Annotated in this window: 51 protein-coding genes (1 of these 51 only partly in view); 46 read left to right on the top strand and 5 right to left on the bottom strand. The window is 40.1% G+C overall.

Annotated features, from left to right (window positions below; translation table 11 throughout):
• Window positions 1–263 carry the 5' portion of a serine/threonine transporter SstT gene (sstT, locus tag HMPREF2805_RS03780; protein WP_075231457.1) on the bottom strand. Its footprint begins 943 nt before the window's first position, so the window shows 263 of its 1,206 coding nt (coding positions 1–263); the start codon lies at window positions 261–263; the stop codon falls past the left edge of the window.
• Window positions 264–413: 150 nt separating this feature from the next.
• On the opposite strand from sstT, the gene HMPREF2805_RS03775 reads away from it, so the two are divergent.
• From HMPREF2805_RS03775 to HMPREF2805_RS03625, 31 genes are all read left to right on the top strand, one after another.
• Complete coding sequence (locus HMPREF2805_RS03775; RefSeq protein ID WP_075231456.1) at window positions 414–980, top strand: mechanosensitive ion channel family protein; 567 nt, start codon at window positions 414–416, stop codon at window positions 978–980.
• 51 nt (window positions 981–1,031) lie between these two features.
• A complete protein-coding gene (locus tag HMPREF2805_RS03770; protein ID WP_075231455.1) occupies window positions 1,032–1,937 on the top strand; it encodes a magnesium transporter CorA family protein in 906 nt (301 codons plus the stop codon).
• 16 nt (window positions 1,938–1,953) lie between these two features.
• Entirely contained in the window at window positions 1,954–2,481 is a 528-nt protein-coding gene (locus HMPREF2805_RS03765; RefSeq protein WP_075231454.1) for a YqeG family HAD IIIA-type phosphatase, read from the top strand.
• 2 nt (window positions 2,482–2,483) lie between these two features.
• On the top strand, window positions 2,484–3,590 hold the full coding sequence (gene yqeH, locus HMPREF2805_RS03760) for a ribosome biogenesis GTPase YqeH (protein ID WP_075231453.1): 1,107 nt from the start codon (window positions 2,484–2,486) through the stop codon (window positions 3,588–3,590).
• A gap of 210 nt (window positions 3,591–3,800) precedes the next feature.
• Entirely contained in the window at window positions 3,801–4,112 is a 312-nt protein-coding gene (gene yhbY, locus HMPREF2805_RS03755) for a ribosome assembly RNA-binding protein YhbY (protein WP_000060171.1), read from the top strand.
• A 51-nt stretch (window positions 4,113–4,163) separates the two neighbouring features.
• Complete coding sequence (locus tag HMPREF2805_RS03750; RefSeq protein WP_075231452.1) at window positions 4,164–4,793, top strand: nicotinate-nucleotide adenylyltransferase; 630 nt, start codon at window positions 4,164–4,166, stop codon at window positions 4,791–4,793.
• Window positions 4,793–5,386, top strand: a complete 594-nt coding sequence (gene yqeK / locus HMPREF2805_RS03745) for a bis(5'-nucleosyl)-tetraphosphatase (symmetrical) YqeK (protein ID WP_075231451.1) — start codon at window positions 4,793–4,795, stop codon at window positions 5,384–5,386. The genes HMPREF2805_RS03750 and yqeK overlap by 1 nt, the downstream gene beginning before the upstream one ends.
• Window positions 5,387–5,887, top strand: coding sequence for a cysteine hydrolase family protein (locus tag HMPREF2805_RS03740; RefSeq protein WP_075231450.1), 501 nt, complete (start codon window positions 5,387–5,389; stop codon window positions 5,885–5,887).
• A gap of 12 nt (window positions 5,888–5,899) precedes the next feature.
• Window positions 5,900–6,253 carry a ribosome silencing factor gene (gene rsfS, locus HMPREF2805_RS03735; protein ID WP_075231449.1) on the top strand — a complete coding sequence of 118 codons (354 nt, stop codon included), beginning with the start codon at window positions 5,900–5,902 and terminating at the stop codon, window positions 6,251–6,253.
• A gap of 110 nt (window positions 6,254–6,363) precedes the next feature.
• The gene (locus tag HMPREF2805_RS03730) at window positions 6,364–7,104 is read left to right on the top strand and encodes a class I SAM-dependent DNA methyltransferase (protein ID WP_315940857.1); all 741 of its coding nucleotides are present in this window, start codon (window positions 6,364–6,366) and stop codon (window positions 7,102–7,104) included.
• A gap of 9 nt (window positions 7,105–7,113) precedes the next feature.
• Window positions 7,114–8,211 (top strand): nucleotidyltransferase, encoded by a 1,098-nt coding sequence (locus HMPREF2805_RS03725; RefSeq protein ID WP_075231448.1) that lies wholly within the window; start codon window positions 7,114–7,116, stop codon window positions 8,209–8,211.
• A 131-nt stretch (window positions 8,212–8,342) separates the two neighbouring features.
• Window positions 8,343–8,597, top strand: a complete 255-nt coding sequence (locus HMPREF2805_RS03720; protein WP_186822552.1) for a type II toxin-antitoxin system Phd/YefM family antitoxin — start codon at window positions 8,343–8,345, stop codon at window positions 8,595–8,597.
• Window positions 8,598–8,600: 3 nt separating this feature from the next.
• Window positions 8,601–8,855: a Txe/YoeB family addiction module toxin gene (locus HMPREF2805_RS03715; protein ID WP_075231447.1), complete on the top strand. Its 255-nt coding sequence runs from the start codon at window positions 8,601–8,603 to the stop codon at window positions 8,853–8,855.
• A gap of 209 nt (window positions 8,856–9,064) precedes the next feature.
• Window positions 9,065–11,173, top strand: coding sequence for a type I restriction-modification system subunit M (locus HMPREF2805_RS03710; protein WP_075231446.1), 2,109 nt, complete (start codon window positions 9,065–9,067; stop codon window positions 11,171–11,173).
• On the top strand, window positions 11,166–12,467 hold the full coding sequence (locus HMPREF2805_RS03705) for a restriction endonuclease subunit S (RefSeq protein ID WP_075231445.1): 1,302 nt from the start codon (window positions 11,166–11,168) through the stop codon (window positions 12,465–12,467). Before HMPREF2805_RS03710 ends, HMPREF2805_RS03705 begins: the two co-directional genes overlap by 8 nt.
• A gap of 5 nt (window positions 12,468–12,472) precedes the next feature.
• On the top strand, window positions 12,473–13,408 hold the full coding sequence (locus tag HMPREF2805_RS03700) for a Kiwa anti-phage protein KwaB-like domain-containing protein (RefSeq protein ID WP_075231444.1): 936 nt from the start codon (window positions 12,473–12,475) through the stop codon (window positions 13,406–13,408).
• A gap of 18 nt (window positions 13,409–13,426) precedes the next feature.
• Window positions 13,427–13,978, top strand: coding sequence for a hypothetical protein (locus HMPREF2805_RS03695; protein WP_075231443.1), 552 nt, complete (start codon window positions 13,427–13,429; stop codon window positions 13,976–13,978).
• A 77-nt stretch (window positions 13,979–14,055) separates the two neighbouring features.
• Entirely contained in the window at window positions 14,056–17,031 is a 2,976-nt protein-coding gene (locus HMPREF2805_RS03690; RefSeq protein WP_075231442.1) for a type I restriction endonuclease subunit R, read from the top strand.
• A 115-nt stretch (window positions 17,032–17,146) separates the two neighbouring features.
• Window positions 17,147–18,760 (top strand): ribonuclease Y, encoded by a 1,614-nt coding sequence (locus tag HMPREF2805_RS03685; RefSeq protein ID WP_075231441.1) that lies wholly within the window; start codon window positions 17,147–17,149, stop codon window positions 18,758–18,760.
• A 136-nt stretch (window positions 18,761–18,896) separates the two neighbouring features.
• Window positions 18,897–19,523, top strand: a complete 627-nt coding sequence (gmk, locus tag HMPREF2805_RS03680; protein ID WP_000775049.1) for a guanylate kinase — start codon at window positions 18,897–18,899, stop codon at window positions 19,521–19,523.
• A 24-nt stretch (window positions 19,524–19,547) separates the two neighbouring features.
• A complete protein-coding gene (gene rpoZ / locus HMPREF2805_RS03675; RefSeq protein ID WP_006146546.1) occupies window positions 19,548–19,862 on the top strand; it encodes a DNA-directed RNA polymerase subunit omega in 315 nt (104 codons plus the stop codon).
• An 84-nt stretch (window positions 19,863–19,946) separates the two neighbouring features.
• Window positions 19,947–22,343 carry a primosomal protein N' gene (locus HMPREF2805_RS03670; RefSeq protein ID WP_075231440.1) on the top strand — a complete coding sequence of 799 codons (2,397 nt, stop codon included), beginning with the start codon at window positions 19,947–19,949 and terminating at the stop codon, window positions 22,341–22,343.
• 12 nt (window positions 22,344–22,355) lie between these two features.
• On the top strand, window positions 22,356–23,291 hold the full coding sequence (gene fmt / locus HMPREF2805_RS03665; protein ID WP_075231439.1) for a methionyl-tRNA formyltransferase: 936 nt from the start codon (window positions 22,356–22,358) through the stop codon (window positions 23,289–23,291).
• Entirely contained in the window at window positions 23,284–24,597 is a 1,314-nt protein-coding gene (rsmB, locus tag HMPREF2805_RS03660) for a 16S rRNA (cytosine(967)-C(5))-methyltransferase RsmB (protein ID WP_075231530.1), read from the top strand. The genes fmt and rsmB overlap by 8 nt, the downstream gene beginning before the upstream one ends.
• A 15-nt stretch (window positions 24,598–24,612) precedes the next feature.
• Window positions 24,613–25,353, top strand: a complete 741-nt coding sequence (locus HMPREF2805_RS03655) for a Stp1/IreP family PP2C-type Ser/Thr phosphatase (RefSeq protein ID WP_075231438.1) — start codon at window positions 24,613–24,615, stop codon at window positions 25,351–25,353.
• Entirely contained in the window at window positions 25,350–27,233 is a 1,884-nt protein-coding gene (gene pknB, locus HMPREF2805_RS03650; RefSeq protein ID WP_075231437.1) for a Stk1 family PASTA domain-containing Ser/Thr kinase, read from the top strand. The genes HMPREF2805_RS03655 and pknB overlap by 4 nt, the downstream gene beginning before the upstream one ends.
• 88 nt (window positions 27,234–27,321) lie before the next feature.
• On the top strand, window positions 27,322–28,080 hold the full coding sequence (locus HMPREF2805_RS03645) for a threonine/serine exporter family protein (RefSeq protein ID WP_075231436.1): 759 nt from the start codon (window positions 27,322–27,324) through the stop codon (window positions 28,078–28,080).
• Window position 28,081: 1 nt separating this feature from the next.
• On the top strand, window positions 28,082–28,531 hold the full coding sequence (locus tag HMPREF2805_RS03640) for a threonine/serine exporter family protein (RefSeq protein ID WP_049503410.1): 450 nt from the start codon (window positions 28,082–28,084) through the stop codon (window positions 28,529–28,531).
• A 153-nt stretch (window positions 28,532–28,684) separates the two neighbouring features.
• Window positions 28,685–29,857, top strand: a complete 1,173-nt coding sequence (locus tag HMPREF2805_RS03635; protein ID WP_075231435.1) for a hydroxymethylglutaryl-CoA synthase — start codon at window positions 28,685–28,687, stop codon at window positions 29,855–29,857.
• Window positions 29,857–31,131, top strand: coding sequence for a hydroxymethylglutaryl-CoA reductase, degradative (locus tag HMPREF2805_RS03630; RefSeq protein WP_075231434.1), 1,275 nt, complete (start codon window positions 29,857–29,859; stop codon window positions 31,129–31,131). The genes HMPREF2805_RS03635 and HMPREF2805_RS03630 overlap by 1 nt, the downstream gene beginning before the upstream one ends.
• 236 nt (window positions 31,132–31,367) lie before the next feature.
• The gene (locus HMPREF2805_RS03625; protein WP_075231433.1) at window positions 31,368–31,901 is read left to right on the top strand and encodes a hypothetical protein; all 534 of its coding nucleotides are present in this window, start codon (window positions 31,368–31,370) and stop codon (window positions 31,899–31,901) included.
• Between the two features lie 244 nt (window positions 31,902–32,145).
• Here HMPREF2805_RS03625 and HMPREF2805_RS03620 read toward each other — a convergent pair whose 3' ends face one another.
• Together HMPREF2805_RS03620 and HMPREF2805_RS03615 are read right to left on the bottom strand one after the other, a co-directional pair.
• A complete protein-coding gene (locus tag HMPREF2805_RS03620; RefSeq protein ID WP_075231432.1) occupies window positions 32,146–33,111 on the bottom strand; it encodes a LacI family DNA-binding transcriptional regulator in 966 nt (321 codons plus the stop codon).
• Window positions 33,092–34,546 (bottom strand): sucrose-6-phosphate hydrolase, encoded by a 1,455-nt coding sequence (locus tag HMPREF2805_RS03615; protein ID WP_075231431.1) that lies wholly within the window; start codon window positions 34,544–34,546, stop codon window positions 33,092–33,094. Before HMPREF2805_RS03615 ends, HMPREF2805_RS03620 begins: the two co-directional genes overlap by 20 nt.
• Window positions 34,547–34,909: 363 nt before the next feature.
• On the opposite strand from HMPREF2805_RS03615, the gene HMPREF2805_RS03610 reads away from it, so the two are divergent.
• Window positions 34,910–36,793, top strand: a complete 1,884-nt coding sequence (locus tag HMPREF2805_RS03610) for a sucrose-specific PTS transporter subunit IIBC (RefSeq protein ID WP_075231430.1) — start codon at window positions 34,910–34,912, stop codon at window positions 36,791–36,793.
• 307 nt (window positions 36,794–37,100) lie between these two features.
• A complete protein-coding gene (gene scrK / locus HMPREF2805_RS03605) occupies window positions 37,101–37,988 on the top strand; it encodes a fructokinase ScrK (protein ID WP_075231429.1) in 888 nt (295 codons plus the stop codon).
• 40 nt (window positions 37,989–38,028) lie between these two features.
• Here the strand turns inward: scrK and HMPREF2805_RS03600 are convergent, their stop codons facing one another.
• Window positions 38,029–39,219: a cation diffusion facilitator family transporter gene (locus HMPREF2805_RS03600; protein WP_075231428.1), complete on the bottom strand. Its 1,191-nt coding sequence runs from the start codon at window positions 39,217–39,219 to the stop codon at window positions 38,029–38,031.
• A gap of 191 nt (window positions 39,220–39,410) precedes the next feature.
• Between HMPREF2805_RS03600 and HMPREF2805_RS03590 the strand changes: the two genes are divergently transcribed.
• From HMPREF2805_RS03590 to HMPREF2805_RS03535, 12 genes are all read left to right on the top strand, one after another.
• Window positions 39,411–40,478 carry a bifunctional glycosyltransferase family 2/GtrA family protein gene (locus tag HMPREF2805_RS03590; protein ID WP_075231426.1) on the top strand — a complete coding sequence of 356 codons (1,068 nt, stop codon included), beginning with the start codon at window positions 39,411–39,413 and terminating at the stop codon, window positions 40,476–40,478.
• Entirely contained in the window at window positions 40,478–42,331 is a 1,854-nt protein-coding gene (locus HMPREF2805_RS03585; protein WP_075231425.1) for a DUF6020 family protein, read from the top strand. Before HMPREF2805_RS03590 ends, HMPREF2805_RS03585 begins: the two co-directional genes overlap by 1 nt.
• A 192-nt stretch (window positions 42,332–42,523) precedes the next feature.
• A complete protein-coding gene (locus tag HMPREF2805_RS03580) occupies window positions 42,524–45,208 on the top strand; it encodes a cation-translocating P-type ATPase (RefSeq protein WP_075231424.1) in 2,685 nt (894 codons plus the stop codon).
• Between the two features lie 107 nt (window positions 45,209–45,315).
• A complete protein-coding gene (locus tag HMPREF2805_RS03575; RefSeq protein WP_075231423.1) occupies window positions 45,316–45,726 on the top strand; it encodes a peptide deformylase in 411 nt (136 codons plus the stop codon).
• A 159-nt stretch (window positions 45,727–45,885) separates the two neighbouring features.
• Window positions 45,886–46,050 (top strand): DUF3953 domain-containing protein, encoded by a 165-nt coding sequence (locus tag HMPREF2805_RS03570; protein ID WP_075231422.1) that lies wholly within the window; start codon window positions 45,886–45,888, stop codon window positions 46,048–46,050.
• Window positions 46,051–46,129: 79 nt separating this feature from the next.
• Window positions 46,130–46,852, top strand: coding sequence for a peroxide stress protein YaaA (gene yaaA / locus HMPREF2805_RS03565; RefSeq protein WP_075231421.1), 723 nt, complete (start codon window positions 46,130–46,132; stop codon window positions 46,850–46,852).
• 140 nt (window positions 46,853–46,992) lie between these two features.
• On the top strand, window positions 46,993–48,279 hold the full coding sequence (locus tag HMPREF2805_RS03560) for a homoserine dehydrogenase (RefSeq protein WP_075231420.1): 1,287 nt from the start codon (window positions 46,993–46,995) through the stop codon (window positions 48,277–48,279).
• A 1-nt stretch (window position 48,280) separates the two neighbouring features.
• Window positions 48,281–49,150 carry a homoserine kinase gene (gene thrB, locus HMPREF2805_RS03555; protein ID WP_075231419.1) on the top strand — a complete coding sequence of 290 codons (870 nt, stop codon included), beginning with the start codon at window positions 48,281–48,283 and terminating at the stop codon, window positions 49,148–49,150.
• 124 nt (window positions 49,151–49,274) lie between these two features.
• The gene (gene msrB, locus HMPREF2805_RS03550; protein ID WP_075231418.1) at window positions 49,275–50,213 is read left to right on the top strand and encodes a peptide-methionine (R)-S-oxide reductase MsrB; all 939 of its coding nucleotides are present in this window, start codon (window positions 49,275–49,277) and stop codon (window positions 50,211–50,213) included.
• Window positions 50,214–50,262: 49 nt separating this feature from the next.
• The gene (locus tag HMPREF2805_RS03545) at window positions 50,263–51,987 is read left to right on the top strand and encodes an ABC transporter ATP-binding protein (protein WP_075231417.1); all 1,725 of its coding nucleotides are present in this window, start codon (window positions 50,263–50,265) and stop codon (window positions 51,985–51,987) included.
• 1 nt (window position 51,988) lies between these two features.
• The gene (locus HMPREF2805_RS03540; protein ID WP_075231416.1) at window positions 51,989–53,737 is read left to right on the top strand and encodes an ABC transporter ATP-binding protein; all 1,749 of its coding nucleotides are present in this window, start codon (window positions 51,989–51,991) and stop codon (window positions 53,735–53,737) included.
• Between the two features lie 117 nt (window positions 53,738–53,854).
• Window positions 53,855–55,114 (top strand): TRZ/ATZ family protein, encoded by a 1,260-nt coding sequence (locus HMPREF2805_RS03535; RefSeq protein WP_075231415.1) that lies wholly within the window; start codon window positions 53,855–53,857, stop codon window positions 55,112–55,114.
• 179 nt (window positions 55,115–55,293) lie between these two features.
• On the opposite strand, the gene HMPREF2805_RS03530 is transcribed toward HMPREF2805_RS03535, so the two are convergent.
• Window positions 55,294–56,772 carry an oligosaccharide flippase family protein gene (locus tag HMPREF2805_RS03530; protein ID WP_075231414.1) on the bottom strand — a complete coding sequence of 493 codons (1,479 nt, stop codon included), beginning with the start codon at window positions 56,770–56,772 and terminating at the stop codon, window positions 55,294–55,296.
• Between the two features lie 124 nt (window positions 56,773–56,896).
• On the opposite strand from HMPREF2805_RS03530, the gene mecA reads away from it, so the two are divergent.
• The gene (gene mecA / locus HMPREF2805_RS03525) at window positions 56,897–57,634 is read left to right on the top strand and encodes an adaptor protein MecA (protein ID WP_075231413.1); all 738 of its coding nucleotides are present in this window, start codon (window positions 56,897–56,899) and stop codon (window positions 57,632–57,634) included.
• Window positions 57,635–57,671: the final 37 nt, after the last annotated feature.

Here is a 57,671-nt window from a genome sequence, read left to right as displayed (position 1 = left end):
GCAAAGGTCCCCAGCAAATAGAGGAAAATGACTTTTTTCATATTGCTATCTTGACCTTTCTGGTGTTGGGAAAGGGCGTTAGCGACTAAAGCAAAAACCAGGATAGGGGCGATGGCCTTTAGTCCTCCTACAAATAAATCTCCCAATAAACCGATGCCAGTTAGATTAGGAACGAGTAGACCTAGAATAGCCCCCAAGGTCATTCCGATTCCGATCCGTTTGATCAGATTTGTTTTGTTCCAAGCACGAATAATTCTTTTCATAAAGGTCTCCTTTTTGTGTATTGTTTATGATTATAGTATAAATATACTTGAAAAGCAAGTGTCTCATAGATTTTATTAGAATAAATGAATATTTATGAAAAGGATGGCTGGGAAGGATTTATGGTATAATGGATAGAAAAGGAGTTTTATATGCAAGAATTTTTTCAACGTTATCTGGATAAATTAGATCTAACAACTGTTTTAGAAAATCTCTTGACCAAGGTGATTTCTCTTCTACTTCTTATCCTTCTATCTTATATAGCTAAAAAGTTCCTCCATGTTGCTGTACGAAAGATTGTCAAACCATCACTTAAATTTTCAAATCGAGATGCAGGTAGACAAAAGACCATTTCTCGTTTGCTTGAGAATATTTTTAACTACACACTTTATTTCTTCTTGATTTACTGTATCTTGTCTATCTTAGGGTTGCCTGTATCTAGCTTGCTTGCTGGGGCTGGGATTGCTGGAGTGGCTATCGGTATGGGGGCACAAGGCTTTCTATCAGATGTCATCAACGGCTTCTTTATTCTCTTTGAACGCCAGTTGGATGTCGGAGATGAAGTTGTTTTGACCAATGGCCCTATTACTGTATCGGGAAAAGTCGTTAGTGTCGGAATTCGAACGACTCAACTGAGAAGTGATGACCAAGCTCTTCATTTTGTTCCTAATAGGAATATCACCGTCGTTAGCAATTTTTCAAGAAAAGAAGAGAACTGAAATTTTACTTGATTTATGGTACAATAGAAAAAGTTTGGTGAAGGAGAAACGATGTTTTTAGATAAGCAGTTAGGAAATGGTTGTACCTGGATTAATCTAGATGTGGAAATCATCAAAAATCTTGAAGATTTATCTGAAATCTATGGATTGGATAAAGAAACCATCGAGTATGCGCTGGATAGAAACGAACGAGCCCACATGGATTATAACCGTGAAAATGGGACAGTGACCTTTATCTACAACGTTCTTGACTTAGAGAAGGACAAGGAATACTATGAAGCCATTCCCATGACCTTTATCGTTGAAAAACAACGAATGATTACCATCAGCAATCATAAGAACGCTTATGTCATTGATCAGATGCTAGGCTATCTTGAAAATCATGAAATCATTTCAATCTACAAGTTTCTATTTGCCGGTTTAGAGCTTATCAGCAATGCTTATTATCCTGTCATTGAACAGATGGATAAAAGTAAGGATGAAATCAGTGCCTTGTTGCGTCAAACAACCACTAAAAAAAATCTCTTTGCCCTCTCTGACTTGGAAACTGGTATGGTTTATCTAACGGCAGCGGCTAAACAAAATCGCCTCCTCTTGGAGCATATCCAGGGACATGCGCTTTATCGGAACTTTAACGAAGTGGAAAGAGAGCAGTTTGATGATGCTATGATTGAAGCTCATCAGTTGGTGTCCATGACAGATTTGATTTCTCAAGTCTTGCAACAACTCTCCGCTTCTTACAACAACATCCTAAACAATAACCTGAATGATAGTTTGACAACCTTGACCATTATCTCAGTTTTGCTAGCCATTCTTGCAGTCATTACAGGATTTTTCGGAATGAATGTCCCTCTGCCATTTACAGAAGAGCCCAATGCTTGGATTTATATCTTAATAGCAAGTTTGATTTTATGGGCAGCCTTATCTCAATGGCTGAAGAAAATTACTAGAAAATAAAAGAGAAGGAGACAGAATGGCGATTGAAAATTACATGCCAGATTTTGCTGTGGAAGCAGTTTATGATTTGACAGTCCAAAGCCTGAAAAACCAAGGGATCAAAGCTGTTTTGGTGGATTTGGACAACACTCTGATTGCTTGGAATAACCCTGATGGGACTCCAGAAATGAAGCAGTGGTTACATGACCTTCGTGATGCTGGTATTCGCATCATCGTGGTGTCTAACAACTCTAAAAAAAGAGTTCAACGTGCAGTTGAAAAATTTGGAATTGACTATGTTTATTGGGCTTTGAAGCCCTTTACTTTCGGGATTGATCGTGCCATGAAGGAATTCCACTATGAGAAAAACGAAGTGGTCATGGTTGGAGATCAGCTCATGACGGATATTCGAGCGGCCCATCGAGCTGGTATTCGCTCGATTTTGGTCAAACCCTTGGTCCAGCACGACTCTATTAAGACTCAGATTAACCGAGCGCGTGAGCGTCGTGTGATGAGAAAAATCGCTGAAAAATACGGACCGATTACATATAAAAAAGGAATCTAATTATGGAAGAAATTCTCTGTATTGGTTGTGGAGCAACTATTCAGACTACAGATAAGACTGGGCTTGGTTTCACCCCCCAGTCGGCACTCGAAAAAGGTTTGGAGGCAGGTGAAGTCTATTGTCAACGCTGTTTTCGTCTTCGTCACTACAATGAAATCACTGATGTTCAGTTAACGGATGATGATTTCCTCAAACTCTTGCACGAGGTTGGAGATAGCGATGCCTTGGTGGTCAATGTCATTGATATTTTTGATTTCAATGGCTCTGTTATCCCAGGTTTGCCACGCTTTGTGTCGGGAAATGATGTGCTCTTGGTTGGAAACAAAAAAGATATCCTACCTAAGTCGGTGAAACCAGGTAAGATTAGCCAGTGGCTGATGGAGCGTGCTCACGAGGAAGGCTTGCGTCCTGTTGATGTCGTCTTGACTTCAGCCCAAAACAAGCATGCCATTAAGGAAGTCATTGACAAGATCGAGCACTACCGTAAGGGACGTGATGTCTATGTTGTTGGGGTGACCAATGTCGGGAAATCAACCCTTATCAACGCCATTATCCAAGAAATTACAGGTGACCAGAACGTCATCACAACTTCACGCTTCCCAGGAACAACTCTAGATAAGATTGAAATTCCACTCGATGATGGAACTTATATCTACGATACACCAGGGATTATCCATCGTCACCAGATGGCTCACTACTTGACTGCTAAAAACCTCAAGTATGTCAGTCCTAAAAAGGAAATCAAGCCAAAAACCTATCAGCTAAACCCTGAACAAACCCTATTTTTAGGTGGATTGGGACGCTTTGACTTTATTGCAGGAGAAAAGCAAGGTTTTACAGCCTTCTTTGACAATGAACTCAAACTTCATCGTACCAAGCTAGAGGGAGCTAGTGTCTTTTACGACAAGCACCTTGGAACCCTCCTTACGCCACCAAATAGCAAGGAAAAAGAAGATTTTCCAAAACTAGTCCAACATGTATTTACCATCAAGGACAAAACTGACCTAGTCATCTCAGGACTAGGTTGGATTCGAGTGACAGGCACCGCCAAAGTCGCCGTCTGGGCACCAGAAGGCGTCGCCGTCGTCACACGAAAAGCAATTATTTAAAATAAAATCACCGAGCGAACAAAGTGAGCTCATAAAAAGATAGTTATTGCCGTGGTGTCTTGCCAATCTTTAGATTGGCAAGGGGCACAATTGAGACCTAGGCTCAATTGTGAGGTTAGGAAATCCATTTTTCAAAGATGAAATCATTGAAAAATTAGTTCCGACCGTCCCTCACCACCTAAAATAACTATCAAAAAAGGAAGAAAGAATATGTCATTAACATCGAAACAACGTGCCTTCCTCAACAGCCAGGCACACACCCTCAAACCCATTATCCAAATCGGGAAAAATGGTCTCAACGACCAAATCAAAACCAGTGTTCGTCAGGCTCTTGATGCTCGTGAATTGATCAAGGTTACACTCTTGCAAAACACAGATGAGAATATCCACGAAGTAGCTGAAATCTTGGAAGAAGAAATCGGTGTGGATACAGTCCAAAAAATTGGACGCATCTTGATTTTGTATAAACAATCAAGCAAAAAAGAAAATCGCAAGATTTCTAAAAAAGTTAAAGAAATCTAAGAACGATACTCCCAAAAGCTGTTTTTACAGAAGAGTAAAGGAGATTAACCTATGGCAATCGAATTATTAACTCCCTTTACGAAAGTGGAGTTAGAGCCAGAAATCAAGGATAAAAAACGGAAACAAGTCGGTATTTTAGGAGGGAATTTTAATCCCGTTCATAATGCCCATCTGATTGTTGCAGATCAAGTGCGCCAACAGTTGGGATTGGATCAGGTTCTGCTCATGCCCGAATACCAACCACCTCACGTAGATAAAAAGGAAACCATTCCTGAACACCATCGCCTCAAGATGTTAGAATTGGCGATTGATGGAATCGAAGGTATAGCTATTGAGACCATCGAGCTAGAGCGTAAGGGGATTTCCTACACCTACGACACCATGAAGCTTCTAACAGAGAAGAATCCAGATACAGATTACTATTTCATTATCGGTGCCGATATGGTAGACTATTTGCCTAAGTGGTACCGAATTGATGAGTTGGTGGAACTAGTTCAGTTTGTAGGGGTTCAACGTCCGCGTTACAAGGCAGGGACTTCTTATCCAGTTATCTGGGTGGATGTGCCTCTCATGGATATTTCGTCTAGTATGGTGCGTGACTTCATTGCCCAAGGACGAAAACCTAACTTTCTCCTACCCAAACCAGTGCTAGACTATATTGAGAAAGAAGGGCTTTACTGATGGCATACCAAGACTATATCAACTGTTCCCGTGAGGAATTGTTGGAAAAAATGGCAGAGCTTCTACCTGAAAAACGCTTAACCCATTGCTTGGGTGTGGAGCGTGCAGCCATAGAACTGGCTCAGCGCTTTGGAGTCGATGTTGAGAAAGCAGGTCTAGCAGGCCTTCTTCATGACTATGCTAAAAAGCTGTCAGATCAGGAATTTTTAGACTTGATTGACCGTTACCAGCTAGACCCTGACCTCAAAAACTGGGGTAATAATATCTGGCATGGGATAGTCGGTATTTACAAGATTCAGGAAGATTTGAACTTGCAAGATCCTGAAATTTTACGGGCTATCGAAATTCATACAGTCGGAGCAAGTCAGATGACAGACCTTGATAAGGTTATCTACGTCGCAGACTATATCGAGCACAATCGTGTCTTTCCAGGAGTAGATGTGGCGCGTGAAATTGCTGAGCTATCGCTCAATAAGGCGGTGGCCTACGAGACAGCTCATACCGTGGAGCATTTAGCGCATCAGGGATTTCCCATCTATCCCCAAACCCTTGAAACCTATAACGCCTATGTGCACTATTTGAAAGAGGATTAAATGAAGACGGCTTTTATAATCATTGATGTTCAGAATATTTTAGTGAAAACTGGGTTTCAGATAAAAAGTCTATTGGAAAAAATTTCTTATTTACAAAACCAGGCTAGAAGCAAGAATATCGAAATTATTTATGTTCAACATATTGAGAACTCTGCAGCTCAAACATCAGAAGATTGGCAGTTATCTGAGCTTTTAAGTCGAAAACCTAATGAAAAGGTCTTTCAGAAGAAGTATAACAGCATTTTCAAAGAAACTGGTTTAAAAGAATACTTGGATAAACAGGGGATTGAAAAATTAGTTTTATGTGGTATGCAGACAGAATATTGTGTGGATACCTCTGTCAAGGTTGCCTTTGAATATGGCTATCAGCTTATTATTCCAGAAGGAACTTGCACAACGTTTGATGGCGATGACATTCCAGCAGAAACGATAAATGAATTTTATGAGGACATTTGGGAGGAGCGCTTTGCAGATGTCCTAGATTACAAACATATTTTCTAGAAAGAGGACTAAATGAACGAAAAAGAATTACTAGAACTAGTCGTGAAAGCGGCTGATGAGAAACGTGCCGAGGATATCCTCGCACTTGATGTACAAGATTTGACCAGTGTGACAGACTACTTTGTTATCACTAGCTCTATGAATAGCCGTCAGTTGGACGCTATCGCTGATAATATCCGTGAAAAAGTAGCGGAAGCTGGTTTTAAAGGCAGCCATATCGAAGGCGATGCAGCTGGAGGTTGGGTCTTGCTAGACCTCGGTGGAGTTGTAGTGCATATCTTCTCAGAAGAAATGCGTGCCCACTATAACCTAGAAAAACTATGGCATGAGGCAGATTCTGTAGATATTTCAGAAACCTTAGCATAGGAGATGAACTCAGTTGCAGTCAACTGGGTTTTATTTGCTTATTTTAGAAAAATTGATTGAAAGGTAAAGGGCGAGTGGTGTTTGCCATGGACGCTCTTGGTATCATGATTATGGCAACTTATGCAACTTTTGCGGCGGTCTATGATGCGGTCATGGATGATAGTTTATATGACAAATGGACGGACTTTTCGCTACGCCATTTGCCTAAAACCAAGGACAGAAAGAAGCTTTTGGAATTGGCTTGTGGGACAGGGATCCAGTCCGTTCGCTTTTCGCAAGCTGGTTTTGATGTGACTGGATTTGATTTGAGTGCGGATATGTTGAAGATTGCCGAAAAGAGAGCGGCTTCAGCCAAGCAAAAGATTGATTTCATTGAAGGCAATATGCTGGATTTGTCCAAGGCAGGTAAATACGACTTTGTGACCTGCTATTCCGATTCAATCTGTTACATGCAGGATGAAGTGGAAGTAGGGGATGTCTTTAAAGAAGTCTATAATGCCCTCAATGAAGATGGTGTCTTTATCTTTGATGTGCATTCGACCTACCAGACTGATGAGGTCTTTCCAGGTTATTCTTATCATGAAAATGCGGAAGATTTTGCCATGCTTTGGGATACTTACGAGGATGAAGCTCCTCACTCCATCGTGCATGAGTTGACTTTTTTTATCAAGGAAGCGGATGGTTCCTTTAGTCGTCATGATGAAGTCCATGAAGAGCGTACTTATGAAGTCTTAACCTATGATATTCTGCTGGAACAGGCTGGTTTCAAGTCCTTCAAACTCTTTGCGGACTTTGAGGATAAGGATCCAACTGAAACCAGTACCCGTTGGTTTTTCGTCGCGCAGAAGTAGGAGATTACCATGACCATTACAGGTATTATCGCGGAATTTAATCCCTTTCATAATGGCCATAAATACCTGTTGGAACAGGCAGAGGGATTGAAAATTGTAGCCATGTCTGGAAATTTCATGCAGCGTGGGGAGCCTGCTATTGTGGACAAGTGGACACGGGCTCAGATGGCGCTGGAACATGGTGCGGATTTGGTCGTAGAATTGCCCTTTTTAGTCAGTGTCCAAGCGGCGGATTTTTTCGGCCAAGGTGCAGTGGCTATCTTGGCTCGTTTGGGGATTGATACCCTGGCATTTGGGACAGAAGAAGTTCTGGATTACCAGCAAATAGCGAATTTATATAGTGAACGTGGTCAAGAGATGGAATTCTTCATGGAAAACTTACCGGATTCTCTTTCTTACCCTCAGAAAACCCAAGCCATGTGGAAGGAATTTGCGGACCTTGATTTTTCAGGTGATACGCCCAATCATGTCCTTGCTCTCGCCTATGCCAAGGCAGTAGCAGGGCGAAACATCAGCCTTCATCCAATCAAACGTCAGGGAGCTGGTTACCATTCTGTAGCCAAGGATGTGGACTTTGCCTCGGCGACAGCTCTTCGTCAGCATCAAAATGATCAAGATTTCTTAGAATGCTTTATGCCTTCCGTTAACCTCTTTGAAAATGCTAGTAAGGTGAGCTGGGAAGATTATTATCCTTTGCTTCGCTATCAAATCTTTTCAAATCCAGAACTAACTACTATCTATCAGGTTAATCAAGAGATGGCTGTGCGCATTAAGGAAACCATCAAAACAGCCCAATCTGTGGAAGAATTAGTCGAGGCAGTTTCCACCAAACGGTACACCAAAGCGCGTGTGCGACGCCTCTTGACTTATATCTTGGTGCAAGCCAGAGAAAGTGACCTGCCAGAAGCCATTCACGTCCTCGGTTTTACCGAAAAAGGCAGACAACACCTTAAAACTCTTAAGGAGCAGGTTAATCTAGTTAGCCGAATCGGTAAAGAACCCTGGGATGCTATGACTCAAAAGGCAGACCAAATTTATCAACTGGGACACCCAAGTATCGCAGAACAAAATTTTGGTCGAGTGCCAATCAGAATCGAATCAAACTAAGTCTACTGAAAGGTAGGCTTTTTTATATTTTTTTGAATGAACAGATGAGAAAGGAAAAACTTGTACAAGTTCCTGACATTTTTTTCCTTTTCGTGTATAATAATGGAAAAGAGGTAAAACGAGGTATGGTTATGGAAGCAGTTCTTTACTCAACATTCCGAAATCATTTGAAGGACTATATGAAGAAGGTAAACGATGAGTTTGAACCTTTGACTGTGGTCAACAAAAATCCTGACGAAGACATTGTTGTCCTTTCAAAGAGTGAGTGGGATAGTATTCAAGAAACCTTGAGAATTGCTCAGAATAAGGAGCTTTCTGACAAGGTCTTGCGAGGAATGTCCCAAGTTCGTGCAGGACATACTCAGGTGCATGTGATTGAGGAGTGATGGATGCTACTCAAGTTCACAGAAGATGCCTGGGCGGATTATTGCTACTGGCAAAACCAAGATAAGAAAACACTAAAAAGAATTAACAAATTAATTAAGGATATTCAACATGATCCTTTCACAGGCATAGGTAAACCAGAACCGCTCAAATATGATTACCAAGGAGCTTGGTCGCGTCGTATTGACGCAGAAAATCGCTTGATTTACATGATGGATGGAGATAGCGTGGCTTTTTTGTCCTTTAAAGATCATTACTAAGTCTACTGGGAGGTAGGCTTTTTTATTTTAGGGATCTTAGTAAGTGAATTGAAGATAAAGTTTTTTGGAAAATGACAGATTTTCTAACTTAAAAAGCTGGTTAAAAATTTTAGTATAATAACTAGATTCTTGTCCCTTGAATCCGCTTTATAACTCTTATTTTGTGGTATAATGAAGAGAATTGTTAATAATAAAAACAGGGGATGCAAATGTCTAATTTTAAAGAAAAACTACCATTATTTCAATCGAATGATGTTCAGATTTCAAATGTGGTCAACGCAGTTTGGTCGATTGCCAATACCTTACGTGGGGCTTACCGTGCAGATAAGTATCGAGATGTTATCATTCCGATGTTTGTCTTGACTCGATTAGAAGCTGCTTTATTGCCAACGAAAGATGAAGTAGTTGCACTTTATAAATCAAATCCCAATACACCTGAGAAGGTTCTTGAGAATAAATCTGGCTACAAATACTATAATACCAGTCCTTTCACGCTTGAAAACCTCCAAAATGATCCCAATGCAATCGAGGAGAATTTTATTGCCTATCTAGATGGCTACTCTTGTCGTGTGAAGGATATTATTGAAAATCTGAAGTTTAAAGAACAGGTTCACACGCTGGCAAAGTCTGGGCGTCTTTTTACGGTTATCAAAAAGTTCTCTCAGATCGACCTATCGCCAAGTTCTGTGGACTCAATGGTGATGGGCTATATGTTTGAGGATATCATCCGTCGCTTTTCTGAAAATGAGGAAGCTGGTTCTCACTATACACCTCGTGAAGTCATTGCTCTAATGGTCAATATGCTCTTGATTGAAGCCGATGAAGAATTATTCGTCGATAAAAAAGAATTGAAAATCTTAGATATGGCTGCTGGGACAGGTGGTATGCTAGCGACAGCCAAAAGTTATATCCGCAAGCTCGATACAGGAGTGACTGTCCGTCTTTTTGGTCAGGAAGTTTTACCTGAGACTTTCGGGATTGGTCGAGCTGATATGCTGATTCGTCAGGAAGACTCGGATTATTTTGTGAAGGCGGACACCTTAAAAGATCCCGATCCATTCCCAGATACAAAGATGAGTTTTGTCATTGCCAATCCTCCTTTTGGTCAATCTTGGGGCGGGAAAGATGCAGATGATGGCGTAGAAGACGCAGTTAAAAGAGACCATAAACTCTTTGAGAGTACAGAAGGTCAAAAAGGACGTTTTGTAGCGACTCCGGGGACTGGCGATGCCCAACTTCTTTTCCATCTTCATGGTTTAGCTAAACTAGAGGAAAACGGACGAGCTGCTATCATTTCAAACGGTTCTCCTCTCTTTTCTGGTGGTACTTCATCTGGAGAAAGTCAAATCCGTCGTTACATTCTTGAGAATGATTTACTAGAAGCTATTATTGCCCTACCAGGACAGTTTTTCTACAATACAGATATCGGGATTTATATCTGGATTTACAATAAAAACAAATCTCCTGAGCGTCAAAACAAGGTTCAATTTATCGATGCGACGGAAGAGTTTGTTCCTTTGCGTAAATCTCTGGGGAAAAAGCGTCGTGAATTGTCTCAAGATAATATCCGCCAGATCCTCCAATGGTATGATGATTTTACAGAGAATGACCATGTGAAAATCTTTGATAAGAATGAGTTTCTTTACCGAGAATATACTGTCATGCAGCCTCTACAACGTCGTGGCTGGATTACTGAGGAAACCATTGAGAAGGCAAAAAGTGCTCCTTTCCTAGCTAAACTATTTGACGAATACCAGTATCAAGAATTGCAAGAGATGGAACCGCGCTCAGCCAAAGATGAGAAGAAATTACAAGACTTCGAAGCTGGAAAGGTCAAGCAAGAAGCTATCTTGGATGCTCTTGGTGAAGGAATCTCGGAAGAAAGTTATCCTAATTTTGAAGTCTTTGTCCAAGTCATCAAGGACTTGCTGGGGGATATCAAGGTCACGCCTGCAAACATCAATGCCCTAGCCCTAGCCATGAGTGAAATGGACAAGACAGCAGAAGTCATCCGAACCAATAAGAAAGACAAGCCCAATGAGATTGCTGGAGGGATTGTCTACGATAAGACAACAAAGAACAGTGAAATCGTTAAGCTGACAGAGAATGTGGAAGACTACTTTGCGCGGGAGGTCTACCCACATGTACCTGACGCCCACTACTGGTTTGATGAGAAAAAGGGCTATGGAGCCGAGATTCCTTTTACTCGCTATTTCTATCAATACGAAGCACCAGAAAGTGCAGAGAAGCTCTTGGCAGAATTCTATGACTTGGAAGCAGAACTACAGACTCTCTTGGAGGAACTAAAACATGACTAGGATGAAAGAGAGTGGTATCGACTGGATCGGACAGATACCAGAAGAGTGGGAAGTAATTAAAGTTAAATTTTTTACTTATATGAAGGGAAGAATTGGCTGGCAAGGATTAAAAGCTGATGAATTTATTGATGAAGGACCATATTTAGTTACCGGAACTGATTTTAAAAATGGTCGAGTCAACTGGGATACAGCATATCATATATCACAAAAGAGATATGAACAAGCTCCAGAAATTCAGTTAAAGCAGGGAGACTTACTAGTTACAAAAGATGGAACTGTTGGGAAATTAGCACTTATTGATGAATTGCCAGATAGTGCGTCGTTAAATAGTCATTTACTTGTACTTAGACCTTTGTTTAATAGATATGATAATCACTTTCTCTATTACGTTTTAAGCTCTCTAGAATTTAAAAATTATTTTCAAAAAGTTTCGATAGGTAGTACTATGGATTCATTGTCTCAAGAAAAAATGGGAGAATTTATTTTTGCACTACCCAACATAAATGTGCAAAATTCTATATCTAGATACTTAGATAAGAAAACCGCCCAGTTAGATAAGGTAAAAGCCTTATTGGAAGAGCAGATTCAAAAACTTAAAGACTACCGCGCCAGCTTGATTTATGAGACTGTCACAAAAGGACTGGATAAAACAGTCCCTATGAAAGACTCAGGCATCGACTGGATCGGACAGGTGCCTGAAGGGTGGGGAGTAGGAAAAGTTAAGTATTTTTCACAAATTTCTGCTGGAGCAACACCTGATAGAAATAATTCGCTTTTTTGGAATGGAAATATTAACTGGATGTCATCAGGTGAGGTTAATCAGGGCATTGTAAAGCATACCTCTGAAACTATTACAGACTTAGCATTAAAAAGAACATCAACAAAATTACTTCCTAATGGGACTGTCATGCTTGCATTAAATGGGCAGGGAAAGACGAAAGGAACAGCAGCTGTTTTAGCAATTGAATCGGCTTCTAATCAATCTCTTGCATCATTTATAGTTGATAATCAAATATTGAATAACATGTATTTATATTATTTTTTTGTAGCAAACTACTATAACATTAGAGGGTTGAAAGGCGAGGATAGAGATGGTTTGAATTTGCAGTTAGTTTCAAATATAGATATTCCTCTCTTTGAAATCGAGGAACAACAAAAAATTGTCGATTTTCTAAATAAGAAAACAGTTCAAATTGATCAACTAATTCAAATAAAAAACCAACAAATTAAAAATATCAACAAACAACGACAAACTCTTATTTATGATTATGTGACAGGAAAGAGTAGGGTGTAATAAAAGTGTCTATTGAAGTAATAAAGAATATACTTGAAAAAGTCTCAACAGGTCAGTCTTGGTCATTAAAAATTATCAAAATTAACACGTCTAAGAAAAATGGATTAGAATATATAGCAAGAGAAATAGAGTTAAAGCCTAAAGGTAGATTAACGGAGCATATTAATAGTCTCGCTAGTAAATATTTGGAAGAACAGGATAGCGGGTTATCACAATATAGGGAATGTAAACCTTATGATGGAACAGCGGATGCTCAAGTTATTTATAAATTGGAAAACTCAAGTGAGCTGATTGAAACAAATTACGGATTATTTTTAACAGCTTTGGCTAGTCCTGATGTTGAAATTAATCCATTGGAGTTAAAAGCGAAAGCTTCTGTTATTGAGGGTATTATAAAGATTGAAAATGAGGAAGTTGCTGTAAAATTTATTTCAATGCAAAATCCTGTGACTACATTGAATAATAAGTTTTGCTGGATAAATGATAAATTTACAGAAATATCTGATAAAGTTTTGACATTAAGAAACTCTATAGATGTGATAGTTTTCAGAGAAAATGTATATATGTTGAATTTAGCAGGGGAAAAACTTTTTGATATGGAAAGGGCTTATCAAAAAATATGTAAGTCTAAAGTTGCTTTAATTCAAGAAAAAAATATCATTGAAGGATTTGGTACATTTAAAAAATGTGCTACTACTGGTCACAATCCGAGAAAATTTGTATCATTTAATGATTATTATCTAAATAAATTGACCAATGTAAAAAATAGAAAGAAAATTGCCAAAAAATTCAACATCAAACTAACAGACGATAGAAATTTGTTTGATGCAAATGAAGAAGGTGTTCCAGATAAAATTGTTAAATTGCTTTGCCAAAAAGGTATGGTTGATCCGTTTGATGATAGTCCAATGGAAGTTTCGGGAACAAGAAAATGGATATAGCAAAAGGAATAATTTAGAATGTCAAAATTGTTTTTCTTCAGTTTGTACTTTACATCATTTACTCCGTTGTGGTTATCTGTTTTGTTTATTGATATAAAAAGTTGTATAGAAAACTCCCAGTCAACAGTAATAGAATTTTATAGTATTATTGTCATTCTAATTATATGGCTGATTAGTATTCTGATTATTAAAATGGTTCTATTTTCAAAATATGAAGAAGGTACGTCTAGATTCATTTTAAATTCGGTAAAAGAAGAAAAGTCTATTGCTTCTGAATATCTCTTGTCTTATATTCTTCCATTATTCGCTTTTGATTTTACAAAATGGGATAGTGTAATTCTATTTTTAATATTCTTTGTAACACTAGCTTTCTTATGTATAAGACACAATTATTTTAGTGTAAATATAGTTTTAGAAGTTCTAAAGTATCAGGTTTATTCTTGTGAAATTGAAAATGATGATCAAATAAGTCTTACAACTTCAATTATCAGCAGAAAAAATTTGATGGCTAAAAAGGGAGAAGAGATCCGATTAAAGGCATTAAATAATGAATATAAGTTAGATGTTTAATAATCAAGATTAGTTTATTTTATGTTATTTAAAGATTCGTGCATAAAATTTTAGTAAATATTAGAAAGTGAGAAACTATGGCAAATTTGGGCTTGAAGGAGCGCTATGATTTCCAGCAGTGGATTATCAAAGATTTGAAAGAAAAAAATGGTTATATCCAGCGGGATGTTGCGCAGTACAATCCTCGATTAGCCATGGATGTTGAACTCCTATGGGATTTTCTGATGGAGACTCAGGAGGAGACCATTGATTACCTCCTTAAAAAACTAAGTAAGGAGACAATCATCAATCTCATCAATAAAGAAATCGTCAAGGGTGGATTTTTGTTCGCCTTAAAAGAGGGTGTTTTTATTGAAAACAAGCAGTTGCGACTTGTCTATCGCAAACCTGCGACTAGTTTTAATGAAAAAGCCGTTCAGCAATACCAAGCCAATCGCTTGTCTGTGATTGAGGAAGTGGTTTATGAAGAGGATGACCGCATCGATCTCGTTATCTTTATCAATGGATTGGCCCTTTTTGCCATTGAACTCAAGTTCAATCCAAACGGCCAATCGGTCCAGGATGCTATCAAGCAACTCAAGGGTCGCAATTCCAAGAATCGCCTCTTTCGTTTTGAGCAGGGAGTTTTGGCTTCCTTTGCTGTAGATACCTTGGAAGTCTACATGACCACCCAGTTAAAAGGCCAAGAAACTTACTTCCTACCCTTTAATATAGGGAAAGGAGAAGGAGCTGATATGGGAAGTGGAAATCCACACAATCCTAATGGCGTAGATACAGAGTACTTGTGGCTTGATGTATTGACCAAGGATAGTATCCTCCAGCTGATAGAGAGTTTTATCTTCTTTGAGATTGATAAGAATAATCCGAAAAAGAAAACACTGATTTTTCCTAGATACCATCAGAGAAGAGCTGTCAGCCGTCTCCTAGAAGACATGAAAATCAACCATACTGACAGTAATTATCTGATTCAGCATTCGGCTGGTTCTGGTAAAACAAATACCATAGCCTGGTTAGCTCATAGTCTTGTTTCGCTTCATGATGAACAAAATCAAAACATCGTGGATACAGTTTTAATTGTTACAGACCGCATCGTAGTCGATCGTCAATTACAAGAAGCAGTTAAGGAAATTTCCCATAAGTATGGTGTAGTTAAGGTGATGGGAGATAAAGAAACTTCGAGCGACTTGGCAGATGCAATTGCAGGAAATACAAAAATTATTGCAACGACAATTCATAAATTCGCACAAATCAATCAGTCGGATTGGATGTCTGTAGGTAATACTGCTAACAAGAAGTTTGCTATTTTGATTGACGAAGCTCATAGTTCGACGACAGGCTCTTATATGAGTTCAGTTAGTCAGGTCTTGACTGAAACGGATACAGAAAATGGAACCATCGATGAGGTTCAGGAAGTGACGGTTGCGGATGCTATTGAGCAGGATATAGCACGTACAGGTAAGCAAGATAATGTTTCAATCATTGCCTTTACAGCCACTCCTAAGGCAACTACTCTACAGTTGTTTGGTACGACACAGTCAGATGGTTCTAAAGCTCCTTTTGATGTTTACAGTATGAAGCAAGCTATAGAGGAAGGTTTTATCCTAGATGTCTTAGATAACTATACAACTTATAAGACCTATTACAGACTCAATAAAGCAGTAGAAGAAGATCCAGAGCTGAAAACTACAATTGCTAAGCGTAAGATTGCCAAGTTCTTGGAATTACATGATGAAAATATCGATCAAAAGGTTGAAATTATCATGGACCACTTTATTAGTCATGATATTATGGCAGAGTTAGGTGGTCAAGGGAAAGCCATGCTTGTGACTTCTGGTCGTGAAGCGGCAGTTAAATACCAGTTAGCCTTTGAAAAATACTTTAAAGATCATAGTATCACAAGCATTGGTACTCTGATTGCTTTCTCAGGTAAGGTTGACTATCAAGGAAGAGAATACTCTGAATCTCAGATGAATCAGTTTAAGGAAGAGCATTTGAAGGATCGCTTTAATACTGATGATTATCAAGTGCTGATTGTAGCAAATAAGTATCAGACTGGTTTTGACCAACCTAAGTTAGTTGCTATGTATGTAGATAAAAAATTGCGTGGTGTTGCGGCGGTGCAGACATTGTCTCGTCTGAATCGTATCTATAGAGGTTACAACAAGAAAACTTTTATCCTTGATTTTAAAAATACCTACGATGATATTCGTTCAGCTTTTTCTCCCTATTATCGTGAGACAATTTTAGCTGATACCATTGCTCCTAATGATGTCTTAAAACTGGATCGGAAAATTGACGAATATGGTATTTTGGATAGCGAAGTGGTTCATGAGTTTAATCAATTTTTATATCAAGAAAAACGTTCAAGTAGAGAAAAACAAAAAATGGTTGCTTTGTTAAATCAAGGTTACGATAGAGTGAAGCGATTTGATGAGAAAAAACAACTATCTATTCGAAAAGTTATTCGTGGTTTTCTTCGGATGTATACATTCTTGATTCAAGCAACAGCTTATCAAAATGAAGTTCTCCACGAGAGATATAATTATCTTCAAAGTCTCGTAAAAATGATTGACGTTCGTACAGGAGGAGATGACTTTACAATTGCAGATAAGATTGTCGTGGACTATATGAAACACAAGCATACTGGTTCATTCAGATCAGTTTCTGAATTAGAACATCATCCAGAATTATCTCTTCCAAAGCCAAGTACGAGTGATGTTACTGGAGAACAAGAAAAACGATTGTCTGAAATTTTGGATGAAATTAATGAACAGCTTAACTTAGACATTGACCAGCAGGTTGGCTTGAGTGGAGCAGTTTCCATTCGTGAACTGATGAAGAAGAATCCAAGGCTTAAACAATCTGCGCGTGTTAACTCCAGAGAAGATTTTGTTTTTGCTTTTGAAGAAGAGATTGATAACGCCCTGATAGAAGGCTATTCTCAGAGCCAGGATCTGTTTGGTGCCCTATTAAATAACGATTCTTTCAAGAAGAGATTGGCAAATATATTTATTGATGATGTGTTCAAGAGTTTGAAAGGAAGTCAGGAATGAAATCCTGAAAATGACCAAAGCAACTTCAAATTAAGATTTGTTAAAAATGATTTTTTATGGTAGAATGTATAAGAATGCATATCATTCGGATAAACAAATAAATTGAGGTAAAAACATGGAAATTATGGCGATTGTTATCGTTGTTTTTGCCGTCATCATTGGTTTAGTCATTGGATATGTCAGCATCTCAGTCAAGATGAAATCATCACAAGAGGCTGCAGAGCTGATGCTTTTAAATGCTGAACAAGAAGCAACTAATTTACGAGGACAAGCTGAGCGCGAAGCGGATTTATTACTCAATGAAGCTAAGAGCGAAAGCAAGTCTCTTAAAAAAGAAGCACTATTGGAGGCCAAAGAAGAAGCCAGAAAATACCGTGAAGAAGTGGACGCTGAATTTAAATCAGAACGTCAAGAACTCAAGCAGATCGAAAGTCGTTTGACCGAACGTGCTAGCAGTCTTGATCGTAAAGATGACAATTTGACGAACAAAGAAAAAACACTTGAACAAAAAGAACAAAGTATTTCTGATAGAGCAAAAAACCTTGATGTACGTGAAGAGCAACTAGAAGAAATTGAGAAACAAAAGCAAGCTGAACTAGAGCGTATTGGAACTCTGACTCAGTCGGAAGCAAAAGACATTATCTTGGCCCAGACAGAGGAAAACTTGACTAAGGAAATTGCTAGTCGCATTCGTGAGGCTGAGCAAGAAGTTAAGGAACGTTCAGACAAATTGGCTAAGGACATCTTGTCCCAAGCTATGCAGAGAATTGCTGGTGAGTATGTGGCTGAGTCTACCAACTCTACGGTTCATCTGCCTGATGATACTATGAAAGGTCGTATCATTGGTCGTGAAGGTCGTAACATCCGTACTTTTGAAAGTTTGACAGGGGTTGATGTCATCATTGATGATACGCCAGAAGTGGTAACCTTGTCAGGTTTTGATCCTATCCGTCGCGAGATTGCCCGTATGACTATGGAAACCTTGCTTAAGGATGGACGTATTCACCCAGCTCGTATCGAAGAGTTGGTTGAGAAAAATCGTCAAGAGATTGATAACAAGATTCGTGAATATGGTGAAGCTGCAGCCTATGAGATTGGTGCACCGAACCTTCACCCAGACTTGATGAAGATCATGGGTCGCCTGCAGTTCCGTACGTCATACGGACAAAATGTCTTGCGTCATTCGATTGAAGTGGCTAAGTTGGCTGGTATCATGGCCAGCGAACTTGGTGAAAATGCCGCACTTGCCCGTCGTGCGGGATTCCTCCACGATATTGGTAAAGCCATTGACCGTGAGGTAGAAGGCAGCCACGTTGAGATTGGTACAGAATTGGCTCGCAAGTACAAGGAACACCCAGTTGTGGTTAATACTATTGCCAGTCACCACGGAGATGTAGAACCTGAGAGTGTGATTGCAGTGATCGTTGCTGCGGCGGATGCCTTGAGTGCTGCCCGTCCAGGAGCTCGTAGTGAATCACTTGAAAGCTACATCAAACGTCTCCATGATTTAGAGGAAATTGCTAATAGCTTTGAAGGTGTTCAAAATAGCTTTGCCCTTCAAGCAGGTCGTGAAATCCGTATCATGGTAAACCCAGGTCAAATCAAGGACGACAAGGTCACAATCTTGGCTCATAAAGTTCGTGAGAAAATCGAAAACAATCTCGATTATCCAGGAAATATTAAGGTAACCGTGATTCGTGAACTTCGTGCAGTTGATTATGCAAAATAAATAAGAAAGAGCAGTTGAAAAATTACTGCTTTTTTGTTACACTAGATAGAAAGATTGTAGTGTGCAGAAATGGCTTTAGACATATAATCTTACAGAAATTTTCAAGTCATTTCACAAACTATCTAAAGGAGACATAATGGCAGACCGAGGCTTACTAATCGTTTTTTCAGGTCCTTCTGGAGTTGGAAAAGGAACGGTTAGACGAGAAATTTTTGAGAGTTCTGAAAATCAATTTCAATATTCTGTATCTATGACAACGCGGGCACAACGTCCAGGTGAAGTAGATGGTGTTGATTATTTCTTCCGTACACGGGAGGAATTTGAAGAGTTGATCCGTCAAGGGCAAATGTTAGAGTATGCAGAGTATGTGGGTAACTATTATGGAACTCCTCTGACTTATGTTAATGAAACGCTTGATAAGGGAATCGATGTCTTTCTTGAAATTGAAGTGCAGGGAGCTCTTCAGGTCAAGAAAAAAGTTCCAGATGCGGTCTTTATCTTTTTAACACCGCCAGATTTGGAAGAATTGCAAGACCGTCTCGTAGGCCGTGGTACAGATAGTGCAGAAGTGATTGCTCAGCGTATCGAAAAAGCCAAGGAAGAAATTGCTTTGATGCGTGAGTATGACTACGCTATTGTAAATGACCATGTTCCTCTAGCGGCCGAGCGTGTGAAACGTGTGATTGAAGCAGAACATTTCCGTGTAGACCGTGTGATTGGTCATTATCAGGATATGCTACCAAAGTCTCCGACTATTCGATAAACTATAGAAAACAGGTACAAACAAATGATGCTTAAACCCTCTATCGATACCTTACTTGACAAGGTACCATCAAAATATTCACTCGTAATCTTGGAAGCAAAACGTGCCCACGAATTAGAAGCTGGAGCACCTGCAACTCAAGAATTCAAATCTGAAAAATCAACTCTTCGTGCCTTGGAAGAAATTGAATCAGGGAATGTAACCATCCACCCAGATCCAGAAGGAAAACGCGAAGCTGTTCGTCGTCGCATCGAAGAAGAAAGACGATTGAAAGAAGAAGAAGAAAAGAAAATTAAAGAGCAAATCGCGAAAGAAAAAGAAGAAGGTGAAAAAATTTAAGGTTGGGGGGACTCAATCTTATTTTTTCTATTGCAAGAATACTCAATCAATTAAAAGGATTTAAGAAGAGAAGGAGGTGAGGATATGGCTATTGCAAAAATCATTGTGGATGTTCCCTTGATGCAGACAGACCAGCCCTATAGCTACAAGATTCCAGAGGAATTTGAAGAGATGCTGGAAGTTGGCATGCGGGTTCATGTACCTTTTGGGAAGGCCAATCGCTTGATTCAGGGGATTGTTCTTGGGTTGGAGTCTCAATCTGATGCAGATGTGGCAGACGAGGACTTAAAAGAAATTGCCGAGGTGCTGGACTTTTCTCCTGTCTTAACGGAGGAACAACTCTGGCTAGCAGAGGAACTACGTAAATCAGTCTTCTCATACAAAATTTCTATCTTAAAAGCCATGCTTCCTGGATTTTTGAATTCTAGCTATGATAAAATCCTCTATCCTCTGGAAGGCTTGAGTCAGAAAGACAGAGACCGTTTGTTTGGTTCGCAAGAATCTCTAGCCTTTTCATCTCTCGACCTAGAAAAGCAGGCTGAGATGATGCGATTGACTCGAAGAGGGCTCTTGAGACTCGAGTATCAGGCTGTAGACCAGAAGAAAGTCAAAACACAGTCTTGGGTTCAAGTGAATCTTGACAAATTAGAAAAGCTAGAAATCTCAAACCGTGCCAAGAAGAAATTGGAACTGCGAGATTATTTATTAGCACATCCAGAAAGCACTCCTTTGGCTACTTTGTTAGAACATTACTCACGGGAACAAGTCAATTTCTTTGTGGAACAGGGTGCTTTGACGATTCTTCAAAAAGAAGTGCAACGTTCAGCGACTTATTTTGAAGGTATTGAGGCTAGCCAATCCTTAGAGTTAAACCCAGAGCAAAAACAAGCCTGTGAGGCGGTTGTTGGAGCGATTGGAAAGAAACATCCTCCCTTTCTTCTACAAGGAATCACTGGAAGTGGGAAAACCGAGGTTTATCTGCAGATTATCCAAGGTGCCCTGGATATGGGAAAAACAGCGATTGTTCTAGTGCCAGAGATTTCTCTCACACCTCAAATGACGGAGCGTTTTATTGCTCGTTTTGGTGAGAAAGTTGCCATTCTCCACTCTGGCTTGTCCAATGGTGAGAAGTACGATGAATGGCGCAAGGTGGAGCGTGGAGATGCTCAGGTAGTCGTTGGGGCTCGGTCTGCCATTTTTGCCCCTTTGAAAAATCTCGGAGTTATCATTATCGATGAAGAGCACGAGGCCAGCTACAAGCAAGACAGCAATCCGCGTTATCATGCTAGAGATGTGGCTCTTTTACGAGCTCAGTACAATCAAGCAGCATTAGTCCTTGGTTCTGCAACACCTAGTCTAGAAAGTCGTGCGCGTGCTGGCAAGGGTGTTTATCAACATCTACGCCTGACGCAACGGGCCAATCCTCTAGCAAGTATTCCTGAAGTTCAACTGATTGACTTCCGTGATTATATCGGGCAAAATGAAACATCTAACTTTACACCACCTCTGATTGAGGCTATTCAAGACAGACTGGCTAAAAAAGAGCAGGTGGTTCTCATGCTCAATCGCCGTGGCTATTCTAGCTTTGTCATGTGTCGGGAATGTGGTACTGTGGATACCTGCCCTAATTGCGATATTTCCTTGACGCTTCACATGGATACCAAGACGATGAACTGTCATTATTGTGGCTTTTCGAAGAAAATTCCTCATGCCTGCCCTAACTGTCAGAGCCGTAGCATTCGCTATTATGGAACGGGAACCCAAAAGGCCTACGATGAGCTAGCAGAACTCTTTCCAGAGGCACGCATTCTACGCATGGATGTAGATACAACTCGCAAAAAGGGCAGTCACCAAGCTCTACTTGAACAATTTGGAAATGGTGAAGCGGACATCTTGCTTGGAACTCAGATGATTGCCAAGGGTTTGGATTTTCCCAATGTAACCCTAGTAGGAGTTCTAAATGCGGATACGGCCTTGAATCTGCCTGATTTCCGTTCTTCTGAGAGAACCTTCCAGCTCTTGACTCAGGTGGCAGGTCGGGCAGGACGTGCTGAAAAAGCTGGGCTGGTCTTGATTCAGTCTTACAATCCTCAGCACTACGCTATTCGATTTGCAAAAGATCAGGATTACGAAGGTTTTTATGCTTATGAAATGGGAATCAGACGACAACTTGGCTATCCACCTTACTATTTCACCATTGGCATTACCCTTTCTCACAAGAAGGAAGAAGAGGTGGTCAAACGTGCCTATGAAGTGATGAACATTTTGAGGTCAGGTTTGTCCGAAACCAGTAACATTCTCGGCCCAACGCCCAAACCCATTGCCCGTACCCACAACCTCTATCATTATCAGATTTTAATTAAATACCGTTTAGAAGATGAGCTAGGTCCGACCCTCAACCAGGTCTTGGCCTTGACTCAAGAAAGGGAAAATAGTGAGCTCCGTCTCAGCATTGACCATGAACCACAGCAATTTTTATAAGAAGGAGAAGATATGATAAAATTAATCTTTATGGGGACACCCGACTTTTCAGCAACAGTCTTAAAAGGACTTTTGACAGATGACCGTTACGAAATTTTAGCCGTTGTGACCCAGCCAGACCGTGCTGTCGGCCGTAAAAAAGTGATCCAAGAAACTCCAGTCAAGCAGACTGCCAAGGAAGCTGGACTTCCTATCTACCAACCTGAAAAATTATCTGGAAGTTCAGAGATGGAAACTATTATGAATTTAGGAGCGGATGGAATTGTGACTGCTGCTTTTGGGCAGTTTCTTCCAAGTAAACTCCTTGATAGCATGGATTTTGCAGTCAATGTTCATGCTTCGCTCCTTCCTAAACACCGTGGTGGTGCTCCTATCCATTATGCCTTGATTCAGGGTGATGAGGAGGCTGGAGTGACCATTATGGAAATGGTTAAGGAAATGGATGCCGGAGATATGATTTCTCGTCGTAGTATTCCGATTACAGATGAGGACAATGTAGGAACCTTGTTTGAGAAATTGGCGATTGTTGGTCGTGATTTGCTTTTGGATACTTTGCCTGCATACATTGCTGGCGAGATTCAGCCTCAACCACAGGACCCAAGCCAGGTTACATTTTCGCCTAATATCAAACCTGAAGAAGAAAAGTTGGACTGGGACAAGACTAACCGTCAACTCTTTAACCAAATTCGTGGAATGAATCCATGGCCAGTTGCCCACACCTTCCTCAAGGGAGATCGTTTCAAAATCTATGAAGCCTTGCCTGTAGAAGGTCAGGGGAATCCGGGTGAGATACTCTCCATCGGTAAGAAGGAATTGATTGTTGCAACAGCAGAAGGAGCTCTGTCTCTCAAACAGGTTCAACCAGCAGGAAAACCTAAGATGGACATTGCTTCCTTCCTCAACGGTGTGGGACGAACTTTGGCAGTAGGAGAACGATTTGGTGACTAAAGTAGAAACGGCTAGAAGTTTAGCCCTAGAGGTATTGGAAGATGTCTTTATCCAACAAGCTTACTCCAATATCGCCTTAAACAAACACCTAAAAGCCAGTCAGCTGTCAGCAACAGACAAAGGCTTGGTGACCGAACTGGTCTATGGAACGGTAGCTCGTAAACTAACTTTAGAATGGTATTTATCTCACTTTATTGAGGATAGAGATAAGCTAGATAGCTGGCTCTATGTTCTGCTTCTCATGAGCGTTTATCAACTCCAATATCTAGATAAGGTTCCAGATCATGCAGTGGTCAATGAAGCGGTGGAACTGGCTAAACTTCGCAAAAAAGGCAGTGAAAAACTGGTCAATGCAGTCCTTCGCCGTATCCTGCGAGAAGGTTTGCCAGATAGTGCCTCTATCAAGCGTAAAAATAAGCGTGATTCTATTGCCTATTCTTTACCAGTTTGGTTGATTTCGAAACTCAAGGAAGAGTACGGAGAAGAGCGAGCTCAAGCGATTTTTGAGAGTCTTTTGCAACGGAATAAAGCCAGTATTCGCGTAACAGATTTGAACCGAAAAGAGGAAATCAAAGCTCTGCTCGGTGCAAGTGATTCTGCTTTATCAGCTTCTGGTCTGGTCAAGGAGCAGGGGCATTTTGCGGGTCATGACTTGTTTGCTGAAGGGGTTATTACTATCCAAGATGAGTCTAGTCAACTGGTTGCACCAACACTAGAGCTACAAGGAGAGGAGCAGGTTTTGGATGCCTGTGCGGCTCCAGGTGGGAAAACAGCCCATATGGCATCTTATCTAACGACAGGTCAGGTAACAGCTCTGGATCTCTACGATCATAAACTCACTTTGATTCAGGAAAATGCTCAGCGTTTAGGAGTAGCAGACCGTGTTCAAACACAAAAATTGGATGCCCGAAAGGTCCACGAGTTTTTTGGCAAGGATCAATTTGATAAGATTCTTGTTGATGCCCCTTGCTCAGGGATTGGTCTATTGCGTCGAAAACCAGATATCAAATACAATAAAGAAACGGCAGATTTCGCGTCATTACAGGAAATTCAGCTGGAAATATTAGGTAGTGTTTGTCAAACACTACGAAAAGGTGGTATAATAACCTATAGTACCTGCACTATTGTCTCGGAAGAGAACTTTAAAGTGGTTCAAGCATTTTTAGAAAGTCATCCCGAGTTCGAGCAGGTTAAACTAGAACACGAATGCAAGGATATTCTAAAAGATGGCTGTATCCTTATTACTCCGGAATTATACGGAAGTGATGGATTCTTCATCAGCCAATTTCGTAAGATGTCCAATTAGGAAGGAACTGACACAATGGAGATTTCATTATTAACAGATGTGGGTCAGAAGCGTACAAATAATCAAGACTATGTCAATCTTTTTGTCAACCGTGCTGGTCGCACGATGATCATCTTGGCTGATGGGATGGGAGGTCATCGCGCAGGAAATATTGCCAGTGAGATGGCAGTTACGGACTTAGGTGTTGCCTGGGTTGATACGCAGATCGACACCGTTAATGAAGTTCGCGAATGGTTTGCCCACCATCTAGAAGTTGAAAATCAAAAGATTTATCAACTAGGACGAGATGAAGCCTACAAGGGAATGGGGACAACCCTCGAAGCTCTTGCAGTTATCGGAAATCAGGCAATTTATGCCCATATCGGAGATTCTAGAATCGGTCTCATTCGAGGGGAAGAGTACCGTCAACTGACAAGTGATCATTCCTTGGTTAACGAATTGCTTAAGGCAGGTCAATTGACACCTGAAGAAGCTGAAGCACATCCACAAAAGAATATCATCACCCAATCTATCGGACAAAAAGACGAAATTCAACCTGATTTTGGAATTGTCAGCTTGGAAGCAGGTGACTATCTGGTCATGAATAGTGACGGTCTAACCAATATGATTTCAGGCAGTGAGATCTATGATATTGTGACAAGCGATATTTCGCTTGATGATAAGGCGGCCACTTTGGTACGCTTTGCCAACAATGCCGGAGGGCTTGATAATATTACAGTTGCCCTTGTTTCGATTAAGGAGGAGGCGGCACTATGATCCAGATCGGCAAGATTTTTGCCGGGCGGTATCGGATTATCAAACAAATTGGCCGTGGAGGTATGGCAGATGTCTACCTAGCCAAGGATTTGATTTTAGACGGGGAAGAGGTAGCTGTAAAGGTCCTGAGGACTAACTACCAGACTGACCCGATTGCTGTTGCTCGTTTTCAGCGTGAAGCGCGTGCAATGGCTGACTTAGATCATCCCCATATCGTTCGGATAACGGATATCGGCGAAGAGGACGGTCAACAGTACCTAGCTATGGAATATGTAGCTGGTCTTGATCTCAAACGCTATATCAAAGAACACTATCCCCTCTCAAATGAAGAAGCTGTCCGTATCATGGGTCAGATTCTCTTAGCGATGCGCTTGGCGCACACTAAAGGTATTGTCCATCGTGACTTAAAACCTCAAAATATTCTTTTAACTCCTGATGGAACGGCTAAGGTGACGGACTTTGGGATTGCTGTAGCCTTTGCAGAGACAAGTCTGACTCAGACCAATTCTATGTTGGGTTCTGTCCACTACTTGTCACCTGAGCAGGCTCGTGGCTCTAAGGCAACTGTGCAGAGTGACATCTATGCCATGGGGATTATTTTCTACGAGATGCTGACAGGGCGTATCCCTTATGATGGCGATAGTGCAGTAACCATTGCCCTCCAGCATTTTCAAAAACCACTTCCTTCGGTTATAGCTGAAAATCCATCTGTTCCCCAAGCTTTGGAGAATGTGGTCATCAAAGCAACTGCTAAAAAGCTTACGGATCGATACAAGTCAGTTTCAGAGATGTATGTGGATTTATCCAGTAGTTTGTCTTATAATCGTAGAAATGAAGCCAAACGTGTTTTTGATGATGCTAGTAAGGCAGATACCAAGACCTTGCCAAAAGTTCCTCAGACAACCTTAACATCGATTCCAAAGGTTCAACCACAGCCAGAAATTTCTCAGACTGCTAGAGTCAATCCAGAGGTTGCTGCGAAAGAGCCGCTGGAAAAACCAGTGAAAAAACGTCGCTTTAAGGCACGTTATCTAGTTCTCTTGGCAAGCTTCGTATTGGTCCTGGCTTCCCTTGTCTGGATTTTATCCAGAACACCAGCTACTGTTGAGATTCCAAAAGTTGCAGGTCAAACTGTTGCTGAAGCTAAGGAAAACTTGAAAAAAGCGAATTTTGAGATTGGCGAGGAGAAGACCGAAGCGAGTGATACCGTAGAAGAAGGTCGGGTTATCCGAACAGATCCAGATGCTGGCTCAGCTCGCAAAGAAGGAACTAAGGTTAATCTCATTATTTCTTCAGGTCAACAATCCTTTAAGCTTGGAAATTATGTTGGTCGTAAATCTACAGATGTCATAGCAGAATTGAAAGGGAAAAAGGTTCCTGAAAATCTGATTAAGATTGAAGAAGAAGAGTCCAGTGAATCAGAACCAGGTGTGATTTTAAAACAGAGCCTAGCAGAAGGTACAACCTATGATCTTAGCAAGGCAACTTCTATCGTTTTGACTGTTGCTAAAAAGGTGACAACCGTGACCATGCCAAGTTATATTGGCTCAAGTCTTGAATTTACAAAGAATAACTTAATTCAGATTGTTGGTGTCAAGGAAGCTAATATCGAAGTAGTAGAGGTTTCGACAGCACCTGAGGGCACTGCTGAAGGAACTGTTGTCGATCAAAGTCCAAAACTAGGTGCGAAAGTTGATCTAAGTACGACACGTATAAAGATCTCTATTTATAAACCAAAAACTCCACCATCATCTTCTTCTGTTCCATCTTCGAGCCAGCGTAACTCTAACAGGGCAGATAATACGGTGCCATCTCAAAGTTCATCTACTCCATCTTCGTCTACGCAAACTCATGCGGACGAACATAACACTGATAACTAAATAATCTTTGTCACAGTTTTTGTGGCAAAGATTTTTTTTCCTCCGAAATTATGATAAAATAAAATGGAGTTTGAAAAAGGAGGGAAACATGGAAGAATCAAAAAAACTGAATGCAGTTATTGATGTCATCATGCTAGCTGGAACGATTCTACTTCGAAATGGATCTGAGATTTATCGTGTTGAAGATACCATGATTCGGATTGCTCATTCACAGGGTATTCTGGATTGTAATGTTTTAGCCATGCCCGCAGCCATTTTTTTCTCCATTGAAAATACAAATATCTCTCGTATGAAGCGAGTGACCTCCTCTGCTTATAATATTGAGAAGGTGTGTGATGTCAACCAAATTTCGCGGCAACTCGTGTCAGGACAGCTTGATTTGGAGACAGCCTTTATCCAACTAAAGGAATTGAATGCTAAGGCATCTCCCTATACCAATGTTCAACTAACTGCTGCAGCGACCCTCAGTGCTCCTTTCTTTTCAATCATGTTCGGTGGGAATGTCTACGATGCAATAGGGGCAGGAGTGGCGACCTTGTTTGCTTTTACTTTCTCTCTCTATGTAGAAAAGTTTATTCGTATTCCTTTTATGACAGCTTTTGCAGGAGCTCTTGTCTTTGGTTTGATTGCACAATTTTGGGCGCGCTATTCTGGTTTACCATCGACAGCCGATTTGGTCATTGCTGGTGCGGTCATGCCTTTTGTACCTGGAATTGCCCTGACTAATGCTGTTCGAGATATTATGACCAATCACATTAACTCTGGTATGAGCAAGATGTTTGAATCCTTGCTGATCACCCTTGCCTTAGGGGCTGGAACATCAGTCGCCCTCTTACTCATGAACTAATATGACACTAACAACATTTTTATTGCAAGCTCTGGCAAGTTTGCTTGCCATTATTACCTTTTTAATCGTTTTAAATGTCCAGCGTTCCATGCTTATCCCTGGTGGAGTTTTAGGAATGTCTATCTGGCTACTCTATCTGATACTCAAGGAACCAACCAATGTTATTTTGGCAACCTTTATTGCTGCGGTGATTGGTTCTTGTGTTAGCCAGATTATGAGTATTCTCTACAAAACACCAGCAGTGGTTTTTGCCCTAGCCATTCTGGCACCATTAGTGCCAGGTTATCTGTCCTATCGAACCACTTCCTTCTTCGTTACAGGTGACTACGGCCATGCCATTTCTAGTGCCATGCTAGTTATGATGTTGGCCCTTGTTATCTCCATTGGAATGGCCAGTGGGACAGTTTTGTTGAAATTGTATCATTATCTCAAAAAGAATCGAGCTAGCTAAGACTCGATTTTTTGTAGCCCTAAAGTTCTATTTGAAAAATGAGATAATGAACTTGATTTGGTGAATCAAGTCTTTTTTAGCTCATTTGACCTCAATTGTGATAAAATAGAGGTGAACGATTTTTTACAATGAATGATAAAAATAGAGGTAAATATGACAATCGGTATTGATAAGATTGGTTTTGCAACCAGTCAATACGTTTTGAAATTACAAGATTTAGCGGAAACCCGAGGAATTGATCCTGAAAAATTGAGTAAAGGACTCCTTTTAAAAGAATTGAGTATTGCTCCTTTGACAGAGGATATTGTTACCTTGGCTGCCAGTGCAGGTAATTCTATCCTGACTGAAGAAGAGAAGCAAGAGATTGACATGGTTATCGTAGCGACAGAGTCTGGGATTGACCAGAGTAAAGCTGCAGCTGTCTTTGTACACGGTTTGCTAGGAATTCAACCATTTGCTCGTAGTTTTGAAATCAAGGAAGCTTGCTATGGTGCAACAGCGGCCCTTCACTATGCTAAGTTACATGTAGAAAATTCTCCTAAATCAAAAGTTTTAGTGCTGGCTAGCGATATTGCAAGATATGGTGTCGAAACTCCTGGAGAACCAACTCAAGGTGCAGGCTGTGTTGCTATGTTGATTAGCCAAAATCCACGTGTTATGGTCTTCAATAATGATAATGTTGCACAAACTCGTGATATTATGGACTTTTGGCGTCCAAATTACTCGACAACACCATTTGTAAATGGGGTTTACTCAACGCAACAATATCTTGATAGCTTAAAAACGACTTGGGAAGAGTACCAAAAGCGTTATGACTGTACTTTGGATGATTTTGAAGCTGTATGTTTCCACTTGCCATATCCAAAGCTAGCTCTCAAAGGATTGAAAAAAATCCTAGACAAATCCTTGCCTCAAGAGAAGAAGGACTTGCTTCAAAAGCACTTTGATGAATCTATTATTTATAGCCAAAAAGTTGGGAACATTTATACAGGTTCACTCTTCTTAGGTCTCTTGTCTCTTCTTGAAAATTCTGATAGCCTAAAAGCTGGGGATAAGATTGCCCTCTACAGCTATGGTAGTGGGGCTGTATCTGAGTTCTTTAGTGTAGTATTGGTTGAAGGTTTTGAAAAGCAATTGCAGAAAAATCGCTTAGACTTGCTAGACCAACGTCAAGCATTGAGTGTTGCTGACTATGAACGAATCTTCTTTGAGGAAGCCCAATTAGATGAGTCTGGTTCTGCAACGATGTCAGGCTATGAAGGGCAAGACTATGCCCTTGTTGAGATTGTAGAACACCAACGTCGCTACAGCAAGGTTGAAAAATAATGAAAAAAAATTGGAATGGATTTGCTAAAAAATCAATTCAAGAGCGCCTAGAGTTCGTTAAGTCTCAGGCGCTTACTACTATTGAAGCCCAAGAAAGTCTTGCGCAAAATGAAAATCTCAGTCTAGCAGTAGCGGACCAATTGAGTGAAAATGTGGTAGGAACCTTCTCACTTCCATACTCAATCGTTCCAGAAGTTCTGGTAAATGGTCAAGAATACACAGTTCCCTATGTGACCGAAGAACCATCTGTTGTTGCTGCAGCTAGTTTTGCCAGTAAGATTATCAAACGTGCTGGAGGTTTTACAGCTCAAGTTCATCAGCGACAAATGATAGGTCAGGTAGCCCTCTATCAGGTTCCAGATAGGGATAAAGCTTGTCAGGCTATTCTGAGTCAAAAAGCAGAGTTGCTCGAACAAGCAAACCAAGCCTATCCCTCTATTGTCAAACGTGGTGGTGGAGCCAGAGAGCTAACAGTTGAAAAAATTTCTGGTGAGTCTGACTTTTTAGTGGTTTATCTCCATGTAGATACTCAGGAAGCAATGGGAGCTAATATGCTCAATACCATGCTTGAAGCTTTAAAACCAAGTCTAGAGGCTCTAAGTCAAGGGCAAAGTTTAATGGGAATTCTATCCAACTATGCCACAGATTCTCTAGTAACAGCAACTTGTCGTATTGCCTTTCGTTATTTGAGTCGCCAGAAGGATGAAGCGCGTGAACTAGCGGAAAAAATGGTTTTAGCTAGCCAGTTTGCTCAGGCAGATCCTTATCGAGCAGCTACTCACAATAAGGGAATTTTTAATGGAATCGATGCCCTTTTGATTGCGACAGGAAATGATTGGCGTGCCATCGAAGCAGGAGCGCATGCCTATGCAAGTCATGATGGCGCCTATCGAGGACTCAGTCGTTGGACTATAGATTTGGAAAACGAAGAGCTTATTGGAGAGATGACCATGCCGATGCCAGTTGCCACTAAGGGCGGTTCGATTGGTCTCAATCCTCGAGTTGTACTCAGTCATGAGTTGCTAGGTCAACCATCTGCCAAAGAATTGGCTCAAATTATCGTTTCGATTGGTCTCGCTCAAAACTTTGCAGCACTTAAAGCTCTTGTCAGTACAGGGATTCAGCATGGACACATGAAGCTTCAAGCGAAATCTTTAGCGCTTTTAGCAGGTGCGACTGAGGCAGAAGTACCCAAGTTAGTAGAAAACTTGATTGCTGAAAAAACCTTTAATCTAGAAAAAGCGCAAACGCTATTGAAACATTTAAGATCATAAGAAAAATTTAGACTGGTTTGATTTTTAGCGCTTTTTACTGTTTTTTCAAATAAAAGAAACTCAAATACAGAATCGTATTTGAGTTTCTTAATTCAATGACATTATTTGCCAGTTTTTCTGTTTTTGTTCAAAAAAACAAGACGTATGTATTGACAACGCTTTCATTTTTTGTTATAACATAGTTGTAAATTATTAAGATTCATAATCAAAAAATATAGAGAGGAGGATTTTTGATTATGAATAAAAAAATAAAAATGGTGAGTGTTGCATTACTTAGTACAGTAATATTGAATATAGCACTTACAGAAGGTGTTTCAGTTGTTCATGCTAATGAGGTGGTTTCAGCGACAAAACTTGGAAATACTTTTAAAGATTTATCGGAAGAATCTATTTTATTAATTTTAAAAGCAGTAGATGAAATGCCACAAGGAATGTTGGAAAGAGGGAATCAGGAAGAAATTGATAAATATATGCTTAGTAAAGGTATAGATTTAAAATTTGATAATGAAGTACAGTTCAGAGACTTTTGGGGATGTGTCGGTGCAGTTGCTTGGGCAGTAGGATCTGCTGCTGTTGGTATTGGTATGCTTGTTAAAATTAAACAATTTATAGCAGCAGTAGGAGGTATCAAGGCAGCCGCTTCTGCTTTAATATCCATTGCTGAATCTGGAGCTAATTACGACAATATTACAAAATTCGGATATGCTGTAGTTGACATGGGATCTACTATTTTGGGAATTAAGGCAATTAGTGATAACTGTTTTGAATAAGAAATACAATATAGTTTTATTTTTATTATTTATAGTCTATTTGTTTGGGTACTTCTCAATTTCAAAAAATTTAATTCCTATAATGTGTGTGATCCAAATATTTTTGTTAGAAAATATATTTAAATCTCAAAATAAGCTTATCCAAATAGGTAAAATTATAGTTATTATTGCTTCTATAATATTATTTATTGATAGTATACTAAATTAAGAGTCTGAGAACTATTTTGTCTCAGACTCTTTTTGTTTAAATACTTTTTCCTGGTAGGAGGGAAACTGGTAAGAAATAACCGGTTGTGGCAACTTCTTTTCCTTCGATTTTTTGAAGTAGTAAATCAACTGTCAGGCGAGCAATTTCTTCCAAGGGTTGTTTAATGGTAGTAAGGTGAGGATAGAAATTCTCGATAAAATAAGTTCCATCGTAACCAATAACCTTGAGTTGTTCTGGAACAGAGATACCAAGTTCCTGAGCAATCTTCATAACCAAGATGGCTGTTAAATCGTCTGATGCGAAAATAGCATCTGGTTTTTGTTTGGTTAGGATAGTTTTGATTTCCATTTCTTTTCGAAGGGGTGAAAAGTCACTGGAAACATTGATAATGGGAGCCTTGGGTAAGATTGAAGCAAAACCAGCATGGCGAAGTCCAGTTGGTGAATTGGAGTTATCATTACCTGTAATCATAATGACAGACTTAGCTCCAGTTTTCGCTAAAGTTTGAGCTGCAAGGACTCCACCAGCATAGTTATCAGAGGAAACGACAGGAATGTCTGGTGATAGGTTACGGTCAAAAGAAATAATTGGAGCTGTTACGCGATTGTAGTCTTCAATCCCTAAGTTATGGCTACCAGAGATAATGCCGTCCACTTGGTTGGCTTCTAGCATTTCAAGATATTCACGTTCTTTTTCCGAATCGTGCTCACTGTTACAGATGATTGTCTTGTAGCCTTTTTTGAAGAGTTCGTGTTCCAATTTGTCAATCAATTCAGCATAGAAAACATGGCTGATTTTTGGGAAAATCAACCCAATTAACTTGGCTGATTTCCCTTGGAGGCTACGAGCTAGGTTGTTGGGTTTATAGCCCAATTCACGCATGGCATCCTTAACCTTTTGAATAGTTTTTTCTGACAGGTAGCCCTTTTTATTGATAACACGTGAGACAGTAGTTGGGCTGACGCCAGCTAATTTTGCGACATCAGTTAGTTTTGCGACCATATTCTAATTTGTAGTAAGTTCCAGTTGGGTTTCCAGATTTAATGAGGATTCCATTTTGATCCGCATGTGGGAATACACGACCAGAAAATACTTTTTCTCCTTTATTGATGAAAATTTCAAAGACTGAATTATCGATGAAGATATTTACAGTAGTAGCTTGATTAGCAACTGAGCATGAGCGAGTAGTTCCAAATTCTTGAGCATATTGCTCACCTGCTTTACTGCGGTCAACGGTAACTTGACCATTGACAAGGTCAAAATTGATAGAGAGTCCCTTACCGTCTTTATCAGCAAGAAGAACGATTTCGCTTTGGCTATTTGCTTCAAGGTTAAGCTCAAGTTCATAGGTATTTTTAGTTTCAGAACGATTTGAAAATTCCTCTTTTGAAGCTCGGAGGTCCTGGATAGCTGCTACAGGGTACTGATAGAGTTTGCCATCTTTAATGGTAAGTTCTTTGACTAATGAAAAAGTTCCTTGGTGGTCAAAACGGTCAGATGGGTAAGAAACATCTGGTAAACCAAGCCAGCTGACTGCTAGGGCGCGACCATCAGGAGCGTTAAAGGCTTGAGTGGCATAGGCTTCAAATCCATAATCAAGATTGTGAAGTTCAGACACATCTACCATACGTGCATTTTCAGGATCAAAGGAAGCACCGATTTTGTACATATTTGGATAGATATTATCATAGTCAAGAACCTTTTTATCCAAACCTTGTGGACAGTAGAGAAGGACAGGCTGTTCTCCAACAAAGACGAGGTTCGGGCACTCCATCATATAGGCAGTACGGTCGTTGTTAAAGTCCAAATCACCAACTTCTTGCCAGTTTGTATAATCGTTATCGACCGCTTTGTAGAGACGGACAAAACCTTTTTTCTCCAAGTCTTGACCACCAACGATAGCGTAGTATTGTCCTTTAAAGTTGAAAATCTGTGGATCGCGGAAGTGGTCAGTAGCATCAGCAGGCTGATCAATCAAGATTTTATCAATCTTTTTAATATTTCCATCCTTATCCATCAAGGCACCAATCTGATAAGGGTGGCGTACCCAATTTTCATCACGGACATTTCCTGTATAGAATAGGAACAATTTATTATCAAACTGCATAGCAGATCCTGAGTAAGCGCCGTGGCTATCCAGTGGAGTATCAGGTAAGATTTTAACACCTGTTTCAGTAAAGTGCACCAAATCATCACTCTCAAGTTGAACCCAAGATTTCAAGCCGTGGGCTGCTCCAAAGGGGAAGTTTTGGTAAAAGACAATCCACTTACCATCAAAATAAGAAAAACCGTTTGGATCGTTGAGAAGTCCTTCCTTTGGTTCAATGTGATAGCTGACATGCCATGGGGATTGCGCCATCTTTTCTTGGATTTCTTTTCTTTCTTCTTGTGTCCAATCTTCATAACGTCTGTAACGACGTTCAGTAGTCCATTCCATTTCTATTTCCTCCATAAATTCTACTATCTTAATAGTAAACGTTTCCTTATAAAAAAGCAAGTCTTTTACACTAAATTAAAGAAAAAAATGTCAAACGATTGACAGAATCTAGGAACGTAATTTTATGAAAAATGATGAAAATATGGAAGTTTTTGAAAACTTTAAAGTAAAAACCTTGATTTTAGAGGGTGTTATGGCTGTGTTGATGAAAAAAATAGCAAAAACAATCAAAAAATAAAAAATAGCAAAATTTTTTCTGCAAAACGCTTGACATATTTTTAAAACGTGATAGAATAATATTCGTGAGGCGAGTAAAATCGCTTTCAAACAAGAACAAATTTTTTTATAAGGAGATTTTTGCAAATGACCAATACAGAAATTGCAAAAAAAGTCATCGAAGCCTTGGGTGGACGTGAGAACGTTAACAGTGTAGCCCACTGTGCGACTCGCCTTCGTGTTATGGTGAAAGATGAAGCGAAGATCAACAAAGATGCTATCGAGAACTTGGAAAAAGTTCAAGGTGCTTTCTTTAACTCAGGTCAATACCAAATCATTTTTGGTACAGGTACAGTAAACAAGATGTACGACGAAGTCGTAGCTCTTGGTTTGCCAACGACATCTAAGGATGAGATGAAGGCAGAAGCTGCTAAACAAGGAAATTGGTTCCAACGTGCCATCCGTACTTTTGGTGACGTCTTTGTTCCAATCATTCCAGTTATCGTAGCAACTGGTCTCTTCATGGGTGTTCGTGGTCTCTTGAATGCTCTTGGAATGACACTTCCAGAAGATGTGACAACTTACACTCAAATCTTGACTGACACAGCCTTCATCATCTTGCCAGGTTTGGTTGTTTGGTCAACCTTCCGTGTATTCGGTGGTAACCCAGCCGTTGGTATCGTTCTTGGTATGATGCTCGTTTCTGGTTCACTTCCAAATGCCTGGGCTGTTGCGTCTGGTGGTGAAGTAACTGCAATGCAGTTCTTCGGATTTATCCCAGTTGTAGGTTTGCAAGGTTCAGTTCTTCCAGCCTTCATTATCGGGGTTGTCGGAGCTAAGTTTGAAAAAGCAGTTCGCAAGGTTGTTCCAGATGTACTTGACCTCTTGGTAACACCGTTCGTAACACTCCTTGTAATGTCAATTCTTGGATTGTTTGTTATCGGACCAGTCTTCCACGTTGTTGAAAACTACATCCTCATTGGAACTAAAGCAATTCTTAACTTGCCATTCGGACTTGGTGGTTTCTTGATTGGTGGAGTTCACCAATTAATCGTCGTATCAGGTGTTCACCACATCTTCAACTTGCTTGAAGTTCAATTGCTTGCTGCTGACCATGCTAACCCATTCAACGCTATCATCACAGCTGCCATGACTGCTCAAGGTGCTGCGACAGTAGCCGTTGGTGTGAAAACTAAAAATCCTAAACTTAAAACACTTGCTTTCCCAGCTGCTCTTTCTGCCTTCCTAGGTATTACTGAGCCTGCTATCTTCGGGGTTAACTTGCGTTTCCGTAAACCATTCTTCCTTTCATTGATTGCTGGTGCAATCGGTGGTGGATTGGCATCTATCCTTGGACTTGCTGGTACTGGTAATGGTATCACAATCATCCCTGGTACAATGCTTTACATTGGTAACGGACAACTTCCACAATACCTTCTTATGGTAGCTGTATCATTCGCTCTTGGTTTTGCTCTTACTTACATGTTTGGTTATGAAGATGAAGCAGAAGTGGCTTCAGAAGCTACAACTGAACGTTTGGCTGACGAAGCAGTAACTGGTACTGTTGTTGCACCTAGCGAAGGTGTCATCCAAACACCAATCGTTGGTGACGTCGTTGCTCTTTCAGATGTTAATGACCCAGTCTTCTCAAGTGGAGCTATGGGTCAAGGTATCGCTGTAAAACCTAGTCAAGATGTTGTTTACGCCCCAGCTGATGCTGAAGTGACAATCGTCTTCCCAACAGGACATGCTTATGGTTTGAAAACTGCAAACGGAGCTGAAATCTTGATCCACGTGGGTATCGACACTGTTTCAATGAACGGTGAAGGATTTGACCAAAAAGTTGCTCAAGGTGACAAGGTTAAAGCTGGAGATGTTCTTGGAACATTTGACTCAGCTAAGATTGCTGCTGTAGGTCTTGATAACACAACAATGGTTATCGTGACAAACACTGCAGACTTTGCTTCAGTAAATCCAGTTGCTTCTGGATCAGTTGCTAAAGGTGATGCAATCATCGAAGTTAAAGCTTAATACTCTTCGAAAATCAAATTCAAACTGCGTCATACTCGCTTTGCCGTATGTATGTGTTACTGACTTCGTCAGTTCTATCTACAACCTCAAAGCCGTGCTTTGAGCAATCCGCAGCTCGATTCCTAGTTTGTTCTTTGATTTTCATTGAGTACACTACTTTCGATTTAATAGATCAAAAAACGAACAAATGTCATGTTTGTTCGTTTTTGATTGAATCTTAAAATTTACAGAGGAAAAACTAAAATATAGGGCAACTTTCCTTCTGGAATTATGCTATAATAGAGAAAATAAAAACTAGAGGTTTATCATGACAAAATTATATGGAAGCTTGGAAGCGGGCGGTACAAAATTTGTCTGTGCTGTCGGTGATGAAAACTTTAACATTGTAGAAAAAACACAATTTCCAACAACAACTCCTATCGAGACAATCGATAAAACCATCGAGTTCTTTTCAAAATTTGATAATCTTGCAGGTCTTGCAATTGGTTCATTTGGTCCCATTGATATTGACAAAAACTCAAAAACTTATGGCTTTATCACAACAACTCCAAAACCTCACTGGGCAAATGTGGACTTGCTTGGTTCCCTTCGTCGCGCCCTAAACGTGCCAATGTACTTCACTACAGACGTAAACAGCTCTGCCTACGGTGAAGTGGTTGCCCGTAACAATGCTGGTGGCCGTATCGAGAACTTGGTTTACTACACAATCGGGACAGGTATCGGTGCAGGTGTCATCCAACGTGGTGAGTTTATCGGTGGCGTGGGTCACCCTGAGATGGGTCACTACTACGTGGCTAAACACCCAATGGATATTGAAAAAGAATTCAACGGTGTTTGTCCTTTCCACAAAGGATGTTTGGAAGGCTTTGCGGCTGGTCCAAGCTTAGAAGCTCGTACAGGAATTCGTGGTGAAAACATCGAATTGAACAGTTCTGTATGGGATGTTCAAGCCTACTATATCGCTCAAGCTGCAGTCAACGCAACTGTAACCTTCCGTCCAGACGTTATCGTATTTGGTGGTGGGGTTATGGCCCAACAACACATGCTTGACCGTGTCCGTGAGAAATTCATATCCTTACTCAATGGTTACCTACCAGTTCCGGATGTACGCGACTATATCGTGACACCAGCTGTTGCAGGTAATGGTTCGGCTACACTTGGAAACTTCGTTCTTGCTAAGAGCGTAGCAAAATAAGTATAAAAAATGAGGTCGGGATTTGTCCCGGCCTCTTTCTTTAGTCTTTTTCAATTTTCGTTTCCTGATGGAATATATTTTGCCAAGTTTCATGTCTGCGCCAGATACTTGTATGGATGGTGTCACCAATCTGATAGCGGATGAGTTTTGTCTTCTGACTAATGGACGTCAAGTGAAGTTCCTTGATAGCAGAGGTTAATTCTTTTTCCTCCTTATAGGCTTCCTTGTCTAGTTCTAGTCCGTCTTGGCGAATATAAATAAAATCTTCTGCCAGTAATTCTTCCAATTGATTTCCTTGGTCAATTAGTTGCTCTCTCATGAGCAATTTTTTATAGACATTATCAAGAATTTCATCTTCAGGAATCGGTGCTGGTTCAATGTGGATATCGGTATCAAAGATACCAAAGCGTTCTGATAACATGGATTCAACCTGATCTGCAATTTCGTGACTCTCAAAAACAGAGAGGTCTGGGTTCATCTCGAGAGTAATATCCAGATAAATGTTGCTTCCGTAAGTACGACCGCGTTGAGATTTGACCTTGCTAATCTTAGGAATTTCCATGATAGCTTTTTGGTAATCTTCCAGCAAGTGTTCATCAAAACCATCAGAAAGGCTGAAGGATGACTCGATAAAGATGTCATAAGCAGTTTTAAGAATAAAGAAGGTAATGATAATAGCGACCAACTTATCCACGATTGGATAGTTGAAGCTACTTGCCAGGATAGCAATAGAAGTTCCAAGAGATGTCACGGCATCTGACAAATTGTCCTTGGCTGCTGTCTTGAGAGCTTTGGACTTAGCTTGCTTACTCAGATGGGTATTGTAGAGATAAACGGCAAACATGATGATAGCAGAGATGATTCCTAGAGTCGCCCCAAGTGGGTCAATGACCGTTTGCTCTCGGCTGAGTATCTTTTGAATGGTGTCCCGTAGAACATCAAAGCCAACGTAAAACATGATGATGGAAGTGATGAGACTTGCCAAATCCTCTATTTTCCAGTGGCCGAAGCGATGATCTCTATCTGCTGGTTGGCGAGCCAAACGAATCCCAATGAGGAGGGCCACATTTGCGACAATATCTGAAACGTTGTTGAAACCATCCGCCACTAAACTGGACGAATGAAGGAGGTGCCCTGTAGCTAACTTAGCTGCAGACAAGAATAGATAGGTTAAAATACTGATAATCGCACCACGTTCAGCCAATTTCAAGTTTGAAAACGATTGATTCATGTAACTCCCTTTCTAGGATTTTCATATCCTATCATTATACTGGTTTTCCATGGAAAATTCAAATGGAGGGGTCAGTATAAAGGGGATAAAAATCAGAAAATACTTTTTTTTTTTTAGGAAAAATGATAGAATGTTATTTGGAAGTTTGTGCCCTTTATAAGGGGATATTAGTAGGTGATAAAGGAGATTCCATGAAAACATTAGTCGTCATCCCAGCACTCAATCCACCTTCAGATTTGTATAATTATATAGTTAAACTGAAAGAAGCAGGGTTGGAAAATATTTTAATAGTAGATGATGGGAGTAGGAGAGAGTTTAAATATATTTTTGAACAGTTAAGAGATGAACAAAATTGTAGGATATTAACTCATGCAAAAAATTTAGGTAAAGGTCGAGCACTAAAAAATGCCTTTAACTATTTTTTGACAATGTCAGATGTAGAAGAGTTTAATGGAATTGTTACTGCAGATTCAGATGGTCAACATAGAGTTGAGGATGTCTTATCTATGGTAGATACGATTTCTAATTATCCTGATTCACTAATTTTAGGTTGTCGAGATTTCGATACTGAAAATGTACCACCAAAAAGTAAATTCGGTAATAAACTGACCAAATTAGTATTTAAACTACTTTATGGGAGAAAAATAACAGACACTCAAACGGGATTACGAGGATTTCCGAAAGCAATATTAAATGAAATGTTAGAGATTCCAGGTGAACGTTTCGAATATGAAACCAAAATGCTCATTCATACGTTTGATAAAGCTATCCCAATACAAGAAATTACTATTGAAACGATTTATTTTGATGGTAATGCGGAAACACATTTTAATCCTATTAAAGACTCATTGAAAATTTACAAAGTAATCTTTGCTTCATTCTTTAAGTATTTATTATCATCTCTTTCTTCTTTTTTGCTAGATATTGGATTGTTTCAGTTCTTCCTTTGGGGGGCCTTAGCTGTAGGAATTCATAGGGGAGCATTATTAATCTTACTATCGACTATTTTGGCAAGAGTAATATCATCTTATTTTAACTTTACAATGAATAAAAACTTTGTCTTTGATGGTGAAAAAAGAATACAGAGAACGATTGTAAAATACTATAGCTTGGCTGTTTTCCAAATGTTGTTATCCGCAGCAATGGTGACGGCTCTTTGGAATATGTTTTCAGGATCTGAAACTGCCATAAAAATAGTAGTTGATACAATTTTGTTCCTTGCTAGTTATCAAATTCAAAGAAGGTGGGTGTTTAAATAGTGTCCAAAGTATTTAAAAATCATAGAGATTTATTTTTGAGTTTAATCAATGCATATTGCTTAACTCTAATGTTAACTTTTAATAGACCTATCCCCATCACTGGTTTGAAAACGTTTTTAAAACTGTTTCAAGCAGATACAACAATTTCTGTAACATTATTTATCTTATCATTATATTTTTTTTCAAAAATAAAGATACCAAAATTAAAAACAAGAGAAAACGTAATAGTGAGTCTATTTGGATTAATACTTTCGATTCTTCATATCGTTGGGAGTGATATTACATATACACACTCTACGTTGAGAGGGACTGTAAATAAGTTTTCGATTGGAGCTTTTTTGATATTAGTGGGGATTTCATTTTTTTCAATTAATACCTTATTAAGGTTATTAGTGAATTGGTTTCATCAACAAAAGTTGAAGTCTACTAATATGGAGCAGACAGTTTTTAGAAAAAAACTATATCTGTCAATGTTTTTACCATTTATGGCGATACGTGTACTATTTTTCTTTATTTTTTTTCCAGGTTCTACGACTTGGGATAGTATGTATATTATTGAGGAAGGGTTAGGATATTGGCCCCTGACTAATTCACACCCATATATATATACGTGGATAGTTAGTTTGTTTTCGAAAATAGGAATTAAGTTTTTTGGAAGCTTAGGGATAGGTGTTTCAATCTTTAATTTTCTCACACTAGTTGTGACATCTGTTATTATAGTTTTTGTTCTTTATAAATTGTTCGAGATTTTCAACATAAATAAATATTTAAAAGTTGGATTGTTTATTTTTTATGCTTTTTTCTCTAATTTTATTATAACAAGTTTCACTATGTATAAAGATGTGTATTTAGTTAATTTTTTGCTCCTATTTTTCTTATCAATGGTTTTGATAAACTATTTACCTGTCCGCTTTTTTTCCAGTACTTATAGTTTACCCTTATTTGTATTATCCTTTTTAGGGGTTTATATGCTACATAGAAAAGCAGTAATTTACGTATTAGTCGGTGTTGTTGTACTTTTCTTGTATAGTAAGTTGTATAAGAAACAAATTGCAAAATATGTGATTATTTCAGTCTTGGTAACCTTGCTAATTAACGCATTGGGAACAATTGCATTAAGACCAGAAGCATCAAAGAAGAAGTATGACTATTTATCATCACGATTTCAACAATTAGCAGCCGCTGTTTATTATCACCCAGAAAGTTTTACTAAATCTGAATTGGAATTCTATGATTCAACATTGGGACTAGATAATAATAAAAATTTTTTACAAGGCGAAGCGGATCCTATAAAAAATAAAATGGAAAATGAGCAGTTTAAGGGAAAAGAACGGGAGTTCTTTAAAATCTGGTGGAAGGGATATAGAAATCATCCTAAGACATATATTGATGCTGTATTAAATTTATCCGTTTCTTATTGGTACATATATAATTTACCTGATATGGCTTATGTTTCAAGTTATTATGAAGCGATGTATAGTCGTGAAAATAACTGGTTCGGTAATAAAAAAATATATGACAAAGGTATGAGTTTTTCTCAGGAAGAAACTATACATAGCAACCTGTATAAATATGTTTATGAATTACATTGGGCGTTGGGAGATTTATCGACTATTGAATTGCTTTATAGACCAGGTTTTTATACAATCGTATTAATACTGATACTAATGCTAGCTATCTTAAAACGAGATAAGAGACTTCTGCCAATAGTATTTTTTGTTTTATCCATTATTTTAACATGTATTTATTCTCCAATTGTAAATTATTTTAGATATTCTTATGCATATATGATGATTATTCCATTACTACTTCCTTTATTGTTTTTAAAAAATTCTGAGCAATTGCAGGATTAATATGATAGTTTATTCCTTGAAAACTTTTGAAATTCTGATATAATAGAACTACTCAAGGGAGTAGCTGGCGGGAAACCGCGATAGTGTCGTCATTACGAATTATTTCCGGCACTATATTAAACAGCGAGACTTGTTTTTTTAAAAAACAGGTCTCTTTTTTTGTAAAAAGAGGCCAAAAAGGAGGAGACTGTTTTGTCAAAAGAACAAAATAAAGACTTGTTTTACACTCAAACCGCAGAAGAAGTCCTAAAGAAATTGGACTCATCTATCGAAGGTTTGTCAACTGCTCAAGCTCAAGAACGCTTAGCGACTTATGGTCGTAATGAGTTGGAAGAGGGTGAGAAACGTAGCCTACTAGCTAAATTCCTTGATCAATTTAAGGATTTGATGATTATCATCTTGCTTGCGGCAGCGGCACTTTCTGTGATTACAGAAGGAATGGACGGTCTAACGGATGCTATTATCATCTTGGCCGTTGTTGTCTTGAATGCTGCCTTTGGGGTTTACCAAGAAGGGCAAGCAGAAGCAGCTATTGAAGCTCTGAAAAATATGTCTAGCCCGATGGCCCGTGTTCGTCGTGATGGTCATGTTATTGAGATTGACTCGAAAGAATTGGTGCCTGGGGACATCGTCTTGCTAGAAGCTGGAGATGTGGTGCCTGCCGATATGCGTTTGCTTGAAGCGGCGTCTCTTAAAATCGAAGAAGCTGCTCTTACTGGTGAATCTGTACCAGTTGAAAAAGATATTACTCAAGTGGTAGAAGCAGATGCTGGTATTGGGGACCGCGTTAATATGGGTTACCAAAACTCAAACGTAACTTACGGTCGTGGTATTGGTGTCGTAACCAATACTGGTATGTATACAGAAGTTGGTAAGATTGCGGATATGTTGGCAAATGCCGATGAGACTGAAACCCCATTGAAGCAAAGCTTGGAACAATTATCTAAAGCCTTGACTTACTTAATCGTTGTGATTGCGATTATCACTTTCTTGGTTGGTGTCTTCGTCCGTGGGGAACATCCATTAGAAGGTTTGATGGTTGCAGTAGCCCTTGCGGTTGCGGCGATTCCAGAAGGTCTCCCTGCCATTGTAACCATCGTTCTCTCTTTGGGAACAACAACCCTTGCCAAACGTAATTCAATCGTTCGTAAATTACCAGCAGTTGAAACGCTTGGTTCAACAGAAATCATTGCATCTGATAAAACAGGTACCTTGACCATGAACCAAATGACTGTTGAAAAAGTTTATACTAACGGTCAATTGCAAAGCTCTGCAGCTGAAATTGCTGCAAACAACAATACGCTTCGCATCATGAACTTTGCCAATGACACTAAAGTGGACCCATCTGGTAAATTGATTGGAGATCCAACGGAGACAGCCCTTGTACAGTTTGGTTTGGATCACAGTTTTGACGTTCGTGAAATCTTGAAGGACGAGCCACGTGTGGCAGAATTGCCATTTGACTCAGAACGTAAACTTATGTCTACAATCCATAAGGAAGCAGACGGTACTTACTTTATCGCTGTTAAGGGTGCCCCTGACCAATTGCTCAAACGTGTGACACGTATTGAAGTCAATGGGGAAGTTCGCCCCATCACAGAAGAAGACAAACAAGCTATCCTTGCTACCAACAAAGATTTGGCTAAACAAGCCCTTCGTGTCTTGATGATGGCTTATAAGACAAACAACGAAATCCCAACCTTGGAATCTGAAATCGTTGAGTCTGACCTCATCTTCTCTGGTTTGGTCGGCATGATTGACCCTGAGCGTCCAGAAGCAGCAGAAGCTGTTCGTGTTGCTAAGGAAGCAGGAATCCGTCCAATCATGATCACGGGTGACCACCAAGATACAGCGGAAGCTATCGCTAAACGTCTCGGTATCATCGATCCAAATGATACAGAAGACCATGTCTTCACTGGTGCTGAGTTGAATGAACTCACTGATGAAGAATTCCAAAAAGTCTTCAAGCAATACTCTGTTTATGCTCGTGTATCACCTGAGCACAAGGTTCGTATCGTGAAAGCATGGCAAAATGAAGGTAAGGTTGTCGCTATGACGGGTGATGGGGTCAACGATGCGCCTTCACTTAAGACAGCTGACATTGGTATCGGTATGGGGATTACAGGTACAGAAGTTTCTAAGGGAGCTTCTGATATGGTCCTTGCTGATGATAACTTTGCAACCATTATCGTAGCGGTAGAAGAAGGACGTAAGGTCTTCTCAAATATCCAAAAATCCATCCAATACCTCTTGTCTGCTAATATGGCTGAAGTTTTCACCATCTTCTTTGCAACCTTGTTGGGTTGGGATGTGCTTCAACCAGTGCATTTGCTATGGATTAACCTGGTAACAGACACGCTCCCAGCCATCGCCCTTGGTGTGGAACCAGCTGAGCCAGGCGTCATGACTCACAAACCTCGTGGGCGTAAGTCTAACTTCTTTGATGGTGGTGTCTTCGGAGCAATCATTTATCAAGGTATCTTCCAAACTATGCTCGTTCTAGGTGTTTATGCTTGGGCTCTTCTCTTCCCAGAGCACCAAAGTCATGCAGAAATCCATGCGGATGCCCTTACCATGGCTTTTGCAACTCTCGGTTTGATTCAATTGCTCCATGCCTTTAACGTTAAGTCGGTTTACCAATCTATCTTTAAAGTGGGACTCTTTACCAACAAGACCTTTAACTGGTCTATCCCAGTTGCCTTTGTTCTCTTTGTGGTGACAATTTTGGTTCCTGGATTTAATAACCTCTTCCACGTGTCTCACTTGAGCTTGACTCAATGGATAGTGGTTGCTGTAGGAGCACTTATGATTGTTGTCCTTGTTGAAATTGTTAAGGCAATCCAACGAGCACTCGGAAAAGATAAAAACGCCATTTAAGCACTATGAAAAGTCATCTTCGGATGGCTTTTTTTGGTTTTATATAAGATAAACTGACAAAGATTTTGTGATATAATCAAGTAGAGAGAAAGATGGAGGAATAGTAGTTGGAAAAGAAAATTGTCAAAGATATGATGTTTTTATCGCAGGTATCCCAGCCTGCAAGCCAAGAAGATTTACCCCTAGCAAAGGATTTACAAGATACCCTACAGGCCAATCGTGAGACCTGTGTTGGACTAGCGGCCAATATGATTGGGGTGCAAAAGCGCGTCATTATTTTTAATATCGGCATGATTCCCATGGTCATGTTTAATCCCGTTCTCAAGTCTTTTGAAGGGCCATATGAAACGGAGGAAGGATGTTTGTCTTTGACAGGAGTAAGACCGACGACTCGGTATGAAAAAATTACAGTAAGCTACAGAGATATTCATTGGAAAGAACAGACAATTACCCTGACAGGTTTTCCGGCTCAGATCTGTCAGCATGAATTGGATCATTTGGAAGGGGTTATCATATAGACTTGTTTTTCCAAGAGAAGTGTCAATCCTTTGAAGGTTAAGTTGGTAAGGTTAACTATCTCAAAACCTTCAAGTTTAAGGAAACAACCTCGTTTTTCTTGTAATCTTGTTTAAAATTTGTGATAATGGATGAAAGAATAATAAATGGAGGACAGTCAAATGGGATTTTATCTGATGATTGGTTCGATGTTGCTTGGTCTTTTAGCTTTGAAGATAGGATTTTCTCATCTAAAGGAGAAAAAGGTTAATCTGTCATCTATCTTGACAAGCTGCCTTGAGACAGCACTAGTTCTCTTTGCAATCTGGTTAGGATTGCCAAAATAAGCAAAGAAGCCTCGGTATTAACCGAGGTTTTTAGGCTCAAATCCTTGGTAGTCCTAAAAAAATATGCTACACTAAGACTATGAAAATTCTAATCCCAACTGCAAAAGAAATGAACACTGAAATCCCTAGTTTAGATGCAAATCCCTTGCGTCCTGAGAGTCAGGCTGTTCTGGATGAATTAGCCAGATATTCTGCTCAAGAACTAGAGAGTTTTTATAAAATCTCTGCCGAAAAGGCGCAAGAGGAGTATGGCCATATCCAAGTCTTGAAAAATGGAACGGCTAGAAACTATCCAGCCTTGCACCTCTTTGATGGGCTTATGTATCGCAATATCAAACGAGAAAATCTAAGCAAGGCTGAACAAGCCTATCTGGTGAAACACCTCATGATAACGTCAGCTCTTTACGGTGTGATTCCAGCCTTTGCACCGATTGCACCTCACAGACTGGACTTTTTGATGAAGCTTAAAATCACTGGGAAAAGCCTGAAAAGTCACTGGCAGTCAGCTTATGAAGAGTCGGTGAAGGAGGAAGATTGCATCTTTTCACTCTTGTCTTCGGAATTTGAAACTGTCTTCCCTAAAGAGGTTCGCGAGCAAATGGTGACCTTTAAGTTTATGGAAGACAGAGATGGAAAACTTAAAGTCCACTCAACCATTTCAAAGAAAGCTAGGGGTGCTTTCTTAACAGCCTTGATGGAAAATCAGGTGACTTCGGTAGAAGAAATCAAAAAGCTCAGTTTTGCAGGTTTCCGTTATCGAGAAGACCTGTCTACTGGCAAGGAATTGGCTTTTGTGAAATAGATTGAAAATAGAGTCTGTCCTAGGTTGTATCAGGGCAGGCTTTTTTATGATTTGACGCTCCTATTTTTAGTTCAGAATGGTAGGAATTTTCTCACAATTTTGGTATAATAGGACTATTAGAAAATTTCAAGGAGACAAACATGTCAGTTAAGATTGCTTTACTTGGATTTGGTACAGTAGCCAGTGGTGTACCATTCTTACTAAAGGAAAATGGAGAAAAAATCGTTCAAGCAGCACATTCAGAAATTGAAGTAGCCAAGGTTTTGGTCAAAGACGATGAAGAGAAAGCACGCTTGCTTGAGGCAGGAAATGATTTTAATTTTGTAACAAATATCGACGAAATCTTGTCAGACAAAGACATCACAATTGTTGTTGAGTTGATGGGACGTATCGAACCTGCTAAAACATTTATCACTCGTGCCTTAGAAGCAGGGAAACATGTCGTGACAGCCAACAAGGACCTTTTGGCTGTTCATGGTGCAGAATTGCTTGAGATTGCTAAAGCTCATAATGTTGCTCTTTACTATGAAGCAGCTGTTGCGGGAGGAATTCCAATCCTTCGTACCTTGGTTAACTCACTAGCATCAGACAAAATCACACGTGTTCTTGGTGTCGTCAATGGCACATCAAACTTCATGATGACTAAAATGGTAGAAGAAGGCTGGTCTTATGCAGATGCCCTTGCTGAAGCTCAACGCCTTGGCTTTGCTGAAAGTGATCCAACTAATGACGTTGACGGGATTGATGCAGCTTACAAGATGGTCATCCTTAGCCAGTTTGCTTTTGGGATGAATGTTAAATTTGAAGATGTTGCCCATCAAGGGATTCGCAATATCACTCCAGAGGATGTGGCAGTTGCCCAAGATCTTGGGTATGTGGTTAAATTAGTAGGTTCTATCGAAGAAACACCATCTGGAATCGCTGCCGAGGTTACACCAACCTTCCTTCCTAAGGCTCACCCACTTGCAAGTGTCAATGGGGTCATGAATGCAGTCTTTGTAGAGTCTATCGGGATTGGTGAATCTATGTACTACGGACCAGGTGCCGGACAAAAACCAACTGCGACGAGTGTCGTAGCTGATATCGTTCGTATCGTTCGTCGTTTGAATGACGGTACAATTGGAAAAGCCTTCAACGAATATCATCGTGACCTTGTTTTGGCTCAGCCAGAAGATGTCAAAGCCAACTACTATTTCTCAATCTTGGCACCAGATTCAAAAGGTCAAGTCTTGAAATTGGCTGAACTCTTTAACGCGGAAGATATTTCCTTCAAGCAAATCCTTCAAGATGGCAAGCAAGAAGGCAAGGCTCGTGTCGTTATCATCACTCATAAAATCAACAAGGCACAGCTTGAAAATATTACAGAATCTTTGAAGGGTGTAGCTGAATTTGAACTTCTCAACACCTTCAAGGTTTTAGGAGACTAAGATGAAGATTATTGTACCTGCTACAAGTGCCAATGTGGGTCCAGGTTTTGACTCAGTTGGAGTAGCTGTAACGAAGTATCTAGAAATTCAGGTTTGTGAAGAACGTGAAGAATGGATGATTGAGCACCAACTAGGTAAATGGATTCCACGAGATGAGCGTAATCTTTTGCTGAAGATTGCTCTACAAATCGTTCCAGACTTACAACCAAGACGTCTGAAGATGATCAGTGATATTCCTCTTGCACGTGGACTAGGTTCTTCTAGTTCTGTCATCGTTGCTGGGATTGAACTGGCAAATCAATTAGGAAATCTTAAATTAAGCGATCACGACAAATTGCAATTGGCGACTAAGATTGAAGGCCATCCTGATAATGTTGCGCCGGCTATCTATGGTAATCTGGTCATTGCCAGCTCAGTCGAAGATCAGGTTTCAGCTGTTGTGGCGCCCTTCCCAGAGTGTGCTTTTCTAGCTTATATTCCAAACTATGAATTGCGAACTCGCGATAGTCGTGGTGTCTTGCCTAAGAAATTATCATATAAGGAAGCTGTTGCAGCAAGTTCAATCGCCAATGTGGCTATCGCAGCTCTATTGACAGGAGATATGGTCAAAGCTGGTCAAGCTATCGAGAGTGACCTTTTCCACGAGCGTTATCGTCAAGATTTGGTGCGAGAATTTGCGACAATTAAAAAAGTTGCTAAGAGAAACGGTGCTTATGCGACCTACTTGTCTGGTGCTGGGCCTACTGTCATGGTTCTAGCTGAGCCTGATAAGATGCCTAAGATTAAAGCAGAGCTTGAAAAACAACCGTTCAAAGGCAAGCTTCATGATTTGCAAGTAGACACACAAGGCGTGCGCGTCGAAGAAAAATAAATATAGCGATAGGATGGGGAAACTCTCTATTTAGAGGGCTTCCTGTCCTTTTTTTGAAAATGAAACGAGAAATATGGGATTTTTCCCGTATTTGCTGACCGATAGATGGTCAAGGAGGTATGAGATGGCAGAAATATATTTAGCAGGTGGTTGTTTTTGGGGCTTGGAAGAATATTTTTCCAGAATTTCTGGAGTGCTGCAAACAAGTGTTGGTTACGCTAATGGTCAAGTTGAAACCACCAATTATCAATTAATCAAAGAAACAGATCATGCTGAGACTGTGCAAGTTATCTATGATGAAAAGGCAGTCTCGCTCCGTGAGATTTTGCTTTATTATTTCCGAGTCATTGATCCATTATCTGTCAACCAACAAGGAAACGACCGTGGTCGTCAGTACCGCACAGGGATTTATTACCTAGATGAAAAGGATTTACCGACTATCTATGCTCTTGTCCAAGAGCAGGAGCGCATGCTCGGTCGCAAGATAGCGGTAGAAGTGGAGAAACTCCGTCACTATATCCTGGCTGAGGACTATCACCAAGACTACCTCAAGAAAAATCCTGGTGGTTATTGCCACATCGATGTGAGAGATGCTGAAAACCCCTTGATAGATGCAGCAAACTATGAAAAACCTAGTCAGGCAGTTTTACGGGAAAATTTATCAGAAGAGTCCTACCGAGTTACCCAAGAAGCTGCGACGGAAGCTCCCTTTAGCAATGCCTACGACCAAACTTTTGAGGAAGGAATTTATGTTGATATCACCACTGGTGAGCCGCTATTCTTTGCCAAGGATAAGTTTGCCTCAGGCTGTGGTTGGCCAAGTTTTAGCCGACCAATCTCTAAAGAGCTTATCCATTACTATCAAGACTTGAGTCACGGGATGGAGCGAATTGAAGTCCGTTCACGTTCGGGTAATGCTCACTTGGGACATGTCTTTACAGATGGACCTCAGGAACTAGGTGGTTTACGCTATTGTATCAATTCTGCCTCTTTACGATTCATTGCTAAGGATGAAATGGAAGAGGCTGATTATGGCTACCTGCTTCCATATTTGAATAAGTAAAAAGATGGTGGTTTTTCCACCTTCTTCATTTTGGAAATAGAAGGGACTCATGAAACAATTACTTTCTTACTTTAAACCCTACCTCAAGGAGTCATTTCTAGCACCCTTGTTTAAGTTGCTAGAAGCCGTTTTTGAACTCTTGGTTCCCATGGTGATAGCTGGGATTGTCGACCAATCTATCCCCAAAAAAGATCAGGGTCACCTCTGGATGCAAATGGGTTTCCTCTTTGTTTTTGCGGTTATCGGCGTTTTGGTAGCCTTAGTTGCTCAGTTTTACTCAGCCAAGGCAGCAGTAGGATTTGCCAAGGAGTTGACCAATGACCTCTATCGTCATATTCTTTCCTTGCCCAAGGATAGTAGAGACCGTTTAACGACCTCGAGTTTGGTGACGCGTTTGACTTCAGATACCTATCAGATTCAGACAGGGATTAATCAATTTTTACGCCTATTTTTAAGAGCGCCTATTATTGTTTTTGGTGCCATTTTTATGGCTTATCGTCTCTCGCCTGAATTGACCTTCTGGTTTTTGGTCATGGTTGCCATTTTGTCCTTTGTCATTGTCGTGTTATCACGCTTGGTCAATCCTCTCTATAGTATTTTGAGAAAGAAAACAGACCAGCTGGTTCAGGAAACACGCCAACAGATACAAGGTATGCGTGTGATTCGTGCCTTTGGCCAAGAAAGACGAGAAATCGAGAACTTCCAAGTACTCAATCAAGTCTATACAGCTATCCAAATGAAAACAGGCTATTGGTCCACTCTCTTGCCCCCCTTGACCTATTTGATCGTCAATGGAACCTTGCTAGTGATTATCTGGAATGGCTATATTTCTATCCAAGGCGGACTCCTCAGTCAAGGCGCCTTGATTGCCCTGATTAACTATCTTCTACAAATCTTGGTAGAGTTGATAAAACTAGCCATGCTCATTAATTCACTCAACCAGTCTTATATTTCTGCCAAGCGGATTAAAGAAGTCTTCGCTGAAAAACCTGAAGATATACTGGCAGAAATTGCTCAAAAAGAAACTTCCTCGAACCAGTCCTTACGAGTTGAACACTTGAGCTTTACCTACCCAGATGCTGCTCAACCATCCTTGCAAAATCTTTCTTTTGCTATGCAACAAGGACAAATTCTTGGAATCATCGGTGGGACTGGTTCTGGTAAATCGACCTTGGTACAAGTCCTACTTGGGATCTATCCGGCAGATAAGGGAAGTATTTCCCTTTATCGAGATGGACGTAGTCCTCGCAATCTTTCTGAATGGCGGTCCTGGATGGCATATGTTTCTCAAAAGGTTGAACTCTTTAAGGGAACCATTCGTTCTAACTTGACTCTGGGTATGGAAGAAACTGTCTCTGACCAAGAACTCTGGCAGGCTTTGGAAATTGCTCAGGCCAAGGACTTTGTCAGTGAAAAGGAAGGTCAGTTGGACGCAGAGGTTCAAGCAGGCGGTCGTAATTTTTCAGGTGGACAAAAGCAACGTTTATCGATTGCCCGGGCAGTCTTGCGTCGAGCACCATTCCTCATCTTGGATGATGCGACTTCTGCTCTTGATACCATTACTGAGTCCAATCTTCTGAAGGCTGTTCAAGATAACTTACCAAACACCAGCTTGATCTTGATTTCCCAACGAACTTCAACCTTGAAGATTGCTGATCAAATTCTCCTTTTAGAGAAAGGGGAGCAATTAGCACTTGGAAATCATAAGGAATTGATGGAGACTAGCCAAGTCTATCGTGAAATCAATGCATCCCAACATGGAAAGGAGGACTAGAATGAAAGGCAAACATGCAAGTCAAACCCTTAAACGATTAGCAAAAGATTTAGCTGGCCATCCCGTCCTTCTTTTCCTGGCTTTCTTAGGTACCATTGCTCAGGTAGCCCTATCAATCTATCTACCAATCTTGATAGGACAGGTGATTGACCAAGTCCTAGTCGATGGTTCATCTCAGCTATTTTGGCAGTTTTTCCTCCAGATGATTTTGGTGGTGATAGGAAATACGCTGGTACAATGGGCCAATCCTCTCCTCTATAATCGACTGATTTTCTCCTATACTAGAGATTTGCGCGAAAAAATCATTGAAAAGCTCCATCGTCTTCCGATTGCCCTTGTAGATAGACAAGGTAGTGGGGAAATGGTCAGCCGTGTAACGACAGATATCGAGCAGTTGGCAGCGGGTCTGAATATGATTTTCAACCAATTTTTCATAGGAGTTTTGATGATTTTGGTCAGCATCCTTGCTATGCTCCAAATCCATCTATTGATGACTCTCTTGGTTCTGCTCTTAACACCTCTATCTATGGTCATTTCACGCTTTATCGCTAAGAAATCCTACCATCTCTTTCAAAAGCAGACAGAGACTAGGGGGATTCAGACTCAGTTGATAGAAGAATCGCTCACCCAACAGGCCATTATCCAGTCCTTCAATGCTCAGGAAGAATTTATCGAGAGACTTCATGAGGCAAATGACAACTACGCAGGTTATTCTCAGTCGGCTATCTTTTATTCTTCGACAGTCAATCCTTCCACCCGTTTTGTCAATGCCCTCATTTATGCCCTACTTGCTGGTGTTGGAGCCTTACGCATCATGGCAGGTTCTACTTTGACGGTTGGGCGTTTAGTGACCTTTTTGAATTATGTGCAGCAGTACACCAAGCCTTTTAATGATATTTCATCGGTCTTAGCTGAGTTGCAAAGTGCCTTGGCTTGTGCAGAACGTGTTTATACTGTTTTAGAAAGCCCTGAGATTAGAGAAACTGGTCTTAAAGAATTGAACAGCGACCAAGTCAAGGGAGCTATTTCCTTTAAGCATGTCTCCTTTGGCTACAATCCTGAAAAGATCTTAATCAAGGACTTGTCTATTGACATTCCGGAGGGTAGCAAGGTTGCCATCGTTGGGCCAACGGGTGCAGGGAAGTCAACCCTCATCAATCTCCTCATGCGTTTTTACCCGATTAACTCTGGAGATATTTTGCTAGATGGTCATTCGATTTATGACTGTACCCGATCATCATTGAGACAGCAGTTTGGGATGGTGCTTCAAGAAACTTGGCTCAAGCAAGGAACCATTCATGACAATATTGCCTTTGGAAATCCTGATGCTAGCCGAGAGCAGGTCATTGCGGCAGCCAAGGCAGCTAACGCAGACTTCTTTATCCAACAGTTGCCACATGGTTATGATACCAAGCTTGAAAATGCAGGGGAATCCTTGTCTGTTGGTCAGGCTCAGCTTTTAACCATTGCCCGCGTCTTTCTAGCCATTCCTAAGATTCTTATCTTAGATGAGGCGACTTCCTCCATCGATACCCGGACAGAGGTGCTGGTTCAGGACGCCTTTGCCAAACTCATGAAGGGGCGGACGAGCTTTATCATTGCCCACCGTTTATCGACCATTCAGGATGCTGATTTGATTCTTGTCTTGGTCGATGGAGATATTGTCGAATATGGCAATCATGAGGAACTCATGACGAGAAAAGGCAAATACTATCAAATGCAGCAAGCAGCCGCTTTTAGTCCAGAATAGACTTTACCTAGTTTCTTAAGCAAATACAAAATAAAAGTTGCCTTCGGGTGACTTTTTTGTTACAATAGCTAGAAAAATTATCCAGTATGAATACTTATATAGAAAAGGAGCCTAGGGATGAAAGTCTTTCAGCATGCAAATATCGTGACTTGTGACCAAGATTTCCATGTCTATCTAGATGGGATTTTGGCTGTCAAAGAATCCCAAATCGTCTATGTCGGTCAGGAAAATCAAGAGATTCTTAAACAAGCAGATCAAATAATAGACTGTCAGGGTGCCTGGATTATGCCTGGCTTGGTTAACTGCCATACTCACTCTGCCATGACAGGCTTGAGAGGCATTCGTGACGATAGCAATCTCCACGAATGGCTAGAGGACTATATCTGGCCAGCAGAAGCAGAATTCACACCAGAGATGACTACAAAGGCCGTCAAAGAGGCACTAACAGAGATGCTCCAGTCAGGAACGACAACTTTCAATGATATGTACAATCCTAATGGAGTGGATATAGCTGAGATTTATGAGGCAGTCAAGGCATCCAAGATGCGTTGCTATTTTTCTCCAACCCTCTTTTCTTCAGATGTGGAGACGACGGCTGAAACTATAGCTAGAACTCGAGCTGTCATCGAGACAATCAAAGGCTATCAAGACCCAAATTTCAAGGTTATGGTGGCCCCTCATTCGCCCTATAGTTGTGATCGAGACTTGCTGGAGGCAAGTCTTGACCTAGCAAAAGAAGAAAACATTCCTCTTCATATCCATGTTGCAGAAACCCAGGAAGAGTCAGGTATTATCCTGAAACGCTATGGCAAACGCCCACTAGCCTTTCTAGATGAACTTGGGTATTTAGACCATAAAGCTGTCTTTGCTCACGGTGTTGAGTTAAATGAAGCAGAAATTACCCGCTTGGCAGATTCGCAAGTCGCTATCGCCCACAATCCAATCAGCAACCTCAAACTAGCCTCAGGGATTGCACCAGTCGTCCAACTTCAAAAGGCAGGAGTGCCAGTCGGGATTGCGACTGACTCAGTTGCTTCTAACAATAACCTCGATATGTTTGAGGAAGGACGCACGGCAGCCCTTTTACAGAAAATGAAGAGTGGTGATGCCAGCCAATTTCCAATTGAAACTGCCCTCAAGGCCCTGTCGATCGAGGGTGCTAAGGTGTTGGGAATGGAAGATGAGATTGGTAGTTTGGAAATCGGCAAGCAAGCTGACTTTCTCGTTATTCAACCCCAAGGCAAAATCCATCTCCAACCGCAAGAAAACATGCTGTCTCACCTCGTTTATGCTGTCAAATCCAGTGATGTTGATGACGTCTACATTGCAGGTGAGCAAGTCGTGAGAGCTGGGAACGTACTAACAGTAGATTTGTAAGTGATACTCTTTCTAATTTTTTTAAAGCTAGGTCGGTGTTGTCTTGACCTCGTTTGCTCTAACAAGCTTATTGAGTGGGTATTTATTGTGTAGGCCGTAAAGAAAAAAGAAGACTCTGTAAGGTCTTCTTTTTGTTACATAATATTTAATTTGAACATTTTTGAGAAGGCTAATGACCTCTATCCTCTTTTAATCTTAGCACGAACTAGGTCGAGCGCATAATGAAGTGTTTTATCTTTGATAATAAAGAGGGTGATGGCGTAATAGATGCCACAAGCTGCGATTGTAGAAAGAACCATGCAGATCATATTCATCGTAACTTCATAGCTATGAACTTGGAAGAGGGTTTTAAAAACAAAATAAATTGGGATGAAACCGAGTGACACGATTGTGTAGCGAGTTAAGGTTGTAAAAATCTCTTTCAAATCCAATAGTTTGTACTTCCTAATAAAGCGAATCTCTAGCAGAACCACAATTGCTTCAGCTAGAACGGTTGTTCCAATGTAGTATTCAGGAGTGAAGATATTATTGAAAAACAGCAAGGAGTTAAATAGAATATTTGCACCACCTCCGATAAAGTAGAAAGCAGTCAAGTGGTTTTCATGGTCATTGATAAAGATAATTTGTTTAGCAAGGATTAATTCTATGGCCCAGATAATGGTACGAAAGGCAAAGACACTTGTTACAATTCCGGCTTCTAGATATTTCTCAGAAGAGTAAATAACTGTAGCATAGGTTCCCAAAACCATAATACCAATACTGGTAGGAATCATGAGGAAGTAAAAGAGGGATGCGCCCTGATTGACCAAATTTTTATAAGAAGTAAAATCTTTTTTTCCTAGATAATAACCAAGTCGTGGGATGCTGACGTTGATAGCTCCGCTAAGGACACTAGCGATCAGCATAACGATACTGGAGGCGATGGTGTAGTATGAGATGTAATTCTCATCAGGACCTTTGGTAATGAACATACGGTCTAGTAAGGTATAGAGCATATTAGCATTTGCTAGAAGGAGCATAGTTAGGAGAGGTTTAGATGACTTGAGAAGTTCGATGAACTCAATCTTAACAAAGGAGACCTCTCGTTTAATCCAGAGGAAGCTTAGCAGATAGTTGATGATAGTTGTCGCACTCATGATGGTAGCATAAGGGACGATATCATCAGGTGTCTTAACGAAAGCGAAGATAGCGACCAACATTCCAATCCGAATAACCAGTGTTTTATAAAGGATAAAAGAATAATTCTCGTAGGCTTCATTCATCCACTCGATATTTAGAAATTGAAAGAGTGCTTGGATTCCAAGGATATAATAAAGGATTTTGAGGTTGACAATACTGGTATCAAAGTGAATAAAGAGGAAGTAGATAACTGTTGTTACAACTGAAGTAATTAGCGAAATATAGAATAACTTAGAAAAGACATAATTGATCTTGTTTTTGTCATCCTTAACTTTACTAATGGCTCGAATCCCATAATTGTAAATCCCAAAGGCAGCGAGTGGAATGACAAAGCTTGCCCAGGTGTTGGCAGTGTTGAAGTAACCGTAATTCGATTTGCTAAGAATCCGCGTTAGATAGGGATTAGTAATCAAAGGAAAAACGATATTCAAGATGTTGACCAGCAAGCTAGCCAAAGCATTAACTTTTATATTTTTCATGAAACTTTCTTTCTTATATTCTAAAATAGATACTAGTATTATATCACATTCCAACGCCATTCTTTTGATAAAATCTATGAAATCTTGTATAATAGATAGAACTGAAAGTATGAGGTTACGAACTATGAAAATGAAACAAATCAGTGATACGACATTAAAGATCACCATGTCTTTAGAAGATTTGATGGATCGTGGAATGGAAATCGCAGACTTTCTCGTTCCGCAAGAGAAAACAGAAGAATTTTTCTATGCCATCTTGGATGAGCTAGAGATGCCAGATAGCTTCTTGGATACAGGTATGCTTAGCTTCCGAGTAACACCTAAGCCAGACAAGGTTGATGTTTTTGTGACAAAATCTAAGATCGACCAGAATTTAGATTTTGACGATTTGGCAGATCTTCCTGATATGGATGAGTTGGCTAAAATGTCTCCAGATGAGTTTTTAAAAACCTTGGAGAAAACCATGGCAGAAAAAACTAAAGATGATATTGAAGCCATTCAATCTTTAGAGCAAGTTGAAAAGGAAGAAGAAGCAGCGCTTGATGAAACCCTCGAAGTAGAAGAAGGAAAAAGAGAGCCTTATATCTACTACATCTTACGTTTTGACGATTTATCTAGTTTGGTTTCTTTTGCCAAAACGGTTGACTACCAAATGGAAACTTCAGAACTCTACAAGATGAATGACCAGTACTATCTGACAGTTTTAGTGGATGTAGAGGATCGTCCAAATCTTTATCCTGCTTGGTTACTGGCTCGCATGCGAGAATTTGCGGATGATAGTGATATCAGTCGCTCAGTCCTTCAAGAATACGGTCAAATCATCATCAACCACGATGCCGTCAAAGGACTCCAAAAAGTTTAATCTAGAAAAAGAGGTTGGGACAAAAGATCCCGACCTC

Source organism: Streptococcus sp. HMSC034E03 (assembly GCF_001811505.1).
Taxonomy (GTDB): Bacteria; Bacillota; Bacilli; order Lactobacillales; family Streptococcaceae; genus Streptococcus.
This window is presented reverse-complemented; position numbering and strand designations above follow the sequence as displayed.

Coding starts and splice junctions, on each gene's coding strand:
- HMPREF2805_RS03775 (WP_075231456.1), top strand. CDS start 414: ATGCAAGAATTTTTTCAACGTTATCTGGATAAATTAGATCTAACAACT.
- HMPREF2805_RS03770 (WP_075231455.1), top strand. CDS start 1,032: ATGTTTTTAGATAAGCAGTTAGGAAATGGTTGTACCTGGATTAATCTA.
- HMPREF2805_RS03765 (WP_075231454.1), top strand. CDS start 1,954: ATGGCGATTGAAAATTACATGCCAGATTTTGCTGTGGAAGCAGTTTAT.
- yqeH (WP_075231453.1), top strand. CDS start 2,484: ATGGAAGAAATTCTCTGTATTGGTTGTGGAGCAACTATTCAGACTACA.
- yhbY (WP_000060171.1), top strand. CDS start 3,801: ATGTCATTAACATCGAAACAACGTGCCTTCCTCAACAGCCAGGCACAC.
- HMPREF2805_RS03750 (WP_075231452.1), top strand. CDS start 4,164: ATGGCAATCGAATTATTAACTCCCTTTACGAAAGTGGAGTTAGAGCCA.
- yqeK (WP_075231451.1), top strand. CDS start 4,793: ATGGCATACCAAGACTATATCAACTGTTCCCGTGAGGAATTGTTGGAA.
- HMPREF2805_RS03740 (WP_075231450.1), top strand. CDS start 5,387: ATGAAGACGGCTTTTATAATCATTGATGTTCAGAATATTTTAGTGAAA.
- rsfS (WP_075231449.1), top strand. CDS start 5,900: ATGAACGAAAAAGAATTACTAGAACTAGTCGTGAAAGCGGCTGATGAG.
- HMPREF2805_RS03730 (WP_315940857.1), top strand. CDS start 6,364: ATGGCAACTTATGCAACTTTTGCGGCGGTCTATGATGCGGTCATGGAT.
- HMPREF2805_RS03725 (WP_075231448.1), top strand. CDS start 7,114: ATGACCATTACAGGTATTATCGCGGAATTTAATCCCTTTCATAATGGC.
- HMPREF2805_RS03720 (WP_186822552.1), top strand. CDS start 8,343: ATGGAAGCAGTTCTTTACTCAACATTCCGAAATCATTTGAAGGACTAT.
- HMPREF2805_RS03715 (WP_075231447.1), top strand. CDS start 8,601: ATGCTACTCAAGTTCACAGAAGATGCCTGGGCGGATTATTGCTACTGG.
- HMPREF2805_RS03710 (WP_075231446.1), top strand. CDS start 9,065: ATGTCTAATTTTAAAGAAAAACTACCATTATTTCAATCGAATGATGTT.
- HMPREF2805_RS03705 (WP_075231445.1), top strand. CDS start 11,166: ATGACTAGGATGAAAGAGAGTGGTATCGACTGGATCGGACAGATACCA.
- HMPREF2805_RS03695 (WP_075231443.1), top strand. CDS start 13,427: ATGTCAAAATTGTTTTTCTTCAGTTTGTACTTTACATCATTTACTCCG.
- HMPREF2805_RS03690 (WP_075231442.1), top strand. CDS start 14,056: ATGGCAAATTTGGGCTTGAAGGAGCGCTATGATTTCCAGCAGTGGATT.
- HMPREF2805_RS03685 (WP_075231441.1), top strand. CDS start 17,147: ATGGAAATTATGGCGATTGTTATCGTTGTTTTTGCCGTCATCATTGGT.
- gmk (WP_000775049.1), top strand. CDS start 18,897: ATGGCAGACCGAGGCTTACTAATCGTTTTTTCAGGTCCTTCTGGAGTT.
- rpoZ (WP_006146546.1), top strand. CDS start 19,548: ATGATGCTTAAACCCTCTATCGATACCTTACTTGACAAGGTACCATCA.
- HMPREF2805_RS03670 (WP_075231440.1), top strand. CDS start 19,947: ATGGCTATTGCAAAAATCATTGTGGATGTTCCCTTGATGCAGACAGAC.
- fmt (WP_075231439.1), top strand. CDS start 22,356: ATGATAAAATTAATCTTTATGGGGACACCCGACTTTTCAGCAACAGTC.
- HMPREF2805_RS03655 (WP_075231438.1), top strand. CDS start 24,613: ATGGAGATTTCATTATTAACAGATGTGGGTCAGAAGCGTACAAATAAT.
- pknB (WP_075231437.1), top strand. CDS start 25,350: ATGATCCAGATCGGCAAGATTTTTGCCGGGCGGTATCGGATTATCAAA.
- HMPREF2805_RS03645 (WP_075231436.1), top strand. CDS start 27,322: ATGGAAGAATCAAAAAAACTGAATGCAGTTATTGATGTCATCATGCTA.
- HMPREF2805_RS03640 (WP_049503410.1), top strand. CDS start 28,082: ATGACACTAACAACATTTTTATTGCAAGCTCTGGCAAGTTTGCTTGCC.
- HMPREF2805_RS03635 (WP_075231435.1), top strand. CDS start 28,685: ATGACAATCGGTATTGATAAGATTGGTTTTGCAACCAGTCAATACGTT.
- HMPREF2805_RS03630 (WP_075231434.1), top strand. CDS start 29,857: ATGAAAAAAAATTGGAATGGATTTGCTAAAAAATCAATTCAAGAGCGC.
- HMPREF2805_RS03625 (WP_075231433.1), top strand. CDS start 31,368: ATGAATAAAAAAATAAAAATGGTGAGTGTTGCATTACTTAGTACAGTA.
- HMPREF2805_RS03620 (WP_075231432.1), bottom strand. CDS start 33,111: ATGGTCGCAAAACTAACTGATGTCGCAAAATTAGCTGGCGTCAGCCCA.
- HMPREF2805_RS03615 (WP_075231431.1), bottom strand. CDS start 34,546: ATGGAATGGACTACTGAACGTCGTTACAGACGTTATGAAGATTGGACA.
- HMPREF2805_RS03610 (WP_075231430.1), top strand. CDS start 34,910: ATGACCAATACAGAAATTGCAAAAAAAGTCATCGAAGCCTTGGGTGGA.
- scrK (WP_075231429.1), top strand. CDS start 37,101: ATGACAAAATTATATGGAAGCTTGGAAGCGGGCGGTACAAAATTTGTC.
- HMPREF2805_RS03600 (WP_075231428.1), bottom strand. CDS start 39,219: ATGAATCAATCGTTTTCAAACTTGAAATTGGCTGAACGTGGTGCGATT.
- HMPREF2805_RS03590 (WP_075231426.1), top strand. CDS start 39,411: ATGAAAACATTAGTCGTCATCCCAGCACTCAATCCACCTTCAGATTTG.
- HMPREF2805_RS03570 (WP_075231422.1), top strand. CDS start 45,886: ATGGGATTTTATCTGATGATTGGTTCGATGTTGCTTGGTCTTTTAGCT.
- yaaA (WP_075231421.1), top strand. CDS start 46,130: ATGAAAATTCTAATCCCAACTGCAAAAGAAATGAACACTGAAATCCCT.
- HMPREF2805_RS03560 (WP_075231420.1), top strand. CDS start 46,993: ATGTCAGTTAAGATTGCTTTACTTGGATTTGGTACAGTAGCCAGTGGT.
- thrB (WP_075231419.1), top strand. CDS start 48,281: ATGAAGATTATTGTACCTGCTACAAGTGCCAATGTGGGTCCAGGTTTT.
- msrB (WP_075231418.1), top strand. CDS start 49,275: ATGGCAGAAATATATTTAGCAGGTGGTTGTTTTTGGGGCTTGGAAGAA.
- HMPREF2805_RS03545 (WP_075231417.1), top strand. CDS start 50,263: ATGAAACAATTACTTTCTTACTTTAAACCCTACCTCAAGGAGTCATTT.
- HMPREF2805_RS03540 (WP_075231416.1), top strand. CDS start 51,989: ATGAAAGGCAAACATGCAAGTCAAACCCTTAAACGATTAGCAAAAGAT.
- HMPREF2805_RS03535 (WP_075231415.1), top strand. CDS start 53,855: ATGAAAGTCTTTCAGCATGCAAATATCGTGACTTGTGACCAAGATTTC.
- HMPREF2805_RS03530 (WP_075231414.1), bottom strand. CDS start 56,772: ATGAAAAATATAAAAGTTAATGCTTTGGCTAGCTTGCTGGTCAACATC.
- mecA (WP_075231413.1), top strand. CDS start 56,897: ATGAAAATGAAACAAATCAGTGATACGACATTAAAGATCACCATGTCT.